This window comes from Pseudoalteromonas sp. 31A1 (assembly GCF_011378815.1).
Classification (GTDB): Bacteria; Pseudomonadota; Gammaproteobacteria; order Enterobacterales; family Alteromonadaceae; genus Pseudoalteromonas; species Pseudoalteromonas arctica.
The window spans coordinates 48,501-106,171 of sequence record NZ_WTKY01000007.1 but is presented as its reverse complement, the minus strand read 5'-3'; the positions used below and the strand labels follow the sequence as shown (position 1 = coordinate 106,171).

Sequence of the window (57,671 nt, the reverse complement as noted above, 5' to 3'; positions counted from 1 at the left end):
TTATCACACCCAAGCGCCTCATCATTTAATAAAACACTTTTAGTAACATGATCTTTTTTCACTTAAATTTTTAATTTTATTGCACAAAAATACAGATTCGTGACTAGACTTTAAAAGGTAAGCACCTTTTTACAGCGGGTTTCGGAGGTTATTATGACGATTTTTGAGCATTACCAAGCACGATACGAAGCGGCACAGGAAGAAGAATATAGTATCGCTGAATTTCTTGAGATTTGTAAAACCGATAAGTCTGCCTACGCCAGCGCACCAGAACGCCTACTCATGGCAATTGGCGAACCAAACATGGTAGATACCGCAACGGATGCACGACTAAGTCGATTATTTTCAAATAGAGTAGTTGCGCGCTACCCTGCCTTTGCAGATTTTTATGGTATGGAAGACGCCATTGAGCAAATAGTCTCTTATTTAAAACACGCCGCCCAAGGGCTTGAAGAATGCAAACAAGTGCTTTATTTACTTGGACCTGTTGGTGGGGGTAAATCATCCATTGCTGAAAAACTAAAATATTTAATGCAACAAGTACCTATTTATTCAATTAAAGGCTCTCCGGTAAACGACCATCCTCTTGCATTATTTGACCCAATAGAGGACGCCGAGGTACTTAAGCAAGAATACGGTATTAAACCGCGCTACTTAAAAACCATTATGTCCCCTTGGGCTGGCAAACGCTTAAAAGAATTCAATGGTGATATTAGCCAGTTTAGAGTGGTTAAGCGCTACCCCTCAATTTTAAACCAAATATGCATTGCCAAAACCGAACCAGGAGATGAAAACAACCAAGATATTTCGGCGCTAGTGGGTAAAGTAGATATTCGCCAACTTGAGCACTTTGCTCAAAACGATCCTGATGCATACGCCTACTCGGGCTCTTTATGTTTAGCTAACCAAGGGCTGATGGAATTTGTAGAAATGTTTAAAGCACCTATTAAAGTGCTGCATCCTTTACTTACTGCAACCCAAGAGGGTAATTACAACGGCACAGAAGGCATTAGTGCTCTGCCCTTTAATGGCATGATCCTCGCTCACTCTAATGAATCTGAGTGGCAAACTTTTAAAAACAATAAAAACAACGAAGCATTTTTAGACCGTGTTTATATTGTAAAAGTACCTTACTGCTTACGTGTGACTGAAGAAATTAAAATTTACGACAAATTACTTGAGCACAGCGAGCTATACAACGCGCCATGCGCACCAGGTACACTTAAAACATTGGCGCAATTTACGACGCTATCACGTTTAAAAGAGCCAGAAAATTCAAGTATCTATTCAAAAATGCGGGTATACGATGGCGAAACTCTAAAAGACACCGACCCTAAAGCAAAATCGTATCAAGAGTACCGTGATTACGCAGGTGTTGATGAAGGCATGACGGGGCTCTCTACTCGCTTTGCGTTTAAAATTTTATCCCGCGTGTTTAACTTTGATACCACTGAGGTTGCCGCAAACCCAGTGCATTTGTTCTATGTGCTTGAACAACAGATAGAGCGCGAACAATTTTCAAGCGAAATAGAAGAGCGTTATTTAAGCTTTTTAAAAGGCTATTTAATTCCGCAATATGTTGAGTTTATAGGCAAAGAACTGCAAACCGCCTATTTAGAATCGTATTCAGAATACGGACAAAACATTTTTGACCGTTATGTTATTTATGCAGACTTTTGGATACAAGACCAAGAATATCGCGACCCTGATACGGGACAACTATTTGACCGTGAGGCACTTAATGCCGAACTTGAAAAAATAGAAAAGCCGGCGGGTATTTCTAACCCTAAAGATTTCCGAAATGAAATAGTAAACTTTGTATTGCGTGCCCGTGCGCACAACAACGGTAAAAACCCACTATGGACAAGCTACGAAAAACTACGCACGGTAATTGAGAAAAAAATGTTCTCTAATACCGAAGATTTACTCCCTGTTATTTCGTTTAATACTAAAACGTCTGCAGAGGATCAGCAAAAGCACGAAGACTTTGTGAACCGTATGGTCGAAAAAGGCTATACACAAAAACAAGTTCGCTTGCTTTCTGAGTGGTATTTACGGGTTAGAAAATCGCAATAACCTTCATAGTCGTAGTATATAGGAGGTCAATATGGCGCATTTTATAGATAGGCGTTTAAACGGAAAAAATAAAAGTACGCTTAATCGCCAGCGCTTTATTAGGCGCTATAAAAAACAAATTAAAGAAGCGGTTTCAGATGCGATTAACAAACGCAGCGTTACCGATTCAAGCTCTGGTGAGAGTATTTCTATTCCACAACGCGATATCAGCGAACCTACATTTCATCAAGGGCAAGGTGGGGATAGAGAACAAATTCACCCAGGCAACGATCAGTTTTCTACAGGTGATAAAATTGAGCGCCCTAAAGGTGGACAAAGCGGCGGTGCCGGTGAAGGTGACGCCAGCGATTCGGGCGAAGGACAAGATGAGTTTGTATTTTCAATATCAAAAGATGAATACCTTGATTTACTGTTTGAAGATTTAGAGCTCCCTAACTTACAAGAAAACCAGCTTGATAAGCTAGTGCAAATGAAAACCCATCGCGCAGGATTTTGTAGCGATGGTATACCTAGCAATATTGACATTGTCCGCTCTCTTCAAGGCTCCCTTGCACGGCGTGTTGCCATGAGTGCAGGTAAAAAACGCCGTTTAAAAGAGCTCGAAGAACAACTTGCTCTGCTGCTTGCTGGTCCACATAACGATAAAGCAGCAATTGCTTTATTACAAAAAGAAATTGCAGCATTAAAAGTGCAAATTAAGTCGGTTCCATTTATTGATAACTACGATTTACGTTTTCGTAATTACGAAAAACGCCCTCACCCCACCAGCAAAGCCGTGATGTTTTGTATTATGGATGTGTCAGGCTCAATGGATCAGCCAACAAAAGACATGGCAAAACGGTTTTATATTTTGCTCTATCAATTTTTAACACGCAGCTATAAAGACATAGAAGTTGTTTATATTCGCCACCACACACAAGCAAAAGAAGTAGACGAGCAAGAGTTTTTTTATTCTCAAGAAACTGGCGGCACTATTGTTTCAAGCGCACTTAAATTAATGAACGAAATAATAAAAGAGCGTTATCACGCAAACGAGTGGAATGTATACGCCGCACAAGCCTCTGATGGCGATAACTGGGCGGACGACACCCCGCAGTGTGGTGAAATTTTGCGTAATAAGCTCTTAAGCGCAGTACGCTATTTTGCTTATATTGAAATAACCACTCGTGCTCATCAAAGCCTATGGCGCGAATATGAATCTATAACACACAGCCATAATAATTTCGCCATACAGCATATTCAAAGCGTTGAAGATATTTACCCAATTTTTAGGGAGCTATTTAAAAAAGGTCGTCAACAGCAAAACTCTGCATAGCCTAAAGCGAGGTAGCATTATGAATGATAAACGAATGAGTGATGGCCCAGATTGGACCTTTGATTTATTAGATGAGTACCAAAGTGAAATTGCCCGTGTTGCAGCTCACTACAGGTTAGACACCTACCCTAATCAAATTGAAGTGATAACCGCAGAGCAAATGATGGATGCTTACTCAAGCGTTGGCATGCCTATTGGTTACAGCCATTGGTCTTACGGTAAAAAGTTCATTCAAACAGAGCAAAATTATAAGCGCGGACAAATGGGTCTTGCTTACGAAATAGTGATAAATTCAGACCCTTGTATTGCGTACTTAATGGAAGAAAATACCTTACCTATGCAAGCGCTTGTAATGGCGCACGCATGTTACGGACATAACTCATTTTTTAAAGGTAATTACTTATTTAAAACCTGGACCGATGCTGGCTCAATTATTGATTACTTGGTATTTGCTAAAAACTACATAAGCCGCTGTGAAGAAAAGCACGGTATTACACAAGTAGAAGCCCTGCTCGACTCATGTCATGCATTAATGAATTACGGAGTGGATCGCTACAAACGTCCACAACAAATATCGTTATTTGAAGAACAAAAACGCCAACAAGAGCGTGAAGACTACCTTCAATCGCAAGTAAATGAATTATGGCGGACTATTCCTGAGCAACAGCAAGAAACCAAAAAGAAAGTACGCCATTTTCCTTCTGAACCCCAAGAAAATATTTTGTATTTTATTGAAAAAAATGCCCCATTACTCGATTCTTGGCAACGTGAAGTTATACGTATTGTTCGTAAAATTTCGCAATACTTTTACCCACAAAAACAAACTCAAGTAATGAACGAAGGCTGGGCAACATTTTGGCATTACACCATCCTTAATCACTTATATGATGAGGGAAAGCTCACCGACTCTTTCATGTTAGAGTTTTTACAAAGCCATACCAACGTAGTTTATCAGCCACCTTATAACAGTAAATATTATTCAGGCATTAACCCATATGCTTTAGGCTTTAATATGATGGTGGATATTCGCAGAATATGTGAACACCCAACTGAAGAAGATAAACGCTGGTTTCCTGAATATGCAGGCAGTAATTGGCTAGATACACTGCATTTTGCAATGGAAAACTTTAAAGATGAGAGTTTTATTAGCCAGTTTTTATCGCCTAAGTTAATTCGTGATTTTAAATTATTTACTATTATTGATCATACTAATAATCCCCATTTAGAAATTGGCGCAATACATAACGACAACGGCTATAAAGCTGTAAGAGAAGCGCTCTCAGCGCAGTACAACTTGAGTAATCATGAGCCTAACATTCAAGTATATGACGTTGATATTAGAGGTGACCGTTCACTAACCCTACGCTACGTACCTCATAACAACATTCCTTTAGCAAACTCGCACGAGGAAGTACTTAAGCATCTTTACAGGTTATGGGGCTTTAAAGTAAAACTAGAGAAAGAGTCAAATTCTGGTGAGGTTTCAATGATTGGTCAATGCCCAATAGATGACTCTCGACACACAACACAATAATGAAGAGCAATAAAATTTTCATACTGATTGGGTTTGCCCAGCAGGTTATAAAAACACGGTATTATTTAACCCTAAATTCTGGATATAAAAAATGACGCTTAAGCGTCATTTTTTATATCTTCGTAGGCTATTACTTTATTTCGCCCTGTATTTTTAGACTGGTACAGTGCTTTATCTGCAGCCTCTATCCAGCGCTCATGATTTTTAAAATCATTACTGCTACCAGCCAGCCCTATACTTACCGTCATTGTTATTTCAAAGTGTTTATACTTAACAGGGTTAGTTTCAATCAATACCCTTAAACGCTCAGCAAATACAAAAGCGCCTTCTTTATCTGTATCAAGTAATGTTACTGCAAACTCTTCACCGCCATAGCGCCCTGCAACATCAGTTTCGCGCAGCGTCGTACGTAGTAAGTTAGATAAATGACGAAGCGATTCATCACCACAGCTATGGCCATATTCATCATTTATTTTTTTAAAGTGGTCAATATCAAACATTAATAATGTACTACAGCCACCACTTCGCTTAACTCTCAAAAACTCTTGGCGTAGCGTACCTTCCCAGTGTCCACGGTTTGCAAGCTGCGTTAAGCTATCTGTTTGACTTACTTGTTCTAATTTTTTGTTTAACTCTTCAAGCTCTTTTTTATTTACCGCGACATCTGTTACATCATACAAAATAATACAAATATGGCTAACTTCGCCCATCGTATTTGTAAGAGGGATAAATGTCGCATTTTGATACATGTAATCAGCTTTACCAGTAATAGGTCTATAATTTTTAAACCTAAAAATGTATGGCTGCTGCTCCCAAATCGTAAAAGAGCGGTTTTTTAAAACAAAAACCGATTCTGATTTACTTCTAAACCATTTTTCGTCTATTGCTGGAAATAAATCAAATAGGTCTTTATCTTTTACTGCGCTTGGTAGAAGCCCTGAATGGTTTTCCATAAAACCATTCCATACACACACCTTATAATCTCTATCAAGTACTACAAGGCCTACATCAACGGTATTAAACATATCCATAAGCCAATGGATCTCATTCATTTCTAAATCTGCAGCCATAACTTAATCTTCTAATAGGTAAGCAACTTTATACTTCAAAGTTTTAAGTGAATCTTCAGTAAATAACAGCATGAGGTCGCAATTTATATCATGGTTTTCAATACCGTAACTAATCTCTATAGCAAGGGTGCGTTGCCAACGTGACTTGTTTGATTTAACCAGCTCAGACACATCTCTGTGTTGGCCAAGTACTATGGGGTGCCCTTGGCTAAATGACATATCGAGCTGTTTTGAAAGACCCGTTAAAATAGCGCCTATCAAAATATTACTAATATCCATAAGCAGCTCAAGTTCAATTTTATCGTTTAACTCGCCGTCATAATTCATCAAAGAAGCTATTTCTTTAAAGCTTGAATCATTTAAAAGTAATAGCGCCTCGCCCGAAATGCCACCGCCAATAAAGCCCTGGCACACACCCGATGTAGCTGCATTATTATCTATAGACTGCAGCGCCATATCGAGTTCATTAACTTCCAAAATATTCACATTAGGAATTGGTAGCTCTACAAACACATTAAGAAGACGTGCAAGTAAATCCCCAGCCTGTCCCATAGCAACGTTAGTGAGTTCTTGGTATATATCCCGAACATCAGGGTCGACTTGCTCTCCAAGCGAATGAGAGAGACGCTCACGCATGGCTTTATCTTTAATCCCATGGTGTTCAATTATGCTGGCTAGTTTTTCGGGGGAACATGGTTTTTGAATAAAATCGATAGCACCAAGTTCAAGCACTCTTTGATGTGCACTTGGCTGTATATCACCAGAGACAACAACAGTGAGTATGTTTAGCCCCTGTTCTTTCATAGCGATTAATACTTCATACCCATCCATTTCAGGCATGTTTAAATCGAGAAAAAGTATTTCTGGTTCAATTAACTTTATTTGCTTTATGCAATCAACGCCGTCGAGTGCAAATTCAACTTTAATGTCCCAATCTTCAGGTAATGAACGAGCTAGCTGACGCCTAGCTAATTTTGAGTCATCACATATTAGTACCGATGTTGACATATTATCTCTCTGTTTCTAAACCAGTAATGAGCATTAAAATCATTTTATGATGGTTTTTATTTTTATTATTGAAGATATATTTTGTAACTTCATGTTAATCAAAGTTTAGCACAGTTACAATTTTTATATTGCAGAACTAATCCCAACTTCATTAGGGCGGTATAATCTCTTGGTTACTATAGCGCAGTATAATACACTGACGCCCATTGCGTTAATTTAAAAGGAAATACCTTATGTTACGTTCACTTACCTTTGCTTTGAGCGCATTTTGCTCTGTGGCTATTGCAGCCGATTACCCAGAAAACACGCTAGACATAGGAAAAGTATCTGCACAAGGCAAACCAGTCACTTTATTAGGCAAAGGGATCTCTGTTGGAGATAGCGCGCCAAATTTCAAAGTAGTTGATGACAACTTCATCCCTGTGACACTTGAGGATTACAAAGGCCAAGCTGTATTGATAAGTGTAGTGCCAAGTCTTGATACAGGTATTTGTAGCCTGCAAACTAAGCATTTTAATGAAAAAGTAGCCTCGCAATTTCCAAGTGTTGTAATGCTAACAATTAGTGCTGATTTACCATTTGCTCAAAAGCGTTTTTGCAAAGCTGAAAATATTGATAAAATCACTACGTTATCAGATTCTGTTTGGCGCGATTTTGGCCAAAAATACGGATTGATTATTAAAGATATGGGCTTATTAACGCGAACGGTATTTATTTTAGATGAAAGCCATAACGTCATTTATAAACAATTAGTTAGTAGCCTTTCAACTGAACCAGAATACAACAGCGTAATTGAGAAACTTAAAACGTTGTAAAGCCGATTAAATAGCACTGATTAAGCAATGCTAAACAGCCTTAAAACAAAAAACCGCCTTAAAACAAAAAACCGCCAATTGGCGGTTTTTTAATGTGCTTTTATAATTAACCTAAAAGCTCACCAAGTTGTGAACTTACAGCTTCAACAGCTTGTGTACCATCTAGTTTGTGGTATTGAGTATTACCAGCAGCAGCTTCTGCTTGGTAGTAATCAACTAATGGCATAGTTTGCTCGTGATAAATACCTAAACGTTTACGTACTGTTTCTTCAGTATCGTCAGCGCGAACAATTAAGTCATCTCCAGTTTCGTTGTCTTTACCTTCCACTTTTGGCGGGTTATAAACAATGTGATAAACACGGCCAGAACCAGGATGAACACGACGTCCGCCCATACGCTCAACAATTACTTCATCCGCAACGTCAAATTCAATAACGTGATCAACCACTACGCCATTTTCTTTCATTGCATCGGCTTGAGGAATTGTGCGTGGGAAACCATCAAGTAAAAAACCTTTCTCACAATCCGCTTTAGTAATACGTTCTTTTACTAAACCAATAATAATATCATCAGAAATTAGTTGACCAGCATCCATTACTTTTTTTGCTTCTAAGCCTAATGGAGTGCCTTCTTTAATTGCTGCACGTAACATATCGCCAGTAGAAATTTGTGGAATACCGTATTTGTCCATTAAAAACTGAGCTTGAGTACCTTTACCGGCACCTGGAGCGCCCAAAAGAATAATGCGCATATTATTGTCCCCTAGTATGGATATTTATTTTAAAGCCTGAATTCTTCCACAAGCGCCGCCGATACTCAAGCAACTTATACTAATTGATGAGTCGTTGATGCATTTACAGCGCATTAAAAAAGGGAACATACGTTCCCTTTTATTTAAAGCATATAATTTATACTTTTATTAACTAAATAAATAGCTAACTGACTACTTGCTTAGTTCAAGCATAAGCTTGTTTAAGCGAGTAACAAATCCAGTTGGATCTTTAAGTGTACCGCGCTCTGCAAGTAATGCTTGGTCTAGTAAAACATGTGACCACTGTGAAAACTTATCTTCGTCTTGCTCGTCATTTAAATGCTTAACAAGTTGGTGTTCTGGGTTTAGCTCAAACACAGGTTTCGCTTCAGGGGCTGCTTGACCAACAGATTCCATTAGCTTTTGCATTTGTGAGCTCATGTCGTTGTCGTCGCTTACAACACATGCTGGAGAGTCTGTTAAGCGGTGCGTAAAGCGTACTTCTTTAACGTCATCACCTAGTGCTGTTTTAATACGCTCAACAAGGCCAGCCATCTCTTTTTCAGACTCTTCTTGTGCTTTTTTAGTCTCTTCGTCGTCCAGCTTACCTAAATCTAAATCACCACGTGTGATTGACTGTAGTTGCTTATCAGCAAATTCAGTTAAGTGGCTCATCATCCACTCGTCAACACGGTCACTTAGTAACAATACTTCAATCCCTTTTTTGCGGAAAATCTCTAAATGAGGAGAATTTTTCGCAGAAGTAAATGTATCAGCTACTACATAGTAAATTTTGTCTTGGCCTTCGTTCATACGTTCAACATATTGCTCAAGCGACACATCTTGCGTTTCTGAATCAGTATGAGTAGAAGAAAAGCGTAATAACTTACATACGGCTTCTTTATTTGCCGCATCTTCAGCTGGGCCTTCTTTCATTACTTGGCCAAACTCATTCCAAAATACTTGGTAATCGTCAGCTTTGTTTTTAGCCATACGCTCAAGCATTTTAATAATGCGCGATGTACACCCTTTACGAATAGCTTGCGTTACTTTGTTGTCTTGTAGAATTTCGCGAGATACGTTTAGAGGTAAATCGTTTGAATCTAGTAAACCTTTTACAAAGCGAAGGTAGCTTGGCATGAACTGCTCAGCATCATCCATTACAAATACACGTTGTACGTAAAGCTTTAAGCCACTTTGACGTTCACGGTTCCATAAATCAAAAGGTGCTTTTTTAGGGATGTATAAAAGGCTCGTGTATTCAGTTTTACCTTCAACCTTATTATGTGCCCAGCTAAGTGGATCTTCCCAGTCGTGGCTTACGTGCTTGTAAAACTCTTTGTATTCTTCATCAGAAAGCTCTGACTTATCACGCGTCCACAATGCAGTTGCGCGGTTAATACTTTCCCACTCACCTGGTACTGCTGGAATTTTTTCGCCGTCTTCGCCTTCAGACTCTGGTACTTCTGCTTTAAACATTTGTACCGGTGTTGAAATATGGTCTGAGTATTTAGTAACAATGCCGCGCAGGCGGTAATCGTCAGCAAATTCTTTTTCTTCATCACGAAGATGTAAAATAATGTCGGTACCACGGCCTTCTTTTTCAATTTCTTGAAGCGTGTATTCGCCTTCACCTTGAGATTCCCACTCGTAAGCAGTTGTTTCACCCGCTTTACGTGTACGAACAGTTACTAAATCGGCAACAATAAATGCTGAGTAAAAACCAACACCAAATTGACCAATTAACTGTGAATCTTTACTTTGATCACCCGTTAAGTTTTTGAAAAACTCAGCAGTACCCGACTTTGCAATAGTACCCAATGAGCTAATTACTTCATCACGTGTCATACCAATACCATTATCAGAAATGGTAATTGTATTTGCTTCTTTATCTGCGCTAATACGAACACGTAAATCGGCATCACCTTGGTAAAGGTCGCCTTGAGATAGCGCTAAAAAGCGTAACTTGTCTGCTGCATCTGATGCGTTTGACACAAGTTCGCGTAAAAATATTTCTTTATTAGAATAAAGAGAATGAATCATTAAGTTTAATAATTGTTTTACTTCTGTTTGAAAGCCTAATGTTTCTTTTTGTGCTGCAGTCATTTATATATCTCCAATTTGCAAAGTGTCTGCGTTATGCACTTAATATGGGGTGAGGTGTTAGAACTTCAAGGGAAAAATCAAAAAAAGGTGAAACGAAAAAATAGAATATCTCGTTTATCTAAAATGGGTGCGGACAATTAATATGAATCTTTTCACCTGTTGTTGGATGTTCAAAATATAAATCGCTGGCATGTAATTGTAAGCGTCCTGCCATGTACTCACTTTGCGCACTTTTATATAAATCACAGCCTAAAATTGGGTGCCCTATAAACTGGCTGTGTATTCGTAATTGATGGGTACGTCCGGTAACGGGCGTAAATTGCACTAAGGTTCTGCACGGTTGTTTAAGCCGCTCAAGCACACTGTATTCACTCACCGCTACTTTGCCCGTCGTTTGGCAAATTTTAACTCGCGGAAAAAGCAGTTTATCTTTTGCTATTGGTGCAGTAATTTCCCCCTCATCAACAGCTAAGCTACCCTCTAACATGGCTACATAACGCTTTTGGATAGTACGCGCCTGAAACTGTTTATTAAGATGCTTTGATGCTTTGGCGTTTAATCCAACAATCATAATGCCCGATGTACCCAAATCTAACCGATGCGGTAACTTAGCCTCAGTAAATGCGGCTGTTAACCCTTTTTGACCATGTACTAAACGGTAATGTACTGAGTCCCAGTTAAGCGGATTCTTACCAGACAAACTTAATAACCCACTGGGTTTATTGATCAGTAAAATATCATCATCTTGATATAATATTTCAATAAACCCGTCGCACTTAGGCGCTACAAAGTCATCAACAATCATTTGTGACTCTACTGGTGTATCCAATATTGAGTTAGCCATTAAATTAATCAATATCTTTTGAATGAAGCGCTTTTAAAGCCAATACTTGCTCACGCAAATCGTCTGCTACTACTTTGTCAGCGGCAATCGGGGTACCTACTGCAACCGACACCAAAGACCATTTTAATCGTGGTAGTTGCCACTTAGCTTTTCGGCTAAACATACTTCCCCACAGGCCCCCTAAATGCACAGGAATAACAGGCACAGGTGAGCGCTCAATAATGCGCTCGATTCCACGGCGAAAAATATCGATAGAGCCGTCACTGGTTAGTTTTCCTTCAGGGAAAATACCAACAAGTTCGCCTTTATTAAGCGCAGCAGCCACTTCGTCAAAGGCTTTTTTAAACGCTTCCGGGTTGGTTTTTTCACTGTTAATGGGAATAGCTTTGGCCATTTCAAATAACCAATGTAGGGCTGGCGAATAATAAATAGGGGCAAATACCATAAATCGGATAGACCTTGGTGATGCTGCTAAAATAAACATCCAATCGACAAAGCTCACGTGATTACACACTATAACGGCAGCGCCTTCATCTGGAATATTACTTTCACCTTTTGTACGCACTCTGTACATACAAATAGCTAAAATATATATAATAAATCGTAAAAAGAACTCTGGTACTTTGGTATAAATATAAACAGATATAAGTAAGTTTAGCCCAGCAAGTAACAGTAGCAACTCTGAAATACTCCACTGAAAAACAGACAGCGTTACAATACTTAAAACAGCACTGCCCACCATAAACAGTGCATTTAATACATTGTTAGCCGCTATAACTCGTGAGCGACTCGACTCTTCAGTACGCTGTTGAATAAGCGCATACAGAGGTACAGTATAAAAACCAGAGCCAATACCAATGCCTGCCATCCATACAAAATGCCACAACATGTCGCCTGTTTTTAATAACTGATCAAGCGTCAACAATTCAAGGTTTTGAGGTAAATAAGAGCTAATAGCGCTCTCTTGGCTCAGTAAGTATAAAAACAAGGTAATTAAAATAGCGCCAAAAGGCACAATTCCTAATTCTATTCGAGAGCGAGAAAGCTTTTCACACAGTAATGAACCAATAGCAATACTTAGTGAAAACACAACAAGCGCGCTAGTTACAACCAGTTCATCGCCGCCCATTGTGTGTTTTACATAATTTGGTAGGGACGTTAAAATAATTGCGCCAATTAACCAAAACCAACTGATCCCGAGGACTGATTTACCAACCGATTCTGTTTGCGAATTAAGTGCTGAAAATACGTTTTTCGTGGATGAAAATATATTATAGGTAAATTTTAAGTTAGGCTCGTTTGCCTCACTAATGGGTATAAAGCGACTGCTCACATAACCCATAACAGCCAGTACTAATACGGCAATACTTATAAGCGTAGGCCCTGCTGATTGAGTAATATAATAGGTGCCAAAAATTGTACCAATTAATATTGCTACAAACGTGCCTGATTCAACCAAGCCATTCGCTTTTGTTAATTCGTTAGGGGCTACGTGCTGCGGTAAAATAGAGTACTTTAATGGACCAAAAAACGTACTTTGTACGCCCATTAAAAATACGGTGGCTAACATCAGCCAAAGATACTGCGTTAAAATAGAGACAGCCCCTACAACCATAATAGGGATTTCACATAGCTTTACGATTCTGATTAGTTTGGATTTTTCTGTTTTTTCAGCTAGCTGCCCCGCCATCCCTGAAAATAAAAAGAAAGGTAGGATAAATAACCCAGCAGCAATATTTGAATAAAGTGCGCCATCAGCAAGCGTTGCAGCCTGGAATATCAATAAAATAAGCACTGATTGCTTATACACGTTATCGTTAATCGCTGAGAAAAACTGCGTAATAAAAAGCGGTAAAAAACGCTTACTACCCAGTAATGTACCTTGGTAGGGTTGATTATCTTTCATTGTATTCCTTACTAATTAGAGACATAGCCCAAAAATATATTATACCAATTTGTTTAATTAAATGATCTATTTTGAGGGCGGAAAAACGTGTTGATAGCTAGGCAAAAAATTCGCTATTTAGTTGTTCTAAATGAGAATTTTTTAACGCAGGTAGCGACACGTTTAGCCCCGCAAAATGATTAAGTATTATTGCGGATTGGTATTAGATTGCTTCTAAGCTTACCTTAAAAACAAAAAAGCCTACATAATTTAATCATGTAGGCTTTTATAATATCTTTTCAAATAGTGACTTAGAGTTAGTCTTGTGTAACTAAACGCCTGCCGCTAAAAGCATGCATAAGCGTTCTACCATCTACTAAATCAAGCTCGCCCCCCACAGGAATACCGTGAGCAATACGCGAAGCACCTACTTTATATTTATGACAAAGCTGAGCAATATAATGAGCAGTAGTGTCGCCTTCAACGGTAGGGTTAGTCGCTAAAATAACCTCATTAATACCGCCTTGAGCAAGTTTTTGCTCTAAAACATCTAAGCCAATTTCTTTAGGGCCGATACCGTCAATTGGCGATAAATGACCCATTAAAACAAAGTATAGCCCTAAGTACTGACCTGTTTGCTCAATTGCAAGCACGTCAGTAGGCGATTCAACAACACATAATATGCCGCTGTCTTGGCGTTTTGTACTTAAACAAATATCGCACTGAGCTTGTTCGCAAAAAGTACGACAAGACCGACAATGCCCTATGGCTGTCATTGCTTTAGTCAATGCATTACCAAGCTGAGTGCCTCCCTTTCGGTCGCGCTCAAGCAAGTGAAAAGCAATACGTTGCGCTGACTTTGGACCAATGCCCGGTTGACAGCGCAGTGCTTCTATAAGCTGATTTAAACTATCTGAAAGTTGCATTATTTACTTAAAACGGCATTTTCATACCTGGTGGTAATTGCATACCGCCAGTTACTTTACCCATGCGCTCTTGTGTTTCTTCAGCAACACGGCGTACAGCATCGTTACATGCTGCTGCAAGTAAGTCTTCAATCATGTCTTTGTCGTCTTCCATAAGGCTTTCATCAAGCTGAACACGACGTACATTGTGGTTACCAAGCATGGTTACTTTAACTAAACCGGCACCGGCTTCGCCAACAACTTCTAATGTTGCGATTTCGTCTTGGGCTTTTTGCATGCGATCTTGCATTTGCTGCGCTTGCTTCATCATGTTGCCCATTCCACCTTTAAACATAACTTTCTCTCTTTCTTTTAATACATTAATTAACATGAACATAAGGGCGATTGTAAGTAATTACAATGCCTGAATACTGTTTTCGTCAATTTCGGCGCTAAATACTTGCTGAAATTGTACTATGTTTTCATCAGATGTGATCACATCGATTGCTTGTTGCTGACGACCTGCATCAATTTTTTGCTGAATAAGATAAGGAGAGTCAATAACTCCCTTAGCAAAATTAATACTTAACGACACGTTATGCTCATAAATACTCGACAATGCGGCATCTAATCTTTGGCGAAGCATCGGCGTATCTAAATGCTTTTGTGATTCATCAACGTCTATATGTAAACTGTTGCCTTGCTTGGTAAATATTGAATGCAATGCAAATTGGCGCATACGACCACCCAGTCCCATACGTTTAATTAAATAAGCCCATTCATCTTGTTGATGTGCAAATCTAATTTCACTAATTGGGCTTTGAAAATCATCAGGGGCAGGAATACTTACTTCCTCTGGCGCTATTTCAGGCGCTTTTTGAGGGTTTATTTGCTCAAGTAATTCTGGCGCAAGATTTTCAGTAATTGTTTGGTGCTTTGCTTTAAAATCAATCTTACTAGCTGGCTTTATGTTGGAGTGATTATGTGCCTGAGTTTGGCCCCCTGTTACTGGGAGCTCATGCTTTTTTTCACTCTCACCTTCGCTATCAGTTTCCCAAGGAGGGATATCGCCAGACGCATTACCTGAAGGGCTATTAAGCTCACTTGCACTTGTATCTGCACTACCTTGATGAACACTTTGGGCTTTAGGCATTCTTGGATGCTGTTCTGGCTTTTTAGCAGGCGCTTGGCTTGGCTGCACTGCTACATTATTTGCAGATGTACTTGTACTCTTGCCTGATAACCTACCCGCACCCGATATGTTTCTGTCGCGTAAAATACGAGCAATGGCAGATTGCGCCTGCGCTTCTTGTTCAGCTATTGGCGTACTTGCATTGTGATTTGTTAAGGGCTCTGGTGAAGACTCTGAGTTTGCAGTAGGTGCAGGTTTAAAACCCTGATCTACAGCGCTACTCATTATATCATCAAACTGCGAAGCTAACGTTTGCTCAGCATCACTATGTTGCATGTAAGCTTCATCTTCACTTTGGCGCTGGGCTTGAGCATCCGAAACAACATTGGTTTGTGGTTGCTCATTAGCTGAAGCCTGTTGTTCAATAGCGTTTTCACTTTGTTGAACCGGTTGCTCTACTGCAACTTGGGTTGGCTCATTATTACTTTGTACGACATCATTATTCAATGTCTGAGCGGCAACATTTGGTAAAGGCTCTATCTCAAGGGATTTAGGCTGCTCTGTATTGCTAACTGGCTTAGTATTATTTACAGGGACACTACTTTGGCTAGCTACAGTGTTTTGCGATGTTTTATTTTTATTTAATATATCTCGCAGTGCATTTGCGCGGCCTTGTTTATTTGGGGCCGGCTCTTCGTTTACTGTGTGTACAGTTTGTTGAGCGTCTGTAGGCTTAAATGCTAATAATCTTAGCATTATCATTTCAAAACCTAAACGAGGCTCTGGTGCCCATTGTAAATCTTTTTTACCATTTAACAGTAACTGATAATAAATTTGAATTTGTTGTGGGCTCGTATGTTGTGCAACATGAGCAATATAATCTACATTTTTTTCATCTAGCCCTGCCGCTTCTGGCACTAACTGGGTTAGTTGGGTCAAATGCGTAAGTGCAATTAAATCATCAAGCAATGCAACATAATTAGGATTACGACTTGCCACCTGTGCAATCTCATCCATTAGCGCAGCGCCATCTTGTGCAAGTAATGCTGCAAGCAAGCTTTGGCTATAATGAGTATCCATTAAACCAAGCATTGTTTGTACTGCTTGATTATTAATATCACCATTTGTTTGTGCAATAGCTTGGTCAGTTAAGCTAAGCGCATCACGCATACTGCCATCAGCGGCTTTTGAAATAATGCTAAGTGCATCAGTGTCAAAGCTAAGCTGCTCTTGAGTAAGTACGTGTTCAAGCTGTGTTTTAATTTCACTTTGCGACAAGACATTTAGGTTGAATTGTAAACAGCGAGATAAAATAGTAACTGGTAGTTTTTGAGGATCGGTCGTCGCCAATAAAAATTTCACATGCTCTGGTGGCTCTTCAAGCGTTTTCAAAAGCGCATTAAAGCTGTGCTTAGAAAGCATGTGAACTTCATCGATTAGGTATACTTTATAACGTCCACGTGTTGGTGCATATTGAACGTTATCGAGTATTTCGCGGGTGTCTTCTACTTTTGTACGAGAAGCCGCATCTATTTCGAGTAAGTCAATGTAGCGCCCTGCTTCTATATCTAAACAGCTGCTACATTGGCCACACGGATTTGCAGATATACCTTCGTCGCAATTTAAGCTTTTAGCAAAAATACGCGCAATAGTGGTTTTACCTACACCGCGGGTTCCAGTGAATAAATAAGCGTGATGCAGTCTATTTTGTGTAAGCGCATTTACAAGCGCTTGCTTAACATGAGACTGCCCAACCAATTCATGAAAGGTTTGAGGACGCCATTTTCTCGCTAGAACCTGATAACTCATCGATTACTCGCCTTCGAATTCAACCAATTTTAGAATTTTAATACCCATTTTTTTGATGCGCTGCTCGCCACCAAGTTCTGGTAGTGATACAACAAATGCAGCATCTGTGGCTTCGCCACCTAGTTTATGAACTAATTTAGCTGTGGCTTCAATTGTGCCGCCAGTTGCTAATAAGTCATCAACTAATAATACTTTATCGCCAGGTACAATTGCATCAACATGCAGCTCTAGCGTGTCTTCACCGTACTCAAGTAAGTAATCTTGACGAATAACTTCGCGTGGTAACTTACCTGGTTTACGAACTGGAATAAACGGAATGCCTAATGCGTAAGACAGCGGCGCACCAAAAATAAAGCCACGTGATTCTGTGCCAATTATTTTAGTAAAACCCTGATCTTTATATTCTGCGATAAACGCGTCAATAGTTGCTTTAAAGGCTTCTGGATTTGCCATTAAAGTGGTTACATCGCGAAACATGATGCCCGGCTTTGGATAATCAGCAATTGTAGTTATGCTGTTTTTGATAATTGCTGGTGTTACTTGAGTCATAATTTTAACTGCTCAATTGTTTATATTACAAAGCAGGTGATTATAACCTTAACTAACCTTTAATTGCGAGTTTGGCGTTACTATAAAAGAAGTATTAACTATGGGGGGTAATTAAAATAAAGTGGTTCAAGGCTGAAGTAAGCAACAGCCTTAATAAACGCTATGCATTTTAAGTTAAGCTAGTGATCCAGCCTAATATTGCATTTAAACAACCAATCCCTGCAAATACAGCTAAGAAAGCAAGAAAATAAGTAGCGTTGAACGGATCTTTAAAGTCTTTATCATCTGACATTGGTACAACCTTTTATTAAGCACGACAAATAAGGCTGCCATAATAGACGATGTAAAATCATCAATAAAGACCTTAATCTTGATTTTTTGTCACAATTACACCGCGTTCAACCATTGCATTGAGGGTAACCAATGCGCCTTGAGCAATTTGATCTGCATTAAACTGTGGTGCATGAGCGAATACCTGTTGGCAAACGTCGTCAAATGTCGCTCCATCACTTGCCTCAATAATTGATAGTAACAAAGCAGTCATCGCATTCGTAGCCAGAAATTGAACGTCATCATCTTCATCTCTATATACAACAAAATAATTAGGCTGAGGTGATGGCTCTTTTGGTTTAAAGTGATTGCTAATATTTTGAACCGGAAATTGATAACTTAAATTTCTTGCCGTTTTCGATAAATACAAAGCAGAACTAGTAAGCGCTGTTGTTTGTAATTTTTGCTCTTGCTCATCTTCGTGTGCAATCGATACATCTAGCTCTACCCATTCATAATGTGCAAGTTCTAGCATAAACACGGGATCGTATCTTTTCATTTTATAATCACTTGATAAGTAATTAATAAACTCCCCTGCTATATCTAAAAAGTACGGCGAATGACAATCATATTCGCTAAAAAATTGGCGTACAAGGACCAGCCATTGCTTGTCTGTATATAAGGTTTTTAATACCGGAAAACCTGATGATATAAAACCTTCAATGTTATTAAAAAATAGGTCGCGATAAATGGCCATACGTCGGTCTTCGATACCGCTGGGCTTTTTATTTTTTTTAGGCTCGCGAATATGCGCCATAAATTCGTTTTGTATTTCAATAAAGCTCATAACCAGGCACTCTTTTAATATTTATAAAGGCTTATATTAAGCTCGTTGTTTTGAAACCATTGAAGTAATGTGTTTAGCTTGTAGCTCATGAATTATATCTAACTCTTTGGTTAAAATATTCATTGTAGGGATATTAAAATCGCGCTCAAGCAAGGTTGGAAATACGCCATGCACTTTATATGCTTTATCCAGTAGCTCCCACACAGGATCAATGACATCAGCACCATGTGTGTCCACTATTAAGTCATCAGCCTCATTATAATGGCCTGCAACGTGCCCATAGGCAATACGATTAGAGGGTAACCCAGTTAAAAACGCTTGTGCGTTATAGCCATGATTAATCGAATTCACATAAATGTTATTCACATCCAGTAAAAGCTTGCAGTCTGCTTGCTCTAAAATGGTATTTGTAAATTCCAGCTCTGATAATTGCTGTCCAGGAGCGCCATAATAGGAAACATTTTCTATCGCAATTTGCTGCTCAAGTATGTCTTGTACTTGTTTAATGCGAGGGACAACATGTGCTATAGCATCTTGTGTAAACGGAATAGGCATTAAGTCATACATATGGCCTGTACCAGAGCAGTAACTTAAGTGCTCACTAAAGATTTTTATATTGTGCTCTTCAAAAAAAACTTTTAAAGACTTAACAAATTCAACATCCAGTGGTTCGGGTGAACCGATAGACAGTGATAATCCATGACACACAAAATTGTTTGCATCTGTTAATGTTCTAAATTGCTTTTTAAAGCGCCCACCTAGTTTTAACCAGTTCTCTGGTGCAACTTCCAAAAAATCTACTTGATTAGGTACGTGTTCAAGCAGTTCATCAAGCATTTCTCGTCGTAGGCCAAGGCCCACCATCCCGAAATCTGTACTCTGGATTTGTGTCATAACTACCTCTAACTTATCAAAAAAGGGCCTTAAGGCCCTTTTAGCATAACTTATTTAGAATAAGATATTAACGACCGCCACATTTACCTTCGCCGCACTTACCTTCTTTTTTAGTTTTTTTAGAATCGCCGCCGCATTTACCTTCACCACATTTGCCTTCTGTTTTAGCTTTTGCATCTTTTGCATCGCCGCCACATTTACCTTCACCACACTTGCCTTCTGTTTTAGCTTTTGCATCTTTTGCGTCGCCGCCACATTTACCTTCGCCACACTTGCCTTCTGTTTTAGCTTTTGCATCTTTTGCATCGCCGCCACATTTACCTTCGCCGCACTTACCTTCTGTTTTAGCTTTTGCATCTTTTGCATCGCCGCCACATTTACCTTCCCCGCACTTACCTTCTGTTTTAGCTTTTGCATCTTTAGCATCTTTAGCATCGCCGCCACATTTACCTTCACCACACTTACCTTCTTTAGCGTCTAGTTGGTAACCTGTCACTAATTGTTGAAACTCAAATGGGTTGGCTTGTACATCTGCAGATACAAAGCTTGCAGAGCCAACAACTACTGCACCTAAAGTTAACGCGATTGTATTTTTTTTAACTGTATTCATTTTGTGACTCTCTTTAATCAAGTATTGTAAATCTCAGCAATAAAAATGTATTTTAAATTGCTTGTATGCTTAAGTAGACCCGTACAAGAATAAAAACTTTCATTTATTTTCATATTATTTACTTTTGCAATTTCTACATTAAATATGGTTGGTAATTACAGATTTATCAATGTGTGATTTGCAGGTAAACTATGCGTCCAGTTTTTTATCAGAATTAATCACCTTATGAAACTTGTTTTAGCGCCTATGGAAGGTGTCGTTGATTTTAAAATGCGCCAATTACTCACAGACATTGGTGGGTTCGATTTGTGCGTTACCGAATTTGTAAGAGTGGTTGAGACATGCTTACCTGACAAGGTTTTTCATCGATTTTGTCCTGAGCTACATAATAATGGTTTTACGCGAGCAGGCACTCCAGTACGTGTTCAATTGCTCGGCCAAGAAGCAAATCCGTTAGCCGAAAATGCAATAAGAGCAATTGCCTTAGGATCTCATGGGGTCGACCTTAACTTTGGTTGCCCAGCAAAAACTGTAAATCGTAGTCGCGGCGGAGCTGTATTGCTTAAAGATCCTGACCACATGTACACTATTATTAAAGCAGTCCGAGACGCCGTAGATGATGAACATGAAGTAAGTGCAAAAATTCGCTTAGGCTTTGATGATGACAGTAACAGCCAAGAAATTGTAGATGCTGTCGTAAGCGCAGGCGCAAATAGTGTGGCAATACACGCCAGAACCAAACGTGATGGTTACAACCCGCCAGCTTATTGGGAAAAAATTCCACCAATAATAAAAGACAAAAATATTGCCGTTGTTGCCAATGGTGAAATTTGGCAAGTTGAGGACGCAATGCTTTGTCAAAAACGAAGTGGATGCACTGATTTAATGCTTGGTCGCGGCGCCCTTTCACATCCTGATCTAGCAAAAAAAATTAAAGCTCATGTAAATAACGAACACTATGATGGCCTACAATGGGAGCATATTATTTATCATTTAATTCACTCTGCGATCCATCAAGACCCTGCAAAAGATGAAAAGTACTTTGCTTCGCGTACCAAGCAATGGCTTGGCTATCTAAAGCGTCAGTATCCGCAAGCTATCGATTTATTTGATGAAATTAGGCGTTTAAAAAGTAAAGAAGATGTGGCCAGTGTATTAAATAAATACGCCAAAGCACCGCAACTTGATTCAAATCATAACAGCTAACTTAAAGCCCCTTGATAATATCAGTATAACGTAAAGCCAATTTAATAAGGTTGTACTGATAATGCATCATCAAAAAAGACTAAGCGATGAAATAGCACAAGTTAAATTAAATATATTAACTATGCTTTCTAAATCAGCCTATCCTGCACATCAGCATTTAATACAAATCTTAGATAATACAGCAAACAATGAATGGTTAGACTGTGCAGCAGAGAAGCTAGGTCCTGAGTATGCGTTTTTGATCAGTCGCATGACTAAATTAGAAGCGGCCGTGAGCCAAATAGAAATTGGGCAATATGGCTACTGCTGTGACTGTGAAGAAAAAATACCAGCCAAATCACTTGAACTAGATCCCGCAACCCAACGGTGTACAAAGTGCGCACAATAAGCGCACTTTCAAATCATTATATAATTTGTTGTATAAAGCTAAATGATTGCCCTGGGTAGAGTATTATATCTTCAACTAAATATTGAGCCTCTTCTTGGGTGATTTCTAAGCGTTTCATAAGATTCACCTTTGCCTGTGGCAAAGTCCACGCATGGTAATGAATGCCAATATCTGATTCCATCATTGCAAGCATCAATGTTTTATCTTTATCAGACATGTTCATATTGCTCGCCATTGCAGGTAAGTCTTGATAATCAGCCTGCCAATCAAGCCCTTCAATTAATTTTTCATTCGATAGATACTGCACTAAAAACGATTTTTTATGAGAAATAGACAATTTACTGTCGAATGCAACACGATCTAATACTTTTATATTTTCATTTAAAATAGTAACCCACTCTAGCGGTGAATGTACTTCGCCACTAAAGTAATTTAGTTTGCTCTGATACCACTGTGACCCATTTGGCAGGCCTCTCAGACCAACACTACCTCTAGGCTTGTAACTAGCTAAATAATCGCTAAAAGCTCTTATATGACTCTTAAGCGCTGGTTGAACGTCATTACTACCTATCGCACTCAATACATAGCTTTGTAGTAGTGTGAGCTCAATTTTATTCAGCTTTAAATTGCTTTGTTTAGCACTGTCTAGCGTATCTTGGGTTAACTTAAGCCAAGTAATAATATTATCCGGCGTACTTTTTGAACCCTCAAAAGCAAGCATGTTTTTTAATACGTCTACTTGAGCCGGCCAATTAAAATAGCGCTCAGGAAAGCGCTCTGCAATAACCAAGTAGTTTACTTGTGCAATTTGATTGAGATTAAGCTCCATACCCATTAGGTTCTGATAAATAGTATGACGTTTAACTAAATACGCATCAGAAAAGACCAATTGCTCTTTAGTAATCCTATCGATTTTTTTAGCGTCTGGTTGTACAAGTGCCATGTTTAAAGTTTTTAAAGCAACTTGTGCGTCTTCAAATGACTCATAAGGTTGAGGCTGCTTTGAACATGCAGCTAAAAATAAGCACAGTAGTAATGAAAAAGAGAGCTTTTTATACATAGTAGTTCCAATAAAAAAAGCCCCAGAGGGGCTTTTTATAAGTTGCTTTAGCTAATTAAAATTAAATTTTAACACCGTTGCGAGCGGCTTTATCTTTAATATATGTAGACCAACCTTTTGCAAACTTACGTGTGCGAGGGTCATCCATAGCTTTAGTAATTGCAGCATATGCTTGCTTATACTTACCTTGATAGTAATACGCTTCAGCTAAATCTGAATAAATAGTACCTTTTTTATCAGAGCCAAGCTCTAATGCTTTGTTCAAACGAACAACAGCAGCACTGAATTTTTCAGATTGTAAAAGTAATGAACCAGCTTTACGGTAAAGTTCAGCGTCGTCATCAAATTTAGCAGCTTCTTCGTAGTACTTAGCAGCTTTTTCTAGATCTTTAGAGCGATGATAATTACTAGCAATCGCGCTAACATTCTGCTTTGTACGTTTTACTTTTTCACTCTTAACGGCCTTTTCTAGCGTTACAGCTGCTCTAAAAGGGATCTCGTTTAGAGAGTAAAAGTTAGATAAGACTTTATACTCAACTTCATTTTCAAAGTAACCGTTCTTGTAAGCAACTTCCATCGTTGCTAAACCTTTTTGATAGTCTTCGGTTTGTAGGTAATATTTACCTAAGCTAACCCAAGCTTTTTTATCATCAGGCCATACACGAACAATCTCTTCGCCAATCTTAACCATGTTTGCATAGTCTTTAAGTTCAAAGTATGCACCCAGTTTTAATTGGTAAGGACCTTTATTAGGTTCTTTTTGAAGTTTAATTGCCTTATCTGCTGGTTCAAAAACATCACGAAATTGCTCTAACTGATAGTTAGCTTGAGCGATACGTGTATAAACCGTAGGATCTTCTTGGCCAGTGAAGTCCATCCAAGCTACATAAGCTTTTTTGGCTTCTTGATACTTTTCAGTACCGGCGTATAAATCGCCTAACAGTTTTAGAGTCTGTTCTTGATCAGCAAAGTTTAAAACATCAGGGGCAACTGCTTGCTTAGAGTACTTAATCGCTTCGTCATACTTTTCTTTTTGAGCGTACATGCTACCTAAGTAACGATTTACGGTCGCTTTATCAAAGTCATTCGAAGGTTCAATCTCTCTAAGCAAAACAATTGCTTCATCAACTTTTTCTTCGTTGTACAAGTCAAATGCTTTAATTACCTTTTTACCAGTACGCTCGCCCATGATTTTAGTTTTTGCTTTTTTACGCTCTTCAATCTTTGCGTAATCTGGCGCTGCTAAAACAGATGCACTTAAAGTAGCACCCGACACAGACATAAGAATCGCAAGAGCAGTTACTTTAGAAAAATTTCTCATTACTCGCCTCCTTAGTTGCCTTGGTTAAGTTTAAAGTCTAATTGAACTTGTAAACCTGGTTGTTTCTGTGGTTTTCCGTCAATGATCTTAGGACGGTACTTCCACTTACGCAGTGCGCGTTTAGCTTCACGGTCAAAGATACGTTTTGGATCTGCGTCAATTACTTCAACGTCAATCACTCCACCTAACTCATCAATTGTGAATGAAAGTTGTACCCAACCTTCTTTGCCATCACGTGCTGCTTGCGTTGGATATTTTGGTTCTATACGAACGATAGGTGTCGCATCACCATCTCGTCCAAATGCACCAGGACCACTTAGTCCACCAGCTGAACTACCAACATCAATGCTACCCATGTTAAATGACATAGCACCAGGGTTTGGATTATTATTTTCCGGCTGTGGCGGCTGCGGTTTAGGCGGCTGCTTTGGCGGTGGTGGAGGAGGAGGCGGTACACGCTTCCTCTCCTGCACCTTAGATTCAGGCGGATTCGTCATTATTTCGACTATGATCTGCTCTTTTTGTTCCGTATTACGGTCAGCCCCACCAGAGATGAGGAAGGCCATGAAGTAGAACAAGCCGAAAGTAACTGCCCCACCTGCAATCAGTGAAAACAGAAAACGAATCATTACTGATCTCCAGCTATTGAAATTCTAAGGTTGTCACCCGTCGCTTTAATCTGGTCCATAACTTTAACCACTGTGCCGTGTTTAGCTTCTTTATCAGCTTGTATAATCACAACTTCAGTAGGTTGTTCTGCTAATAAACTTTCAATTTTTGCTGAAATACGTTCAACATCAATTTGTTGTTTATCAACCCAGATTTCGCCGTTACTACGAATAGCAATAAAAATGTTAGCATTTTTTTGCTTAGTAGCTTGGGCAGCTTTTGGTTTATTGACCTCGATACCAGCCTCTTTAACGAACGATGTAGTTACGATAAAGAAAATAAGCATGATAAATACGATGTCAAGCATTGGCGTCATATCAACCGCTGCTTCTTCTTCTTCACGAAAACGTTGTTTACGTGCCATATTTAATTCTCTCTCTAGTGATGAGGCATACTATCAATAAGTTTGGCTTTCACCATTTTAGCTTTTGTCTCAAGACGTGAGCTAAAAAATACTCCAGATAGTGCCGCAACCATTCCAGCCATTGTTGGGATTGTTGCCATTGAAATACCTGATGCCATTAAGCGTGCATTACCCGTACCCTGGTTGGCCATGGTTTCAAAAACCGAGATCATACCAGTAACAGTACCAAGTAAGCCTATTAAAGGACAAACAGCTACTAATGTCTTAATCAACAACATACGCTGATCTAATTTTTCAGACGCTTCAGAAATCCATGCTTCACGGATTCTGTGTGCGTACCAAGACGTAGTGTCTTGGCGGGCATCCCACTTTGCTACAATTTCTTTCGCTGTGCGAGGAAACTCTGCAAGTAGAAACCAATAGCGCTCAATCATTAAAACCCACATCAGAAAGAGTGCTATCGCGACCACGTATAAAACCTGGCCGCCTGTGCCAACAAAATCCCTGATAGATTCCCATATCTCCATCAGGACTAGCATTAGGCTTTCTCCTTCTCCGCGTGAGTAGCAACGATACCCGCGCTTTGCTCATCAAGGATGTGTAATACCGACTTACTACGACCAGCTACAAGAGCATGAAGTAGAATTAGTGGTAATGCAGCAATTAGACCTAGCGCTGTAGTTACAAGTGCTAGAGAGATGTTACCTGCCATGATCTTCGGATCACCCGTACCGAACAATGTGATTGTTTGGAACGTTAAGATCATACCGATTACTGTACCTAGTAGACCTAGTAACGGTGCGATTGCAGCAAGAATCTTAATTATGTTGATACCAGCTTCGATGCGTGGCGTTTCACGTAGAATCGCTTCATCAAGTTTAAGCTCAAGGTTTTCAACATCTTGGTTCTTGTTGTCATGGTACACTTTAAGAATACGACCCAGTGGGTTATTTGTATTCGGTGTAGCAACATTTTTAAGCTGGCTCTTAATCTTACTAGTAGTAAGTGTAAGGTCAACAAAGCGAATTAGAGTAATTAGCATACCTAAAGCTAGTAAAGCTGTAATGATATAACCAACTACGCCACCTTGATGGAAGTATTCCATAAGTGTCGCTTTTTGAGTGTTGATACGTAAGATAGCACCACGAGTCGGATCGATATAAACACCAGCGTAGTTATCTGGTGATGTATTTTCAAGATCAGTGATACCGTCTAAAATATAGCTATCAGGCTGTTTACCTAGAGGCTGAATAGACTTAGTTTCTGGTGAATAAATTAAGTAACCATCGTCTGTAACTAAGTTAAAGTTACCGATACGCGTTACTTTCTTCATTGACGGGTTACCGTCAAGACCAGCAACTTCAGTTTCAAAAGTTGAAACTTTAGCTGATTCAGTCATTTCTGTTTGAAGTGAAATCCAAAGTTCTTCAAGTTCGCGAACTGTAGGAAGTTCTTTAGCAGCAGCTAATGAACGTAAGATTTCAGCACGGCCAGGTTTCTCAGCACTAACTAGTGATGCTTCGATAGAACCGATAGCGTCTTGAGCTGCACGACGTACAACACCAAACATCTCACCCAAAGTACCTTGAGCACTTTGAAGAGCGGCTTCTTTTTCAGCTAACGTGTTTTCATTTTGTGCATATTGCTTAGTTAAGCTTTCACCACGAGACTTCTCAGAAGCAAGTTGGCTTTTAGCTTTATTAAGTAAAGATTGCTTGTCAGCACGATCTGATAAGAACTCTTGTTCACGTTTCTTATCGATTTTACCTTCAGAGATACGCTCTTGCTTTACTTGCTCAAGTATTTTATCTAGAGCTCCAGTATTTGCATGTGCATTTAACGCGGTACCTGCAGAAACAGTTAGTACTGCGGCAACAGCAAAACCTTTAAATAGTTTCTTCATTATTGATTACTCCGCGCCAAAGATAGGTAGTTTAACAAGTTCTAATGTCGCTTGCTTACGCGCCATACGAATAACTTCTTTAACAGGTTTTAGGTATTCTTCACCTAATTCTTTCCACTGTTTAGTGTTGTTATCCCACACCCAAGCATGTTTCAAGTCAAAAGACTGAGCAACGTAAGTAATACGACCTAACTGACCGATATCAACGTTAATACTTTTGCCATCAACTTCTAGTGTACCTTGTGAAGCAGATACAAGTGAGCTGTATGCTGTTTCAATAGTGTAAGCTTCAAGTACTTGACGGAATTTTTCAGACGTCGTTACAGACGCAGAAACCATGATTTCACGTAGTCTTTCAACACGTCCTAAACGCGTCTCTAGATTAAATGGAACGTCCGCTTTGATGAATTGCTCAAGCGTATCGATCATGCGATACATCAAAGGCACAACGTTTTGTTTCGTGTTATCAATCGTAGCGATTTGACGATCAAACGATTCAATAGACGCGTTTTGGCTATCAACCAAGCGCGACACGTGATCGTTATACACTTTCATAAGTTCAGTCTCATCAACAACGCTACGGTACTCAGCGATTAGCTCCTGAGTTTGACCATATACATTGTCAATTTTAGTTTGAGACTTAACCGCAGCCTTTTGAATTTGTTGACCTGCTTTTTGCACGTCATTCAAAGGATCTGCAATCACATTGCTGCTTGCAAATGCAAATGCGCCAACCAACGCAGTTGCTACAAGACTCTTTCTGATTTTAACAGACATAGTTCCCAACCAATTAAGTAATGTTACTTTTATAATTTAATTATCCTCCGAAGAGAACAACCCTGATATCTTTTAATAGATATCAACCTTCCAATAATGCTAAATGCAATTAGCGCTGTCAACTTGATGTTTACTAATCTCTGCAAATAAATAGCTAAGTTAATGCTTAAACAAAAGTACTAGCACACAACTGTTAACATTATTGCAACTAAGCTTTTGCTTAATATTTCGATTAAAGCCTTTTGAGGGGTGTATTTATTCGCATTGTACTGACATAAAACAACATTATTGCAACATTTAGCCAAAGCTGAATTCGCACTGAAAAAAAACAAAAAAAAATATAGATAGATATAACAAAAGTTATTTTTTAAACGATTTCAGCACATTTTATCTCCCCAATAACACTTCATCTGAAAAAACAAACCATTTGTCGCACAAAAAAACAACACTGGATAATCTCTAATACCGCCCACCTTGCTTTATGCACGCAATACCTAAAGCCATTTATAAAACGTGTTTCCCATAAATAGTAATAATAAGTTTCTTTTAGCAAGGCCTGAAATAGCCAAATAGCTTTCGATAATTAGACGAGTTACATTTACCGCTTTAGAGTGCTCATTAATACTATTTAACAGTTAAATTTATTTAGTAACAAAGTTAATCACAAAAAGTTGCTCAACTTTAATAATAATGGACTATAAATGATGCCTAACGCTTCCATAATAAGCTATCAGAGGCCTATAGAGGTTCCCTTGCCCATTTATAGTTAAAGTACAAAACTTCAACCTGATTGCACTAGCAAGACTTACACTAAAATTTACACAGATTGTTATTTGGCATCATTTTTATGTATATAAGTATCGGATCAGTTGGATAAATTGTAAGGGATGTTTTAAATGCGATAGAAAGTGGTTCGATTGTATAAGTTATTCAGATAATTGAATTTTGGGTTTGTATTAAAATAGAAGATTTAAGAATATATGAAATTTGTGTTCAAGGATTTAAAAAGAAGAATTTTGTTAATTATGTACATAGAGAGGAATTATGGTGAAACAGAGACCTGCTTCACCAAGATGAACTAGAGTTCACATAATAAATTATGCTGCTTCTACGTTCTCAGCTTCAGGGCCTTTTTGACCTTGTTTGATGCTGAATGTCACTGCTTGACCTTCGCTAAGAGTGCGAAAACCAGAACCAGTGATTGCGCTGAAATGTACAAACACGTCAGGACCATTTTCTTGTTCAATGAAACCAAAGCCTTTAGCTTCGTTGAAAAACTTTACTTTACCAGTAACCGACATACTAAATTTTCCTGTAAGTCAATAATTAAAATTCAGCCATATTATTATGGCAATATCCTCCCTGAGTCAATGCTCAAAAATATGGAGGTACAGTACAGGAACAAGTAATAACCTAACCGGTAACCTTAAACGCAGCACAATATCCGTAAATTCAATACATAAAAACTCAAAGCAAGGTAAGATTAACACATTATATTTTTTTTCGCTCTATTAATTGGGAATTATTTATTAAAAATATAAATTTGTTTAAAATTGCCTTTAACTGACTAATTTCCAAGCAAAAACTATAAAGTATTATTGTAATATATATTGCTATAAACGCGTATAAAAGCCCTCTACAACAGCAATACTGTCAAACAACGCTTCAATAACATCAAAAATACAAACAAAAAAGCCGCTTTAAAAATTAAGCGGCTTTTGGTTTAAATATAGAATATTAACTATTTAACAGACCAATCAATAGTATCTTCTGCTTTTATAGGCACAACTTCAGAGTCGCCTAGGGTATAACTTGCAGGTACGTCCCATGGTTTTCTATGTAATGTTATTGTATCGGCATTACGCGGCAACTCATAAAAGTCAGGACCAAAGTGGCTTGCAAATCCTTCAAGCATGTCCAAAGCTCCTGCGTCTTCGAATGCTTCAGCGTATAACTCAATAGCGGCATGAGCCGTATATGCACCAGCACAACCACAAGCAGCTTCTTTTTTATCTTTATAATGTGGTGCAGAATCAGTTCCTAAGAAAAACTTTTTATTTCCACTTATAGCTGCGGCCATTAATGCTTGCTGGTGAATGTTACGTTTGAGGATTGGCAAACAGTAATAATGTGGGCGAATTCCACCCGCTAACATATGATTACGATTATAAAGTAAATGATGAGCTGTAATTGTTGCTGCTACATTGCTAGGTGCATTAACTACAAACTCTACTGCATCTTTAGTTGTAATATGCTCTAGTACAATTTTAAGTTCAGGAAAGTCACTTACCACATCCCCTAAAATCGTCTCTAAAAATACTTTTTCACGGTCAAAAATATCGATTGATGAATCAGTAACTTCTCCGTGTACTAACAGCAACATACCTACTTCTTGCATTGCTTTTAAAACCGGGTAAATATTTTTGACTGATGTAACACCCGAATCAGAATTGGTTGTAGCGCCAGCAGGATACAGCTTTGCAGCTACTATTTTACCCGTTGCTTTTGCTTTCTTTATTTCATCTGGTGTCGTTTTATCAGTAAGGTAAAGTACCATTAAAGGCTCAAAGGCACCTTGTGGGCCTGCTGCCATAATACGTTCTCGATAAGAAAGAGCGGTATCAGTACATGTTGCCGGCGGAACAAGGTTTGGCATAATAATAGCGCGACCCATGTATCTGCTAATGTCTCGTACAGTATCCTTTAGCTGGTCGCCATCACGTAAATGTACATGCCAGTCATCTGGGCGAGTGATAGTAAGGGTTGTTACAGAGTTTGTATTATTGCTTGTCATTACTTTGTTCCAAGGCTGAATTTATCCGATCATAGGCATATGATGTTTTCGAGTAAAGATTTTATTAAAAATAATGCATATGTTGATGACATTACCGAGTTGTGTGATTAAAGCTTAATACTCCAATTCAATTGGGATTAGCCATTGTTATTACTTACAATTAATTAAAGTCATTCGTCATAATAATTTACAGCCAATTAAAACCACTCATCGCTTTATTTTGTACAAAATCCAAGATTAGGTTAACTTAGCTACGTATTTAAAAATAAAAAGAATAATATAAATTGCCTATGTCTTACAAAAATAATGCCTCAAGAGCACTTGAGATAAAAACTGATCAACTGAGTATTATTAATCAATTTTCATCAAGCTTATTGCAACTAGACACACTAGACGAGCTATTTGAGTATGTTACAACGCACGTTGTTAACCGTTTAGGATTTGTTGATTGCGTTATTTACCTTGCCGATAACAATGCTTATACATTAAATCAAGTTGCATCGATGGGTATTGCTCACGCCCGTGATAAATATCAAGCCGAACGTAAAGTAATACGTTTTAGTGAAGGAATTACTGGGGCTGTAGCCACAACTGGTAAAGCCGTAGTAATCGATGATGTAACAAAAGATAGCCGTTATATCGCAGATGAGCGCCCTGCCCAATCAGAACTATGCGTCCCTCTTATATATAAAGAACAAGTTTTAGGTGTTATTGATTGTGAGCACCCTATTAAAGGCTACTTTACAAACGCACACCTTGAAATTCTTACAACAGTTGCCCACTTACTCAGTGCTAAAATTAACCAAGTAAATACGGTAAATAACTTACAAAAAACAGTTGAGCAACTTAACAACGCACAAAAATTAGAAAATAGCTTATTACAAATAGCTAACCTAACCTACAAAGCTAACGACTTAGATACCTTCTTTGAAGCCTTGCATTCAATTATTAATAACTTACTTCGTGCTGATAACTTTTTTATCGCTTTATATGACAAAAAAGTAGATATACTTGACCTTGTTTATATAGTCGAAGAAGGCATAAACACTAAAACACATCAAAAAATATCTAAAGAACAGCTAAAAGACACTGCTTCATATTACCTACTGCAAACAGAGCAAACCTTATTACTCAATAAAGATGCCTTTCAAAGTCATATTGATAACGGTGATTTTAAAATGGTAGGTCGACAATCAGAGTCTTGGTTGGGTGTTCCATTTAAAACAAGTGATCGTATAAGCGGTGTTATTGTTGTACAAAGCTACGATAAAACACTGCAATACAACGAACACGACAGCGCTCTTCTAACTTACGTAAGTCGCCAAATAAGTATGGCAATTGATAGGCAACTAGCCCGACAAGAGCTCGAGCATAAAGCATTACATGACGAGCTTACCGGCCTTGCTAACCGCTCATTACTCATTGAGAGAATAAAGCATGCTATTTTACGTTTAACGCGTGCTAAAAAAAGTACTAGCCATGCCCTGCTGTATCTAGATTTTGATCGTTTTAAAAGTATAAATGATTCGCTAGGGCATGAAGTCGGAGACCATTTTCTTATAAAAATATGCGACTTAATTAAAAGTACAGTACGAAGCACGGATACATTTGCTCGTTTAGGCGGTGATGAGTTTGCTATTTTCATGGAAAATATCACACATAAAAACCAAGTTAATGAAGCTTTAAACAGAATTAAAAGCGCATTATCAAAACCTCTTAATGTAGATAGCCACTTACTTCAAGCTTCTACTAGTATTGGTATTGCCTATACCGACAACATAAACGATAAAGCTTATATATTACTGCAACAAGCTGATGCTGCTATGTATGAAGCAAAATCCACCGGGCGTGGACAAGTTAAGTTTTTTAATAACACGATGCGTAAAAAACTTAAAACCCATGCGGATATCGAAAACGACTTGCAACACGGTATAGAACACAACGAATTTGAACTCTATTTTCAGCCAATTTTTACAATTACCACAAGTGAGGTTATTGGTTTTGAAGCACTTGTGCGCTGGCATCATCCTAAAAAAGGATTTGTACCACCTAATGACTTTATACCGATAGCTGAAACTACAGGGCAAATTATAAATCTTGATTTACATTTACTTGATTTAGCCGCTCAGCAGATTTCTAATTGGCACCAGCAAGGTCATCGCTTTTTGAAAGTAACGGTTAATGTATCGTCACGACACTTTGCAAGCCTCGATTTTGTAGCGCAAATACATTCTGTTTATAATAAATACCAATTACCTCTGGGTTCTTTATGTTTAGAAATTACCGAATCAGGCTTAATAGAAAATCTAGAACTAGCCACTCAAATAATAGAAGGTCTTTCACCTTTAAAAGTAAAATTGTGCCTTGACGATTTTGGAACTGGTTATTCAGCACTGGGCTACTTGCACCAACTGCCTATTCATATTTTAAAAATAGATAAAAGTTTTATTGACCACCTACAAGATTCCACCAACCCACTTGTTGAAGCCATTTTATCACTTGCGCAATCATTAAAACTTGAAGTTGTTGCTGAAGGGATAGAAACACTTGAACAATTAGCCATTTTACAATCGACTGCGTGCGACTATGGCCAAGGTTTTTTAAAGTCAAAACCGGTCACAGCCAAAGAAGCCATATTACTTATTAATAAGCCCTTATAAAAGAGCCAGCGAGTTGGTCGCTGGCTTAGGTATTACGTATATACTCATCCATTGACCTAAACTAAAGCTAAAAAGCAAAATGACTTTAGTTTTTAAACCACAACCTAAAGTAACCATTCCCCACACAGTTATTTATATAGTCAAAATTCACACTGAGGTGAAGCACACCGCAATCGATATACTTAAAATACAACATGAAGCAAACTCATCTAAAACTCATCAAACCAGTTTTTGAATGACTTTTATCGTTACTAATTCTAATATTTTCGCGATTCATAGCAACAAACTGCAATAAACGACAATAAATCGCAAACTTTTAGCCATCTAGACGTTGAAACGTTTTTTGTATAGGCGTAGTATGTGGCTAATCTGAGCTGAACTCACTTTTCCCATGAGAATTTTTAAAGATGATTGGTATTAAACATTTAAAAACCATAGCAACCCTAAAAGAAACAGGATCTTTGGTTAATACAGCACGAGAATTATTTTTGACACAGTCCGCTTTATCTCATCAAATCAAAGATTTAGAGAATAAATTAGATTGCCAATTATTTGAGCGTAAAACTCAACCAGTCCGCTTTACCCCTCAGGGAATGCTATTACTTGAGTTGGCTCACGAAATATTACCAAAAATGGAAGCGACAAAATGCCGTTTGAAAGAAAGCTTAAATCAGCCTATTTCTCAACTGCGTTTAAGTGTGGAATGCCATGCATGTTTTCATTGGTTATTGCCTACTATTAAAGAATTTAATAACTTTTGGCCTGATATAAAAATTGATTACGAGCGCGGCTTTAGTTACGACGCTATTCCTGACTTACTAAGCGATGAGCTAGATTTAGTTTTAACATCTGACATACGTGAACCCGACACATTAGAATACGCGCACTTATTTGATTTTAAATTGAAGCTTATTGTGGCACCGGATCATGAACTTGCTAAAAAAGCGTATGTAACAGCGCTTGATTTAAAAAACGAAACTATTATTTCATACCCTATCCCGCGTGAACGCCAAGATATATTTAAGCATTTCATTCAAAATGCACGTTTTGACGGTACGTTAAAAACGGTTGACCAAGGATTACTTATTTTTCAACTAGTAAGTGCCGGCATGGGCGTTGCCGCTTTACCTGATTGGCTAGTTACACCTTATGAAAGCCAAGGCCTAATTAAATCAATTCCTTTGGGCGCTCTTGGCCTTACTCGTCCTATGTATTTAGCGATGAAAAAAGACATGAAAGACAACCCTGTTTATCGTCACTTTTTAAATACGTGTAAGTTAAATAACGGTCGATAATCATCATTATAATGAGTAATATCGCTGTAATTACCTCTACAGCGTTTAACTCTTATGTTTGTTATTAAAAAATTGATTGGTGGCTTGCTAATGCCACTGCCCCTATTTGGTTTATTTACGTGCCTGATGCTACTACTTGCATTTAAAGGTCGTAAATCAGCTCTCTTCTTATCAACTTTAAGCTTAGTTGTATTGCTTACATTGAGCACACCCTTTATCGCCAATTTAATTATCCACAATAATGAACCTGTATCGCTTGCATTTAATACCTTAAAGCATCCAAAAATAGACAAGATAGTCGTACTCGGTTGCGATATAAATCCAAATTCGGCTTTAAGTTCAAATAATCAATTAGGTAATTGTGCGCTAACGCGCTTAGTAGAAGGTATAAAACTAGCAAAGCACTACCCTAATGCAGAGCTTATAGTTTCAGGTGGAGGTTACCAAAATACCACTAATAGCGGGCTTATGTATCAAACGGCAATTAGTTTAGGAATTACTAAAAGTCGTATACTCCAAAATCCAAAAGCGATGGATACCGCAGCAGAAGCTAAATTATTAGCACCTAAATTAGTTGATTTTAAAGTCGCGCTAGTAACATCTGTGCTGCACATGCCTCGCGCCAAAGACTTATTTAATGCTCAAGGTATTGAAGTAATAACCGCAGCCACTGATTACCATAACTTTGCTGTATTACCGTGGCATAAACAATTTATACCTAATGCTCAGGCTTTAATGGTAGTAACGCAGTATGCTCATGAAGTAATTGGAAATGCATGGATCACAGTGCGCCGCTGGGCAAACCCAGAAGCGCTTTAGTTTTTCACTAAGAAACAGATACTACTAAACAGGGTTATCTATATCTATAAACGTGACGTCAAAGCCATGTTCTTGAACAAGCAACTCACCCAAAGCTTTTACGCCATAGCGCTCTGTTGCATGGTGCCCAGCTGCAAAAAAATCAATATTTTGCTCACGAGAGCTATGAATAGTTTGCTCCGATGCCTCACCTGTTAGGTAGGCATCAATGCCTTGCTCTGCAGCTAAGTCAATATAGCCTTGCCCACCACCAGTACACAGTGCAATGGTTTCAATTTTAGCTGAACGTACTAAACTTGTGAGTGGGGTTCGATTTAGCACTTTTGCAATTTTATCTGCAAAATCTTCACCACTTAATGGTGTTTTTAAACGCCCTTTCATTGCTACGCTATTTGAAGTTGGCTCTAGCCCTGTTTCAATTTCAATATCCAATAACTTTGCTAGTTGCGCGTTATTGCCAACTGCTGGATGAATATCGAGTGGTAAGTGATAGCCAAATAAATTAATATCGTGTGCTAATAACGCACCTATACGACGCTTTTTCATTCCCGTTATTGGTTGGGACTCCCCTTTCCAAAAAAATCCATGGTGAACTAAAATAGCATCTGCTTGTTGCTCAATGGCAGCATCTATTAATGCTTGACTTGCGGTTACACCCGTCACAATTTTTTTAATTTCGTTTTTACCTTCAACTTGTAAGCCATTTGGGCAAAAATCTTTAATTAATTGAGGTTTTAAAATGTCATTTAGGAGTTGGTTAAATTCTCTACGTTGCATATAACTTACCTTACTTAGCACTGAATTTTGTGCAAATTTTGGCGTTTATAGCTCTAAAATGGAAGGAAAATCGCAAAAAATTGAAAAACTGTTTTAAAATAGGTATAAATACCTCTTCTTTATCTGTGTTCACAACGTATAGGGTCTCTGATGAGCAAACTAGACAAAACAGAAGTGTTATCTGCCTTTGAAGCAGCGTACGAAACTGCCAATGGTAAAAAACCTGAAATCACAACTAAACCTGGTTGGTACAGCATTGATGGCGGTAAAAATTTACGCCTAGCTGACGTAGCAGAGCTTACTAAAAAGTTAAACTCTGGTAAAACAACTAAAACGAAAAAACCAAAAGCAGCTGCGCCTGTTAAAGCACAGAAAAAAGCGCCATTCACTGTTGTTACCGAAAACGAAGAAGGTTACACAGCGGAAGAACTTTGGATTGTAATTTTAGCTCGTAAAGATCATGACTGTCGCTTACCGCGCGGTGTTGTTTAATCAACATTTATGATTTTTAAAAGAAACCGCGTTAAGCGGTTTTTTTATGTGCGTTATTTACCGAAGAAGACAGTAACCACTTTGCAGCAAAGCCACAAATAACAATGAACATCGTCCCGACTAATACTGGCATAATTAAAAAGTCCCAACTTTGTCCAGATACAATAATCAGAATAGGGTTAGCACCCGCCGCAGGATGCACTGTTTTAGTGAGCATCATGAGTGTAATTGCAACACCAACGGCTAATGCAATAGATACACTACCGTCACCAACATAAGTTACAAAAACGATCCCCACAAATGCTGTTAAAAGATGACCAAAAATCACATTTTTTGGTTGTGCTAATGGGCTATTTGGTATACCAAATACAAGTACTGCCGTTGCGCCAAAAGGTGCCATTAACCACAGTCCATAGCCTCCTATATTATTTAGCCAAGATAAAAAACCCAATACTAGCGCTGAAAAAAAGCCAGCAACACAGGCTAATTTAATATCTTCAATATTCATGCTACATCCTTAAATAAGAGTAGACAAACTTGTCTACCTGGCAATGATAGACAAGTCTGTCTACTTATGTCAAGATACCTTTCAGCTAATATTTAAGGGGTTTTATGAATAAACGAGAGCAAATTATTACAACAGCACTTAATCTCTTTTATAGCAAAGGCTTACATGCTGTGGGTATTAATGAAATTCTAGCCGTTTCAGGTATCGCTAAAAAAACGCTTTATAATCACTTCGCAAGCAAAGATGAGCTAATACTTGCTTGCTTAGCCACGCGTGATAAAAACTTTAATAATTGGCTAGAACAAGTCTGTGAAAAACAAAGTGCCCTTGACGTTGCTAATGGATTATTTAAAGGGTTAACGAGCTGGTTTAATAGTGCAGTGCCGGAATTGGGCGATTTTAATGGGTGCTTTTTTATAAACGCAGCAGCAGAATATCCACTCGCAGCGCATACTATTGCAATACAGTGTAAAGCACACAAACAAGCTGTACTTAAAATTATATTAAATGCTTTACTTGCCACTCCTCAGCTAAAAAATAATAAAGCTAAAGCCGAAAATATCGCACAAACATTATTTATCCTAAAAGAAGGGCTTATATGCCAAGCACGTGTTATGCATACTCAAACACTTGTTATGCCAAGCACTGCGTTGCTAAAACACATAATACAAAGCTAAAAAAGCGGCTATGTAGCCGCTTTCAAAAGATCAAAATAAATTATAACTTTTCGAAGTAAAGTGGTTCGCGCTCTTTTTTACCTACTTCATTCATTGTTTCGGCATTGAATAAGCGACCATTGATCATGGTGTAATCTACTTTATCCGAATCTCGAATATTTTTAAGCGGATCGCCATCTATAACCATTAAATCAGCAAGCTTGCCAACTTCAAGTGATCCTACGTTTTTATCAAGCCCTAAATACTTAGCCGGATCGAGTGTTGATGCACGTATAGCTTCAAGTGATGTCATTCCGCCTTGTGCAAACATCCACATCTCCCAGTGTGCACCTAAGCCTTCACGCTGACCGTGAGCACCTAAGTTAACTAATACACCTAGGTCTTGCAGCTCAGCAGCAACGCGTGCGTTATTAAAGTGATTATAGTGATGATCGGGCGCTTTAATGCGGCGCATAGAGCGTGGTAATAATTGATTTTTTGGCACAAATTTACTTAAACGCGGGTGATTCCACACATCAGTTTTATCGTACCAGTAATTTTCACCCCAAATGCCACCATAAGCCACTACAAGCGTAGGTGTGTAACCTACATCACTTTGCGACCATAACTGCTTTATATCGTCGTATATGTGCTCTACAGGGATTGAATGCTCAATACCTGTGTGTCCATCTACAATCATACTTAAGTTATGTTGTAATAATGAGCCGCCTTCTGGTACTACCATCATTTCAAGCATCCGGCCTGCTTCAATAACTTGTTGGCGCTGCTCTCGGCGTGGCTGGTTATACGACTTAACACTAAATGCACCTACTTTTTTAAGGCGCTCTAAATGAAATTTAGCATCGTCTAACGAGTCAATATGCGACGTATAACCTGGCATATTTGCGCCATATAAAATAGTACCCGTTGAGAAAATACGCGGGCCAACAATCATGCCTGCCTTTTGCATTTCGCTTGCGGTAAATATTTCGGAGGTATCGTTTGATGGATCGTGAATTGTAGTTACACCCAGCGCTAAACCTGCAAAGTTTTTCCAGTTTTGCTCAGGTATAATTTCATCACTTGCTTGCGAGCCATGTGCATGAGCATCAACAATACCAGGCATAATAGTTTTACCTGTTACATCAATAACCTCAGCACCTTTAGGAATACTTATATCGCTGGCTGTACCAATTGCTTTAATATGCTTGCCATCAGTGATAATTACACCATTTTCAATTACCTTTTCGCCGTCCATAGTTATAATTTTTGCACCAGTGAGCGCAATCATACCTTTAGGCTCTGCCATTTTTTTACTGAAACCGATATTATCGCCACTTTTCACTTTAAAGTCGGTATCTTCGGCTTTGTTAATAGTAAACATTCCTTCAAGGCTTGCATGATAAAGCTCAGGCCCTAATGTCCAATAAAGTTTGTTGCTCTTTGCACTCCAACTAATGTTTTCACCAGCACGAACCGATAACTGCTCTATTGGAAATTGACTGTCTTTAGGCCCAATATTAATTGTTTTACCACTTTGAACAAACGGCGTTATAAATACTTTAAATCGCTCAGCAAAAGCGAGGTATTGCCCATCTGGTGATACTCTAAATTCTGTCGCATGTTCTGACTCGTACAGTTTACGAACTTTTTTACTTTCAAGCTCTACTACGCTAAGCGTTGGTTTTGGCCAAGGACTCATAATGAAAACACGATCGTTTGCATCTCCAAATTGTGGTTGATAACCACTTTTTGAAATAAGCTCACTTTTACCACCTTTAGCGCTTACGCTATAAACCCCCGGATTAAGTGACCACTTAGGGTTTAAAATACTGCCGCCAGTGGCTTTACGATAAACAACCGTTTTACCATCTGGACTAAACGTTGGCTCTACATACTTGCCTGGCTGCGTAGTAATGGTATCGCCACGGCCACTGCGTGCAGACACAACCTTTACGGACCCTTGCTTGTTATCATCCCATGTGGTGTACACAATTTTTTTACCATCGCGAGAATACTGTGGAAATAATTCGTAATGATCTGTTTGCTTTGTTAAACGCTTAATTTTACCCGACTCTAAATCACGTTTATAAATATGCCCAAGCGCTTCAAAAATTGCCGCTTCGCCATCTGGGCTTACTTGCACATTACGCAGCATTTTTACATCAAACTCATCAGTATCTAAGTTTTGTGTAAAGCGCACCGCTTTTTGAATTTTTTTAGTGGTTTGCACTTTAAAAGGAATGGTTTTTACAGATTTGTCTGCAACATCTAGCTTGTGAATTGTACCACCAGCCCAAAATACCAGTTCTTCATTATCGGGTGTCCATGCAATAGTTGGGTATACACCATGAATAGCCCATGTTTCTTGCATATCTCGCTCAAGCTTATCGTAAAGCTTAGTGTGCTCACCGCTGGTTAAGTCATATAAATACAAGCTAGTTTGAAAGTCATCACGCTTTATATACGCCAGTTTTTTACCATCTGGTGATGGTGTAGGCCTAATAGCACCGCCCATCGTATCGATTACAGTTTCAATTTCACCCGTTTCGCGGTCGTAACGTTTAATTTTATAAATGCCCGCTACAGAATCCTTTGAGTAATGAAAGGTTTTACCGGGTGTTGCATCATGCGAAAAGTATACATAACGACCATCAGGTGAAAACATTGGCTCACCTAAATCTTTTTGATCATTTTCACGTTTTGTAAGCTGAACACCCTTGCCACCGGCTTTGTGGTACAACCACACTTCACCGGCACCTAGTGAACGGCTAGCCGTAAAGTGTTTACGCGCAACTAAGTAGTCGCCATTAGGGCTCCATGCAGGGCTATTTAGTAATCTAAAAGTTTCGTCGGTAACTGCGTGTTGGTTTTCGCCATTTAAGTCCATTATCCAAATGTTATCGCCACCACCTTGATCGGAGGTAAACGCAATACTTTTGCCATTAGGACTAAAGCGTGGTTGCATTTGCCATGCAATATCAGAGGTGAGCTTGGTGGCTGTACCACCACTCATTGGCATAGTGTAAATATCACCAAGTAAGTCAAACACCACGGTTTTACCATCAGGGCTTACATCAATATTCATCCATGTGCCCTGCTCAACGCTAATTGCAGCGTCAACAAATTGCCCCTTAGGTGAATCTACTTGCCATTTTTTTTCGTCTTTTTCAGCGGCATTTACCTGCCCTATCGCTAATGACACCGACAGCGCCAATACTGTATGAAGCATTTTTTTCATGCGTTTCTCTCTTGTTATTGTTGCAGTAAAAACTATTTCACATGATTGCAACAAAAACAAACGCAACTTGCCAGCGTTATATGATAAAGCGCGGTTTATGTAGGTTTAATGCCAAACAATAGGGTCAAATTGATAGTAATTAACTAGCATACTGTAAATTTCAGGATCGTATCGGCGAAGCTCTGCGGGTTTTTCGAGGAAGGTTTCGGTGAGTACAGCAAAAAACTCAGCTTCGTTAGTCGCACCATAGCTGTGAATAACATGCGGCATGCTATAGGCAACATGGCTTTTTAACTGGGTGAAGGCGCGGCTAAATACCCTGCCCCACTCTTTGTAATCTGCTGAGCTTTTTAAAATGGGCGTACCCGTTGTTTTACCTGTTTCTTGATCGAGTTGATGCGCAAACTCATGAAATACCAAGTTATGTCCATCGCTTGGTAAACGATTACCCTCAAGTACATCATGCCAGCTTAAAACGAGTGTGCCGCCAGGCCATGACTCGCCTAGTCTTACCGTATTATGGTAACTCACAAGTCCTGCACTATCGCGAGTTGATTGCGGAGCATAATAAGCACTTGGATATAATAAAATTTCTTTTACATTTCTATATAACGGCCACGGTTTATTAAGTACTAATACACACGCATCGGCGGCAACAATTAACTTCATTGCAGACGTTAGCCTTAAGCCATCACAACCGACAAAGCGTTTTTCGTTTAAAAACCACGTAATATGTCGCTCTAATTTTTCTCTGTCGGCGTCGGTCATTTTTTTATAGATGGGCATGCAACGCAGTAAAATATCTTTTTGCTGCGAATTTAAAGCAAAGTCTTTATATTTACTGCGCCATAATCGGTTTTGAATTGATGGCCAACGCCAGAAAATCACCACAAAAAGAATTAAAACAACAATTAACAGTCCATTTATCATGGGGATTTCCTGAGCTAAGGTATGGTATATAAATATGTCCAGCACACGTGTTTTTCAAGCATACAAGGTTATGTATTTGAATATAAAGTAATTCACATCGCATTGCTTATAGATTACTTATAGATTACTTATAAATTGTTTACTGCTTTGCACTGCCGTTACTGATGTGTTTAAAGTTAACCTTTGCAAAAGGTATCAAATGTACCCTGCAATGTGCTTATAAATTTCGCTACGTGCAAACCATCCATTAATGAATGGTGTACATCGATAGCTAAAGGCATTGTGCCTGTGTGTTTATCAAACTGACCAAATACAAATTTAGGAATGCCTAAACTCTGCCCTTCACTAAATGCATGCGAAAACGCACTAAAATTCAGCCACGGCAAAACAGATATATGAATTAAATCAGCCTGCCCTTCTGTTTGAGCAAATGCATCAGAAAATAACGGCTGTAATTTCGCTTTTTTGCTTACGCCACTTGCATGATTTGCAAACTCTTTAAACTCGCCTGTGCTGTTAAAATAACTAAAAACAAACGTATCGTTTTCAGACAACTCAACCACACTTGCGCGAACACTATTAAGTAACCATGGTTGATTATCTATTATACGTAGCATTATTGAATCGTACTCATGGCACGCTTTTAAGGTGCAATATACATACGCTTGAAAAAAAGAAAATTGATTGGTTTTGCAATAGTCGTAAAGTGCTTGAGCATCTAAACGCACACACACATTAAAGTAAGGCTGAGAAAAGTGTTTAAATAATTCAAAGTGTTGCTTTCTAGGCCAATTATCTAAATCGATAGGCTGCATGAGAGAAGTTGAGGGAGTCATAATTTGCCGCACAAAATTAAAAATAAAGTGTACCGCTGTTCAGTAATAATTGCATTAACTTACAGATAAACAAAAGGTGTGCAATTGCACACCTTTATATAAATTCAAACTTAGATTACAGACCGTTTTTAATGATCTCTTGCGCTAATTCGTCGGCAATTAAATGCGTTGATTTTTGCTCTTTTTCGCTACGGGCAAAAATTTCAGTTAACGTATTAAAAATACCTTCAACATGTTTATTAGACGCTGCTGCACTGTAACCTTCTGGCGCTGTTTCGTAATAAACATTAATAATACCACCGGCGTTAATTACGTAATCTGGTGCATATAAAATACCTTTTTCACGAATAACTTCACCGTGACGAGACTCTGCCAGCTGATTATTAGCACAGCCTGCAATAATAGTCGCCTTTAAACGCGGTATCGTTAAGTCGTTAACCGTTGCACCTAATGCACATGGTGCATAAACATCAACGCTTAAGTCGTAAATTTCATCAATACCAACTGCAGTGGCGCCAAAATCATTAACTACACGGTCAATTGCTGCTTGGTTAATATCAGTTACAAACAGTTCAGCACCCGCATCATGTAAATGTTTACATAAACCATAAGCAACAGCACCTAAACCTTGAACGGCCACTTTCACACCTGCAAAATCTTGATGACCACGTTGATGCTGTAGCGCTGCTTTAATTCCTAAAAACGTACCGTATGCTGTAAATGGCGATGGGTTACCACTTTTACCTTCAAGGCCCAGTACGTAATTAGTTTCTTTATTCATAATAGCGACATCAGCACATGTGATATTTACATCTTCTGCTGAGTAATAGCTGCCATTTAATCGCTCTAATTGACGACCAAATGCACGGAATAATTGCTCAGATTTAATTTCTTTTGCATTACCAATAATAACAGATTTACCGCCACCAAATGGTAGGCGCGCTACTGCATTTTTATACGTCATGCCTTTTGATAAACGTAGCACGTCGTAAACGGCATCTTCGTCGTTCGCATAATCCCACATTCTACATCCGCCAACAGCAGGACCTAGATTGGTATTATGTACAGCAATAATTGCTTTTAAACCCGACTCTTCATCAGAACAAAAAACTACTTGTTCATGGTTATCAAATTCAACTCGATTAAACACAGCCACTTAAAATACTCCGAAATAGTTAACCCGTGAGAGGGTATGCGCGCTGGAAATTGACGAGACTTTATCACTTCATATTAGAGTTCGCTACACTCACAGATGATAAAACCGATGAAAACATGACTCTTAGATTAAATAATCAAATTAAAACCTTTATACAGATAAAAAACCCATAAAATCATCATTAGGCAGTTTTAAAAACTGCAAATATAAAAACCACACTAACTTACGTTTACGTGAACGTAATGGCATTGCTATATGTAAAGTTTAATATACAAGTACTAACTGCCCGCTAAGCGCTATATTCTATAGGTTTACAGTAAAAAATGATGATTTAGAACAACTGGTCAGATGTGCAAACCTGATCATAGCTATATCTAAAAAACAAAAAAGCGAGCACCAGGCTCGCTTTTAACAACACAACTTAGGTTATTTTAGCTTGCTATCAAGCTCTTCTATTTTAGCTTTCCAGATTGCAGGGCCTTGTGTATGCGCATTGGCGCCCTCACTGTCTACTGCAACGGTCACTGGCATATCTTCTACTTCAAATTCATAAATAGCTTCCATACCTAAATCTTCAAAAGCAACTACGCGTGCTTTTTTAATCGCTTTAGATACTAAGTAAGCTGCGCCGCCTACAGCCATCAAATAAACAGATTTATGCTCTTTAATAGACTCAACAGTCGCAGGTCCACGTTCAGCTTTACCAATCATGCCTACAATGCCTGTTTTTTCTAGCATCATATCGGTAAATTTATCCATGCGAGTAGCTGTTGTAGGGCCTGCAGGACCAACTGCTTCATCGCGTACCGCGTCTACTGGTCCAACGTAATAAATAAATTTATTATCAAAGTCTACGCCTTTTGGTAAACCTTCACCTGAATTGATCATATCTTGCAGACGTTTATGCGCTGCATCACGACCTGTTAAAATAGTGCCTGAAAGTAAAACGGTTTCGCCCATTTTCCATTCTTGAACATCTTTTTTAGTCAGTGTATTTAAGTCAACACGGCGAGTGCCTTCGCCCACTTCAAATGTTACTTGTGGCCAATCTTCTAGTTTAGGCGCTTTTAAATTCGCAGGGCCAGAACCGTCAAGCGTAAAATGTACATGGCGAGTTGCCGCGCAATTTGGGATCATTACTACAGGTTTTGAAGCAGCATGCGTTGGAGCCGTTTTAATTTTAACATCAACAACCGTTGTTAAACCGCCTAAGCCTTGTGCGCCAATGCCTAACTTATTAGCACGGTCAAAAATTTCTAAACGTAGTTTTTCTTCAGTCGTTTCTGCGCCGCGCTCCATTAGTTCATGGATATCAACCGGGTCCATTAACGACTCTTTAGCCATCACTGCCGCTTTTTCAGCCGTACCACCAATACCTATACCTAGCATGCCTGGCGGACACCAACCAGCACCCATTGTTGGTAATGTTTTTTCTACCCATTCAGCAACGTCATCAGACGGGTTTAGCATAACCATTTTACTTTTGTTTTCAGAGCCGCCGCCTTTAGCTGCAACCATTACTTCTACTTTTCCACCCGCTACTAAATCAATATGCACAACCGAAGGCGTGTTATCTTTAGTATTTTTACGCGTGCCAGCAGGGTCTGCAACAATAGATGCACGTAAAGGGTTATCTGGATTCAAATATGCACGACGAGTACCTTCATCAACCATTTGTTGAACGGTTAAATCTGTTTTATCCCACTTAACATCCATACCTACTTTAACAAAACAGGTAATAATACCGGTATCTTGGCAAAGTGGACGCTTGCCTTCAGCCGACATGCGTGAGTTAATTAAAATTTGTGCAATGGCGTCTTTAGCCGCTTTACTTTGTTCTTTGTTGTAAGCTTTTTCGAGAGCTTGAACAAAATCAAGTGGGTGATAGAACGAAATATATTGCAATGCATCTTCAATGCTATCAATAAAGTCTTGCTGACAAATTGTACTCATAGTGGTTCCTTAAGTTACCGTTACGCGTTGTCGCGTAATCTAAATCAAACCGGTGACGGTGGTTTGCACTGTTTTTTACAGCTTAGTGCTGCCAAAAAATTTGACTTATGATACCCTCCCAGCCCGTTTCGAGCCAGTTCTTAAAGGGGCAGTAAATGCTAAACAATAAAAAAAATTGTATTAAATTAGGCATAACACAAAACTGCATTGACGTTTTTGCGCATTTTTCACATTTGCCTTATGCAATTCTATTAGATTCTGCAAATAGTAATCATATAAACAGCCGTTTTGATATTATTGCCATTGAGCCGCAAAGTACCCTTGAAGTAAAAAATAATAAAAGCTTTTTAAATAATATAGAAAGTAGTGATAACTGCTTTGAAATTATGAATAATGAGCTTTCGCATCTTGATAAAACAAAAGCCGATTACGATTTACCCTTTAACGGCGGCTGGCTTGGCTACTTTGGCTACGACCTAGGCCGTACAATTGAAAACATCCCCACTCGTGCTATTGAAGACATTAATCTTCCCCAAATGGCTATTGGCCTTTACTTAGATGCCCTTATTTACGACAAGCAGCAACAAAGCTGGTTTTATGTATCGCAGCCAAACACCGATCGATTAGCGCTTTATGAGCAATACTTAAATACACACCCTAACTCCCAAGTTAATACGCAGTCCTTTGCCCTAAACAGCGACTGGCAATCAAATATGAGCGAAACGGAATACGCTGCAAAGTTTGCCCAAATTGAGGAGTATTTAAAAAGTGGCGATTGTTACCAAATTAATTTAGCGCAGCGCTTTAACGCTCAGTTTGAAGGCTCCCCTTGGGCAGCTTATATTAAACTGCGTGAGGCAAATAAAGCGCCGTTTTCAAGCTTTATAAATCACCCTCAAGGGGCTATTTTATCAATTTCTCCTGAGCGCTTTATATCTGTAAACAATAACGTTGTAGAAACCAAGCCAATTAAAGGCACACTGCCGCGAAAAGCAGATGCACTAGAGGATCAACGCCAAGCGAAAATACTCGCAGCATCAGCTAAAGATCGCGCTGAAAATGTAATGATTGTTGATTTACTACGTAACGACTTAGGCAAAGTAGCAAAACCAGGCAGCGTTCACGTCCCTTCCCTTTTTGCTATTGAAAGCTTTCCGGCAGTGCATCATTTAGTAAGCACGGTAACCTCAGAACTTGATGAAGGTAAAACAGCGGTCGATCAGCTAAAAGCGGCTTTTCCGGGTGGCTCAATCACCGGTGCGCCCAAAATTAGAGCGATGGAAATAATTGAAGAACTAGAACCACATCGCCGCAGCATTTATTGTGGTTCGATTGGTTATTTAAGTGCATGTGGAAATATGGATACGAGTATTACTATTCGCACCTTGGTGTGCCACAAAGCGCAAATTTACTGCTGGGCAGGTGGCGGAATAGTCGCTGATTCTAAAGTCGAATTGGAATATCAAGAAACTTACGATAAAGTAAATAAAATCCTCCCTTTATTAAAACAGTAGGTCGTTTTGAATAGTGAACACATTATGGCGCGGTTTCTGTTAAGCCCTACAGCTGCGCCAAATCAGTTAAAAGACACACGTAAAAAACGCGCTAGCGCGGTTATGCTGCCAATTATTGATATAGATAACCATGCACATATTTTACTGTGTAAACGCCCTACTTATTTACACCATCACCCTGGGGAGATTTGTTTGCCCGGAGGCAAGTTTGAAGTAAGCGACATTACCCTTCGCACCACAGCACTTCGCGAACTAAAAGAAGAGCTAAATATTGCCCAAAGCAACGTTAATGTATTAGGTCACTTACCTGAGTATTCAACCTTAACGGGCTTTAGTATTAGTCCGTATGTAGGGTTACTTAGTAAAGATACCACCTGGGAAAATGACTATAATGAAGTACAAGCAAGCTTTTTACTGTCAATCACAGAGCTAAATAACGAAGCTAACTGGCAACCCTTACCTTTTCAACGATTTGGGAAAACGGTTATTTTGCAAGGTTTTAAAACGCCACATGGTTTACTTTGGGGTGCGACGGCAAGCATTATAAAAAACTTTACAAAACAACTCGCCTTACCAGTTTAAATCTTCGTTATTAGTAGTTACACAATCACAATTCCACGTTATCATGCTCGACCGTTCAAAGAGCAGCTTCGTGCTGATAAAACAAAGTAGAGACACACATTATGATCAGTGCATTTGATATGTTTAGCATTGGTATTGGCCCTTCGTCATCACACACCGTTGGCCCAATGCGCGCATCACGCTTATTTGTTAATGACCTACAAGAACAACAATTATTAGCAAATGTTACCGATATTAAAGTAGAGCTTTACGGCTCACTAGGTCAAACAGGTGTTGGCCATGGCTCAGGTAAAGCTGTAATACTTGGTTTAGCCGGTTACGATCCTGAAACAATAGATGCCGATTTAGTCGATGATATTTTAGCAACCATTGAAAAAGACCAAGTTATTTATTTAAACAAAACACACAAAGCCAAGTTTCCAAAGCAAGGTGCAATTGTTTTTCATCGTCGTAAAACGCTGCCTAAGCATTCTAATGCAATGGAAATTATCGCCTCAAACAACGGTGAAAAAGTTTACAGCAAAGTATATTACTCTATTGGCGGTGGCTTTATTGTCACCGACGAAGAGTTTGAAAACGAAAAACAGGCAGCCCTCGATATTAGAGAAGAAAACCCGGCCCCCTTCCCATTTGGCAGCGCAAAAGAGCTACTAGAGATGTGTAAAGAGTCTGGGTTTAGTGTTTCTACCTTGATGATGAAAAACGAAAAAACACTGCGCACTGAAGACGAAGTAAAAGACACATTGTTCCATATTTGGAAAGTAATGATGGCTTGTATTGACCGTGGTATGCGCACCGAAGGTATTTTACCTGGCGGCTTAAAAGTAAAGCGCCGTGCGCCCAGCTTATACTTAAAACTAAATATAGAGGTCAGTAACGACCCGCTTCGTGCAATGGACTGGGTTGATTTATTTGCCCTTGCCGTAAACGAAGAAAATGCGGCAGGTGGCCGTGTAGTTACTGCACCAACTAATGGTGCTGCGGGTATTTTACCGGCTGTGCTTATGTACTATCACACATTTGTGAAAGAAGTAGACCGCGATATAGCCACGCGTTATTTATTAACCGCTGCTGCTATTGGTATTTTATATAAAAAGAATGCCTCTATATCGGGTGCCGAAGTAGGTTGCCAAGGTGAAGTCGGCGTTGCGTGCTCTATGGCTGCAGGCGCATTAACAGAAATTGTTGGTGGCAATGTTGTGCAAGTAGAAAACGCAGCAGAAATTGGTATGGAACATAATTTAGGCCTAACGTGCGACCCCGTTGGTGGCTTAGTACAAGTGCCGTGTATTGAACGTAATGCAATGGGCGCTATTAAAGCAATTAACGCTTCACGTTTAGCTATACGTGGCAGTGGCGAGCAAAAGGTATCGCTTGATAAAGTGATTAAAACCATGCTTGAAACTGGTAACGATATGAAAACTAAATATAAAGAAACCGCTCGCGGTGGATTGGCTGTTAATATTATCGAATGTTAATCAGCTCGCTATAAAAAGAAAAAGCCGCCTATTTTTAAAATAGGCGGCTTTTTTATTATTCGTTTAATGTAGTGACATTATTTAACGGGTAACTCTATATCTGCAAATAACTTATCTACGTCATCTTGGTTACGTAATAAGCTTGCTCGCTCCACGCGCTCTTTAGTTAAATGCGGTGCAAAACGTTCGATAAAATCATACATATAAGTACGTAAAAAACTGCCCTTTCTAAAACCAATTTTGGTCGTGCTAGCTTCAAATAAGTGGCTTGCATCAATACACACTAAATCGGTATCGCTTACTTGATCTATAGCCATTGAAGCAACAACACCAACTCCTAAACCCAGTCGTACGTATGTTTTTATAACATCAGCATCGGTTGCGGTAAATACAATGTGTGGTTCAAGCCCGTGTGCGCTAAACGCTTTATCCAACTCTGAGCGGCCCGTAAAACCAAATACATATGTAATGAGTGGATATTGAGCAATATCAGCAACGGTTAAACTATTTGCCTTTTTAGCCAACGGATGGTCTTTAGCGACAACAATACTGCGATTCCAATGGTAGCAAGGCAGCATAACTAAATCTGAATACAAATGCAGTGCTTCTGTTGCAATAGCAAAATCGGCATCACCGCGTGCTGCAGCATCCGATATTTGCTGTGGAGTACCTTGGTGCATATGAAGCGATACCGCAGGGTATTTTTTCATAAACCCTTGAATTACGTTAGGCAAAGCATAACGCGCTTGGGTATGTGTTGTAGCAATATTTAACTTACCTTGATCAGGTAGCGTATGCTCATTAGCAACGGCTTTAATACCTTCTACTTTAGAGAGTATTTCACGAGAAATATTAATAATATCTTCGCCGGCACCGGTTACATGCGTTAAATGCTTACCACTGCGACCAAAAATTTGCACACCCAACTCATCTTCTAACATGCGTACTTGTTTAGAAATTCCTGGCTGCGAGGTAAATAAACTCTCAGCAGTCGCTGAAACATTTAATTTATGATTTTGTACTTCTACGATGTATCTGAGTTGTTGTAATTTCATGGCTGCAAATTTTAACGTTATTATTCATATTATTTATAAAGGCAATACCGCTTAAAACCAAGTGTTATTTACGTAAAATAGCACTTTAGGTCTTTAGGTGTGCAATTATCTGATTAGAGCTCAAGGCTAGCATAATAAATATGCTTCAGGTAGCGATGATTATTCAGCTTTAGTTTATAAGCCCTTAGGCTTACTGCAGTTTATAAAGAGCTCAACCTATCAATTTTTTGGTATATTTTTTAAGTTAATCGGCGCAAAGCTACCCTGTTAACGTATATTTAATGTAAGATTAAATAATTAGGTTATATATCCGAGAATTACACCATGATCGTTTCTATTATAATAGTGCTTATAGTTGCATTGATTGTGATTGCACTTTGGGTAAGTGCTGTACAACAACACAAAGAAAAACAAGAGGCAGAACGCCGTAAAGAGCTTACAAAACAGAAAGCTATAATAGAAGAAACGGAAGAGGCACTAATGAATAGTGCTAACATCCCCCTTTCTGAAAATCTAATTCGTACATTACAGCGCCGTATTTACGAAGCCTTAAATACAATGGTTACTAACTCGCAAACATCTAAAGCACTTAAAAGCCGCTTAAGTGAAGCAAAAACGCACTTATCTAATCCAGTTCAAGATAATAGCAGTGAAGCTTTAACGCTACCGAGTAATGACAAACAACTTGTAGGCCTAATTCAAGGCATTAAAAAATTACGCTCAATTTTACGCTCTGAACACAGCAAAGGTCGTATTGATAGCCAAGTTTTTGTTTTAGAAGATAAACGTCTCGAAAAACTACAACTGCGTATTAATATTGAAAGCCAAATAAAACGGGGCCTATCTGCCCGTTCAGCAAGTATGGTTGGCTCTGCAAGACAGTACTTTGAAAAAGCGCAGGCAACACTCAGTGCAGTCACCTACTCTGATGAATACGTAACAACAAAACGGCTAGAAGTTGAGGGTTACTTAGAGGCAATTAGTGTTGAACTGAGAGCTTCTAATGCAAGCGCACTTAAAAAGAAAACAGAAGAAGAGCAAGACGACTTAGATATACTGTTTGCTCCTAAAAAGAAATGGTAGTGCTTTTATAAAAGCATTAAAAAAGCCTGCACAAATTAAAATTTGTGCAGGCTTTTTTGTATTTTTGTTAGCTATTAAGACAAAAATGCAAACTTGAAAACAAACAAGGCTGTTAATATCCAAACACTAATACTGACTTGATCTTGCTTACCGCACAAGACTTTAACCGCCGTATAAGATATAAAACCAAGTGCAATACCGTGCGCAATCGAAAACGTTAATGGTGTCATTAGTAATACCACAGTAACAGGAATTGCATCGGTCATATCATCCCAGTTTACAAACTTTAAATTTTGCAGCATCAGAACAGCTACATATAAAATAGCGCCTGCCGTAGCATAAGCCGGTACCATTTGTGCAAGCGGTGCAAAAAACATCATTAGTAAAAAGCAAATGCCTACAACTACAGCTGTTAAGCCAGTACGTCCGCCAACAGATACACCAGCAACCGATTCTATATACGATGTAGTCGTAGACGTACCTAGCATCGCACCTGCAATTGTTGCTGAGCTGTCAGCACTTAATGCGCGCCCTAAACGAGGCATGTTACCTTTTTCATCAGCTAAACCTGCTTTTTGAGTTACCGCAACTAATGTACCCGAAGTATCAAAAAGATCGACAAACAAGAAAGCAAAAATAACACTCATCATTGATATATCAAAAGCGGCTGCAAAATCTAGCTGCATAAAAGTAGGCATTATTGATGGTGGCATAGCCATAACACCGTGATATTCAACAAGCCCCAAACTTAAAGCAATGCCAGTCACTAATAAAATACTAATAAGCACGCCACTTTTAAAATCGCGGTATAAAAGCGCTGCAATTACAAAAAAGCTTAATATAGCCAGTAACGGTCCTGGAGAAGTAATGTCGCCCAACTGCACTAATGTTGCCGGGCTTGAGACAATAATGCCTGCATTTTTAAGGGCAATTAATGCTAAAAAAGCACCTATACCCGTTGCGATTGCTCGCTTGAGCACCAGAGGTATGGCATTAATAATCCACTCTCTGACTTTAAATAAGCTTAAAAACAAAAATATACAACCCGACATAAATACAGCCCCTAACGCGGCTTGCCAGGTATAACCCATTCCTAATACGACACCATACGTAAAAAAGGCATTTAGTCCCATACCAGGCGCTAATGCTAATGGATAATTAGCCCATAAACCCATTATAAAACAGCCTATCGCAGCTGCTATACATGTCGCTACAAATGCAGCCCCTTGATCCATCCCAGCCTCTGCAAGCATAGCCGGGTTTACAAATACAATGTATACCATAGTTATAAAGGTAGTTAGGCCAGCAACGCATTCGCGTTTAACTGTTGAATTATTTTCGCTCAGTTTAAATAAGGCTTCGAACATAATAAACTTGTGATAGTAAAAAGTGGCGAGATTTTAACATAAAAATTATCTTTTACAGGACATTTTACCTTGCTATATACTAAACTGTTAAAGTAGTTAAAATAATAAATGAACCAATATGCTTAAAACAACACCTTGTGAGCAAGACTTAGAGCAACAGCTAGATAATATTTTAGGTTTTGTTACTCAACCCGAAAACACCTCTGTGCCCGTTGATAATAAAAAAGATGAGCAAAGTACGTTAAATAAAGCCCTATATTATTTAAAAAATAATCAAGCTCCATTGGCTGCAAAATGGATGCGACTTGCTGCAATGGCGGGAAACCATAGAGCACAGTTTTATTTAGGTTTATTTTTTGTGAAAGGTGAAGGCGTGCCACAAAGTGTATTTCATGCTGTAGCTTGGTTAAGCTTAGCAAGTAGCCAAGGGTACGCCCCTGCCACTGCAGCGGTTACAGATATACGCAAACATATCGAAACTAAGCGATTTAAAGATGCTCAATGTTATGCGGCAAGTTTGTACGAACAAATCCACCAACTCCAGTTTTCTCATATGATCCCTCGCACGAGTGAAAACACATAAGCTAGCTATGGCAGAAGTACTGTATGCAGTGTTAAAAAATACTGTATATGGTTATAAAGATAATCCTATACAGTATAAAACCCCAAAATGAAGACACTACGCAAAAAATTATTTTTAGAATACCTTCTCAAAAACAACCCTATAACAACCTGATTAATAAAGAATTATAAATTAAGAAATAAAAACAATGATCAAAAGCTGAATAACTGTACAAATAAATAGCATAAAAGGCTTGCACGAAAGCACTGTATAAACTACTGTATATGAATACTGTATAAAAACCCAGTGAGTGAAATTATGTTACAGCCTATTACCGTAAGAACAGTTAAAAGTTACCAACAAGATGAGCAAAGCGATTGCGTGAATTTGATTCAAATTGAAGATGAAATTTCAGCGACCTTTGAGCTTTTAAAAGTATTACACCAATACAATAGCTCTAATGCATGGACGTTACTAATTGCTCCAGATCACGTACCTAGCAAAGCTTTACTTGACTCATGCTCTATTGATACAAGTAAATTACTTGTTATTAGACAAAAGCACCTAGTAAATTTAGAGTATGTATTAAATTCTGCATTACATAACGGAAACTTTGCAGCGGTAATTACCTGGACCGATATAGTTAATAACCAACTACTTACGAATTTATCGTTCGATTTAAGTAAAACGAATACAAAACTATACTGTTTTACTAAAAAGTCTCAAACAACAGAGATATCACTCGCCCAATAAGCTTGTTAAACTAATGTTTTAGACTTTGTATTATTATTATGACTTCACTCAATACCACATTATGTTTTTGCAGCAGTGGGCACAATTATGCTGATTGCTGCGAGCCGCTTCACTTATCTGTTAAGCAAGCTGATTCTCCTGAACAACTTATGCGCTCACGATTCAGTGCTTATGTTATTAAAAATGCAGAATATGTTTATCAAACCTACGCAAAAGAAAAACAAGCTGAAAATCCGGTTAAAGAAATCAATGATTTTGCTAACAGCTGTCGATTTATAAATCTTGATGTAATTGGGTCAAGCCATGATGGCGATACCGGTACTGTAGAATTTAAAGCCCAATATTTTTATCAAAACTTATTTTGTGAGCTCCACGAAAAATCGCAGTTTATTAAAGAAAACACTCAATGGCGTTATTTAGATGGCACTATATATCCTGTTGAAGATATTAAAGTGGGCAGAAATGATGACTGCCCATGTGGCAGCAATAAAAAGTACAAAAAATGTCATAGCGTGTAATAAATAATCTTATTTAATATTTATCACCTACAAGGTGTTTTTAAGTGGCAAAGTGATTTATTAGCTAGCTAAACTTAAAAACACACTTGGTTACGACCTTGTATTTTGGACTCATACATTTTTTCATCTGCGATCTGCAAGGTGTTTTTGTTATTTACGTACGGTTGTAGGGTTGCACCGCCAATACTAATAGTCACAAAGTCATATTCTGAATATCTGTGTAATATTCCTAAATCGACCACATTTTGTTTAATTTTATCAGCAACACAAATCGCACCTTCAGTGCTTGTATGCGGTAAAACAACTACAAACTCTTCGCCGCCGTAACGCGCAACAAAATCGGTTGGCCTTTGCAAACTATTAGTAATAGTTTGTGCAACAAGGTTTAAAACCGTATCGCCTTGCACATGACCATAAAGATCGTTGTATTGCTTAAAGTAGTCTATATCGATGAGTAATAGTGCATAGTCGACTTTTTCTCGTAAGGCGCTTCGTTCCATTTTAGAAAAATGCGCATCAAAATAACGACGATTGAATACCTTTGTTAAATCATCTAGAAATACTTTTTGATTGAGTAAGTCATGTTGAAGTTTCATCGTAATATGGGCGCGCACTCTTCTATATAAAGTTTCCGAGTTAGTTGGTTTCTTTATAAAATCTACAGCTCCGGCTTCCCAGCACTCTTCTTCTTGATTTTCAGATGAGGTTACAAAAATAACGGGGATATCTTGTGTTTCAGATATATTTTTTAATTTTAGACATGTTTCAATACCACTCATTCCTTCCATATTAATATCGAGTAGTATTATATCTGGCGGATTATGTTTACAAATTTCAATCGCATCCTCACCACAGCTCGTTGTTGTTACACTAAAATGCTCTGATAATATTTTTTTTAATACAATTAAGCTTAATAGCTGATCGTCAACGACAAGTACCTTAGAGCTCTTTAAGCTTAATTTCAATTGGTGGTCAGAGTAATTTATCGGCATGGTACAACTGTTTTGTTTTTTTATTAAACACACCCTATATCACTACATTTTGCTATGCAAATGTTAATAAAGTAAAATTCTACTTATTGGTTACTAATAAAAATGATTTATGGTGAATCTTTAATGCATAAAAACAAAAAATGAGCCACTTGGGCTCATTTTAAAACTTCGAACACTTAATTAAATTAAGTGTTATTCGTCATCATCTAAATCTAACTGTTGACGTTGAGCAGGTCGAGCTAAAATCTCTACATAGAAAGAGGTCAAACCTTGCTTTTCAATTTCGCCAATTTGGTTACTTAATTCAGCAACGTGCACAACTTGCGCATCTTCAGCTGTGTTACCAAACTTACAGTCAAATGCCCAATAGTCAGCATCTTCAGGTAGCGTTTTATTACGCTCTCTTTTCAAATATTTTTTCACTTCGTGCTTTGCAGCATCAACCATACGAGGGTATTTGATTTTCTCGTGATTTAGCGTGAATGTTTTCTTCATTACGTTCCTAATTACCTTGGTTTAATGATAATGGCATTTCATGTCATACCATTTGACGCCATTATAGCAATTGCATTTAATTTTTGGATGCTTTTTTTTCATTAAATCAATTATTAGCAAATATATAAAGCAGACCCGTTATAAAGCATATATTAACTGGTGATTATTACAATCATATATCACACCGCAATGAGCTGAAGTGGTTGATGTAATGCATCATTATTAAGGCTGTCGTAAAAAGCAGCTGCATCTATAGGGGGATTAGCTAGTTGGGTTTGTTCGCTTTTAATTCTTCTTCTGACGGCAAGCTCACAGTTATCTATTATATTAAGTGGAATATGCTTATCATCATTTCTAATCGCAAGTGGTTCAGGGCTTAAGCATTGTCTTAACTTAATACTTGTCATACCACAGTGCTCTCCTTCTTGAGATATTAATGATGCATTAAATTGTCCAACCAACATATTATATTCATCAGGGGCTAAAAGTTGCTTTGGACCTGCGCCAAATTGCTTTCTTAACGCCTCTTCTTCTATAACTAAATTATCTATTTCAGTTTTTGGTAAGTGAAATTGACTAAAGTCGAGTGCGTCATGTGACAGCATCGCTAATAATAGTGCAAATTCGCCACGGCGATTTTCATGCACACTATTATTGAGTCTACTGTTTAACTGACTCTCTGTGATTAACAAATCATCTATTTGCATAGTCTTTAGCCGATTGTGGTAACTGATAGATATTTATCGGCTTTATTTCAATTTTCTTTAGCTTTTTTCTTTACTTAAATACGCAATTTGCTATTATCAGCGCCGTTGCATTGGAGGGGTTCCCGAGCGGCCAAAGGGATCAGACTGTAAATCTGACGGCTCAGCCTTCGCTGGTTCGAATCCAGCTCCCTCCACCACTTTTCTTACCGCTAAGTTAAGTGGGGCCAAATGCAATAAAATTAGTGTGGAGGGGTTCCCGAGCGGCCAAAGGGATCAGACTGTAAATCTGACGGCTCAGCCTTCGCTGGTTCGAATCCAGCTCCCTCCACCACTTCTCTAC

53 protein-coding genes and 2 tRNA genes are annotated in these 57,671 nt (G+C 38.6%); 20 read left to right on the top strand and 35 right to left on the bottom strand.

Annotation, left to right across the window (positions count from 1 at the left end):
- Window positions 1-153: 153 nt before the first annotated feature.
- Genes GQR52_RS09300 through GQR52_RS09290 form a run of 3 tightly spaced genes read left to right on the top strand, consistent with a single transcriptional unit; the run spans window position 154 to window position 4,925 of the window.
- Window positions 154-2,076: a PrkA family serine protein kinase gene (locus tag GQR52_RS09300; RefSeq protein ID WP_165728232.1), complete on the top strand. Its 1,923-nt coding sequence runs from the start codon at window positions 154-156 to the stop codon at window positions 2,074-2,076.
- A gap of 31 nt (window positions 2,077-2,107) precedes the next feature.
- Window positions 2,108-3,391, top strand: coding sequence for a YeaH/YhbH family protein (locus tag GQR52_RS09295; protein ID WP_024605317.1), 1,284 nt, complete (start codon window positions 2,108-2,110; stop codon window positions 3,389-3,391).
- A 19-nt stretch (window positions 3,392-3,410) separates the two neighbouring features.
- The gene (locus GQR52_RS09290) at window positions 3,411-4,925 is read left to right on the top strand and encodes a SpoVR family protein (protein ID WP_165728231.1); all 1,515 of its coding nucleotides are present in this window, start codon (window positions 3,411-3,413) and stop codon (window positions 4,923-4,925) included.
- Between the two features lie 98 nt (window positions 4,926-5,023).
- Here the strand turns inward: GQR52_RS09290 and GQR52_RS09285 are convergent, their stop codons facing one another.
- A complete protein-coding gene (locus GQR52_RS09285; protein WP_024592692.1) occupies window positions 5,024-5,995 on the bottom strand; it encodes a diguanylate cyclase in 972 nt (323 codons plus the stop codon).
- 3 nt (window positions 5,996-5,998) lie between these two features.
- Window positions 5,999-7,003, bottom strand: coding sequence for a response regulator (locus GQR52_RS09280; RefSeq protein WP_007584074.1), 1,005 nt, complete (start codon window positions 7,001-7,003; stop codon window positions 5,999-6,001).
- A 233-nt stretch (window positions 7,004-7,236) separates the two neighbouring features.
- Here GQR52_RS09280 and tpx point away from each other — a divergent pair, with 233 nt between their 5' ends.
- Window positions 7,237-7,818 carry a thiol peroxidase gene (gene tpx, locus GQR52_RS09275; RefSeq protein WP_024598337.1) on the top strand — a complete coding sequence of 194 codons (582 nt, stop codon included), beginning with the start codon at window positions 7,237-7,239 and terminating at the stop codon, window positions 7,816-7,818.
- 106 nt (window positions 7,819-7,924) lie between these two features.
- On the opposite strand, the gene adk is transcribed toward tpx, so the two are convergent.
- The 12 genes from adk to GQR52_RS09220 all read right to left on the bottom strand — a co-directional run bounded on the left by adk (window position 7,925) and on the right by GQR52_RS09220 (window position 20,420).
- Complete coding sequence (gene adk / locus GQR52_RS09270) at window positions 7,925-8,569, bottom strand: adenylate kinase (protein WP_007584076.1); 645 nt, start codon at window positions 8,567-8,569, stop codon at window positions 7,925-7,927.
- Window positions 8,570-8,761: 192 nt separating this feature from the next.
- Entirely contained in the window at window positions 8,762-10,675 is a 1,914-nt protein-coding gene (htpG, locus tag GQR52_RS09265; RefSeq protein WP_007584077.1) for a molecular chaperone HtpG, read from the bottom strand.
- Between the two features lie 118 nt (window positions 10,676-10,793).
- Window positions 10,794-11,519: an RluA family pseudouridine synthase gene (locus GQR52_RS09260; RefSeq protein WP_165728230.1), complete on the bottom strand. Its 726-nt coding sequence runs from the start codon at window positions 11,517-11,519 to the stop codon at window positions 10,794-10,796.
- Between the two features lie 4 nt (window positions 11,520-11,523).
- Window positions 11,524-13,425: an MFS transporter gene (locus GQR52_RS09255; RefSeq protein ID WP_165728229.1), complete on the bottom strand. Its 1,902-nt coding sequence runs from the start codon at window positions 13,423-13,425 to the stop codon at window positions 11,524-11,526.
- A gap of 296 nt (window positions 13,426-13,721) precedes the next feature.
- Entirely contained in the window at window positions 13,722-14,330 is a 609-nt protein-coding gene (recR, locus tag GQR52_RS09250; RefSeq protein ID WP_165728228.1) for a recombination mediator RecR, read from the bottom strand.
- Window positions 14,331-14,337: 7 nt separating this feature from the next.
- Complete coding sequence (locus GQR52_RS09245) at window positions 14,338-14,664, bottom strand: YbaB/EbfC family nucleoid-associated protein (RefSeq protein ID WP_002962306.1); 327 nt, start codon at window positions 14,662-14,664, stop codon at window positions 14,338-14,340.
- 60 nt (window positions 14,665-14,724) lie between these two features.
- Window positions 14,725-17,250 carry a DNA polymerase III subunit gamma/tau gene (gene dnaX, locus GQR52_RS09240; RefSeq protein WP_165728227.1) on the bottom strand — a complete coding sequence of 842 codons (2,526 nt, stop codon included), beginning with the start codon at window positions 17,248-17,250 and terminating at the stop codon, window positions 14,725-14,727.
- Window positions 17,251-17,253: 3 nt separating this feature from the next.
- Window positions 17,254-17,799: an adenine phosphoribosyltransferase gene (gene apt, locus GQR52_RS09235; protein ID WP_007584093.1), complete on the bottom strand. Its 546-nt coding sequence runs from the start codon at window positions 17,797-17,799 to the stop codon at window positions 17,254-17,256.
- Window positions 17,800-17,968: 169 nt separating this feature from the next.
- A complete protein-coding gene (locus GQR52_RS20635; protein WP_002962301.1) occupies window positions 17,969-18,091 on the bottom strand; it encodes a hypothetical protein in 123 nt (40 codons plus the stop codon).
- Window positions 18,092-18,163: 72 nt separating this feature from the next.
- Window positions 18,164-18,916: a putative DNA-binding domain-containing protein gene (locus GQR52_RS09230; protein WP_165728226.1), complete on the bottom strand. Its 753-nt coding sequence runs from the start codon at window positions 18,914-18,916 to the stop codon at window positions 18,164-18,166.
- Between the two features lie 36 nt (window positions 18,917-18,952).
- The gene (locus tag GQR52_RS09225; RefSeq protein WP_165728225.1) at window positions 18,953-19,810 is read right to left on the bottom strand and encodes a DUF692 domain-containing protein; all 858 of its coding nucleotides are present in this window, start codon (window positions 19,808-19,810) and stop codon (window positions 18,953-18,955) included.
- A 67-nt stretch (window positions 19,811-19,877) separates the two neighbouring features.
- Window positions 19,878-20,420, bottom strand: coding sequence for a hypothetical protein (locus GQR52_RS09220; RefSeq protein WP_165728224.1), 543 nt, complete (start codon window positions 20,418-20,420; stop codon window positions 19,878-19,880).
- 225 nt (window positions 20,421-20,645) lie between these two features.
- Here GQR52_RS09220 and GQR52_RS09215 point away from each other — a divergent pair, with 225 nt between their 5' ends.
- Together GQR52_RS09215 and GQR52_RS09210 are read left to right on the top strand one after the other, a co-directional pair.
- A complete protein-coding gene (locus GQR52_RS09215; protein ID WP_165728223.1) occupies window positions 20,646-21,626 on the top strand; it encodes a tRNA-dihydrouridine synthase in 981 nt (326 codons plus the stop codon).
- Between the two features lie 61 nt (window positions 21,627-21,687).
- The gene (locus tag GQR52_RS09210; RefSeq protein ID WP_165728222.1) at window positions 21,688-22,014 is read left to right on the top strand and encodes a TraR/DksA C4-type zinc finger protein; all 327 of its coding nucleotides are present in this window, start codon (window positions 21,688-21,690) and stop codon (window positions 22,012-22,014) included.
- Window positions 22,015-22,030: 16 nt separating this feature from the next.
- Here the strand turns inward: GQR52_RS09210 and GQR52_RS09205 are convergent, their stop codons facing one another.
- The 9 genes from GQR52_RS09205 to pyrC form a co-directional block, all read right to left on the bottom strand.
- Window positions 22,031-23,074, bottom strand: coding sequence for a hypothetical protein (locus GQR52_RS09205; protein ID WP_024607675.1), 1,044 nt, complete (start codon window positions 23,072-23,074; stop codon window positions 22,031-22,033).
- A gap of 61 nt (window positions 23,075-23,135) precedes the next feature.
- Window positions 23,136-24,395, bottom strand: a complete 1,260-nt coding sequence (locus tag GQR52_RS09200; RefSeq protein WP_165728221.1) for a tetratricopeptide repeat protein — start codon at window positions 24,393-24,395, stop codon at window positions 23,136-23,138.
- A gap of 11 nt (window positions 24,396-24,406) precedes the next feature.
- Entirely contained in the window at window positions 24,407-25,024 is a 618-nt protein-coding gene (locus GQR52_RS09195) for an energy transducer TonB (RefSeq protein ID WP_165728220.1), read from the bottom strand.
- Window positions 25,024-25,428 carry a biopolymer transporter ExbD gene (locus GQR52_RS09190; RefSeq protein ID WP_007583867.1) on the bottom strand — a complete coding sequence of 135 codons (405 nt, stop codon included), beginning with the start codon at window positions 25,426-25,428 and terminating at the stop codon, window positions 25,024-25,026. The genes GQR52_RS09195 and GQR52_RS09190 overlap by 1 nt, the downstream gene beginning before the upstream one ends.
- A 14-nt stretch (window positions 25,429-25,442) precedes the next feature.
- Complete coding sequence (locus GQR52_RS09185) at window positions 25,443-25,967, bottom strand: MotA/TolQ/ExbB proton channel family protein (RefSeq protein ID WP_002961709.1); 525 nt, start codon at window positions 25,965-25,967, stop codon at window positions 25,443-25,445.
- The gene (locus GQR52_RS09180) at window positions 25,967-27,331 is read right to left on the bottom strand and encodes a MotA/TolQ/ExbB proton channel family protein (protein WP_007583865.1); all 1,365 of its coding nucleotides are present in this window, start codon (window positions 27,329-27,331) and stop codon (window positions 25,967-25,969) included. The genes GQR52_RS09185 and GQR52_RS09180 overlap by 1 nt, the downstream gene beginning before the upstream one ends.
- A 6-nt stretch (window positions 27,332-27,337) precedes the next feature.
- Window positions 27,338-28,108, bottom strand: coding sequence for a DUF3450 domain-containing protein (locus GQR52_RS09175; protein WP_024590812.1), 771 nt, complete (start codon window positions 28,106-28,108; stop codon window positions 27,338-27,340).
- A 1,097-nt stretch (window positions 28,109-29,205) separates the two neighbouring features.
- Entirely contained in the window at window positions 29,206-29,409 is a 204-nt protein-coding gene (locus GQR52_RS09170; RefSeq protein ID WP_002961702.1) for a cold-shock protein, read from the bottom strand.
- Window positions 29,410-29,849: 440 nt separating this feature from the next.
- Complete coding sequence (gene pyrC, locus GQR52_RS09165; RefSeq protein WP_165728219.1) at window positions 29,850-30,902, bottom strand: dihydroorotase; 1,053 nt, start codon at window positions 30,900-30,902, stop codon at window positions 29,850-29,852.
- A 290-nt stretch (window positions 30,903-31,192) separates the two neighbouring features.
- Here pyrC and GQR52_RS09160 point away from each other — a divergent pair, with 290 nt between their 5' ends.
- The 3 genes from GQR52_RS09160 (at window position 31,193) to GQR52_RS09150 (ending at window position 35,676) form a co-directional block, all read left to right on the top strand.
- Complete coding sequence (locus GQR52_RS09160; RefSeq protein WP_165728218.1) at window positions 31,193-33,562, top strand: GGDEF domain-containing protein; 2,370 nt, start codon at window positions 31,193-31,195, stop codon at window positions 33,560-33,562.
- Between the two features lie 407 nt (window positions 33,563-33,969).
- Complete coding sequence (locus GQR52_RS09155) at window positions 33,970-34,857, top strand: LysR family transcriptional regulator (protein WP_002961689.1); 888 nt, start codon at window positions 33,970-33,972, stop codon at window positions 34,855-34,857.
- Between the two features lie 54 nt (window positions 34,858-34,911).
- Window positions 34,912-35,676, top strand: coding sequence for a YdcF family protein (locus tag GQR52_RS09150; RefSeq protein ID WP_165728217.1), 765 nt, complete (start codon window positions 34,912-34,914; stop codon window positions 35,674-35,676).
- A 24-nt stretch (window positions 35,677-35,700) separates the two neighbouring features.
- Here the strand turns inward: GQR52_RS09150 and GQR52_RS09145 are convergent, their stop codons facing one another.
- Window positions 35,701-36,453: a Nif3-like dinuclear metal center hexameric protein gene (locus tag GQR52_RS09145; RefSeq protein WP_165728216.1), complete on the bottom strand. Its 753-nt coding sequence runs from the start codon at window positions 36,451-36,453 to the stop codon at window positions 35,701-35,703.
- A gap of 150 nt (window positions 36,454-36,603) precedes the next feature.
- Here GQR52_RS09145 and GQR52_RS09140 point away from each other — a divergent pair, with 150 nt between their 5' ends.
- A complete protein-coding gene (locus GQR52_RS09140; RefSeq protein ID WP_002961684.1) occupies window positions 36,604-36,945 on the top strand; it encodes a hypothetical protein in 342 nt (113 codons plus the stop codon).
- A 31-nt stretch (window positions 36,946-36,976) separates the two neighbouring features.
- Here GQR52_RS09140 and GQR52_RS09135 read toward each other — a convergent pair whose 3' ends face one another.
- Window positions 36,977-37,453 (bottom strand): HPP family protein, encoded by a 477-nt coding sequence (locus tag GQR52_RS09135; RefSeq protein ID WP_165728215.1) that lies wholly within the window; start codon window positions 37,451-37,453, stop codon window positions 36,977-36,979.
- Between the two features lie 104 nt (window positions 37,454-37,557).
- Between GQR52_RS09135 and GQR52_RS09130 the strand changes: the two genes are divergently transcribed.
- Window positions 37,558-38,130 (top strand): TetR/AcrR family transcriptional regulator, encoded by a 573-nt coding sequence (locus tag GQR52_RS09130; protein ID WP_165728214.1) that lies wholly within the window; start codon window positions 37,558-37,560, stop codon window positions 38,128-38,130.
- Between the two features lie 40 nt (window positions 38,131-38,170).
- Here the strand turns inward: GQR52_RS09130 and GQR52_RS09125 are convergent, their stop codons facing one another.
- The 5 genes from GQR52_RS09125 to GQR52_RS09105 all read right to left on the bottom strand — a co-directional run bounded on the left by GQR52_RS09125 (window position 38,171) and on the right by GQR52_RS09105 (window position 46,225).
- Entirely contained in the window at window positions 38,171-41,350 is a 3,180-nt protein-coding gene (locus GQR52_RS09125) for an amidohydrolase family protein (RefSeq protein ID WP_165728213.1), read from the bottom strand.
- 105 nt (window positions 41,351-41,455) lie between these two features.
- Window positions 41,456-42,280, bottom strand: coding sequence for a M90 family metallopeptidase (locus tag GQR52_RS09120; protein ID WP_002961680.1), 825 nt, complete (start codon window positions 42,278-42,280; stop codon window positions 41,456-41,458).
- Window positions 42,281-42,456: 176 nt separating this feature from the next.
- Window positions 42,457-43,095, bottom strand: a complete 639-nt coding sequence (locus tag GQR52_RS09115) for a CatA-like O-acetyltransferase (protein WP_165728271.1) — start codon at window positions 43,093-43,095, stop codon at window positions 42,457-42,459.
- 136 nt (window positions 43,096-43,231) lie between these two features.
- The gene (locus GQR52_RS09110) at window positions 43,232-44,272 is read right to left on the bottom strand and encodes a Glu/Leu/Phe/Val dehydrogenase (RefSeq protein ID WP_165728212.1); all 1,041 of its coding nucleotides are present in this window, start codon (window positions 44,270-44,272) and stop codon (window positions 43,232-43,234) included.
- A gap of 426 nt (window positions 44,273-44,698) precedes the next feature.
- Window positions 44,699-46,225 (bottom strand): fumarate hydratase, encoded by a 1,527-nt coding sequence (locus GQR52_RS09105; RefSeq protein ID WP_007583843.1) that lies wholly within the window; start codon window positions 46,223-46,225, stop codon window positions 44,699-44,701.
- Between the two features lie 155 nt (window positions 46,226-46,380).
- On the opposite strand from GQR52_RS09105, the gene pabB reads away from it, so the two are divergent.
- From pabB to GQR52_RS09090, 3 genes are all read left to right on the top strand, one after another.
- Complete coding sequence (gene pabB / locus GQR52_RS09100) at window positions 46,381-47,739, top strand: aminodeoxychorismate synthase component I (RefSeq protein WP_165728211.1); 1,359 nt, start codon at window positions 46,381-46,383, stop codon at window positions 47,737-47,739.
- Between the two features lie 6 nt (window positions 47,740-47,745).
- Complete coding sequence (locus GQR52_RS09095) at window positions 47,746-48,321, top strand: CoA pyrophosphatase (RefSeq protein WP_165728210.1); 576 nt, start codon at window positions 47,746-47,748, stop codon at window positions 48,319-48,321.
- Between the two features lie 101 nt (window positions 48,322-48,422).
- Window positions 48,423-49,799: an L-serine ammonia-lyase gene (locus GQR52_RS09090; RefSeq protein WP_010555091.1), complete on the top strand. Its 1,377-nt coding sequence runs from the start codon at window positions 48,423-48,425 to the stop codon at window positions 49,797-49,799.
- A gap of 77 nt (window positions 49,800-49,876) precedes the next feature.
- Here the strand turns inward: GQR52_RS09090 and cysB are convergent, their stop codons facing one another.
- Window positions 49,877-50,854, bottom strand: a complete 978-nt coding sequence (cysB, locus tag GQR52_RS09085; RefSeq protein WP_002961670.1) for an HTH-type transcriptional regulator CysB — start codon at window positions 50,852-50,854, stop codon at window positions 49,877-49,879.
- A 324-nt stretch (window positions 50,855-51,178) separates the two neighbouring features.
- Between cysB and GQR52_RS09080 the strand changes: the two genes are divergently transcribed.
- Window positions 51,179-51,937, top strand: a complete 759-nt coding sequence (locus tag GQR52_RS09080) for a hypothetical protein (RefSeq protein WP_007583833.1) — start codon at window positions 51,179-51,181, stop codon at window positions 51,935-51,937.
- 74 nt (window positions 51,938-52,011) lie between these two features.
- On the opposite strand, the gene GQR52_RS09075 is transcribed toward GQR52_RS09080, so the two are convergent.
- A complete protein-coding gene (locus GQR52_RS09075) occupies window positions 52,012-53,304 on the bottom strand; it encodes an NCS2 family permease (RefSeq protein WP_010555089.1) in 1,293 nt (430 codons plus the stop codon).
- A 118-nt stretch (window positions 53,305-53,422) separates the two neighbouring features.
- Between GQR52_RS09075 and GQR52_RS09070 the strand changes: the two genes are divergently transcribed.
- From GQR52_RS09070 to GQR52_RS09060, 3 genes are all read left to right on the top strand, one after another.
- Complete coding sequence (locus GQR52_RS09070; protein WP_007583707.1) at window positions 53,423-53,887, top strand: SEL1-like repeat protein; 465 nt, start codon at window positions 53,423-53,425, stop codon at window positions 53,885-53,887.
- A gap of 297 nt (window positions 53,888-54,184) precedes the next feature.
- Entirely contained in the window at window positions 54,185-54,619 is a 435-nt protein-coding gene (locus GQR52_RS09065) for a SulA-like leucine-rich domain-containing protein (RefSeq protein ID WP_007583705.1), read from the top strand.
- A 38-nt stretch (window positions 54,620-54,657) separates the two neighbouring features.
- The gene (locus GQR52_RS09060; protein WP_010555087.1) at window positions 54,658-55,137 is read left to right on the top strand and encodes a YchJ family protein; all 480 of its coding nucleotides are present in this window, start codon (window positions 54,658-54,660) and stop codon (window positions 55,135-55,137) included.
- A gap of 74 nt (window positions 55,138-55,211) precedes the next feature.
- Here the strand turns inward: GQR52_RS09060 and GQR52_RS09055 are convergent, their stop codons facing one another.
- From GQR52_RS09055 to GQR52_RS09045, 3 genes are all read right to left on the bottom strand, one after another.
- Window positions 55,212-56,129, bottom strand: coding sequence for a diguanylate cyclase (locus GQR52_RS09055; protein ID WP_165728209.1), 918 nt, complete (start codon window positions 56,127-56,129; stop codon window positions 55,212-55,214).
- Between the two features lie 192 nt (window positions 56,130-56,321).
- On the bottom strand, window positions 56,322-56,624 hold the full coding sequence (locus GQR52_RS09050) for a DUF6172 family protein (protein ID WP_002961433.1): 303 nt from the start codon (window positions 56,622-56,624) through the stop codon (window positions 56,322-56,324).
- Between the two features lie 179 nt (window positions 56,625-56,803).
- On the bottom strand, window positions 56,804-57,331 hold the full coding sequence (locus GQR52_RS09045; protein ID WP_165728208.1) for a VC2046/SO_2500 family protein: 528 nt from the start codon (window positions 57,329-57,331) through the stop codon (window positions 56,804-56,806).
- Window positions 57,332-57,443: 112 nt separating this feature from the next.
- On the opposite strand from GQR52_RS09045, the gene GQR52_RS09040 reads away from it, so the two are divergent.
- Window positions 57,444-57,528, top strand: a tRNA-Tyr gene (locus GQR52_RS09040).
- 49 nt (window positions 57,529-57,577) lie between these two features.
- Window positions 57,578-57,662 (top strand) — tRNA-Tyr (locus tag GQR52_RS09035).
- Window positions 57,663-57,671 lie beyond the last annotated feature (9 nt).

Excerpts from the sequence above, each read along its gene's own strand:
- GQR52_RS09300 (WP_165728232.1), top strand. The coding sequence starts at position 154 with ATGACGATTTTTGAGCATTACCAAGCACGATACGAAGCGGCACAGGAA.
- GQR52_RS09295 (WP_024605317.1), top strand. The coding sequence starts at position 2,108 with ATGGCGCATTTTATAGATAGGCGTTTAAACGGAAAAAATAAAAGTACG.
- GQR52_RS09290 (WP_165728231.1), top strand. The coding sequence starts at position 3,411 with ATGAATGATAAACGAATGAGTGATGGCCCAGATTGGACCTTTGATTTA.
- GQR52_RS09285 (WP_024592692.1), bottom strand. The coding sequence starts at position 5,995 with ATGGCTGCAGATTTAGAAATGAATGAGATCCATTGGCTTATGGATATG.
- GQR52_RS09280 (WP_007584074.1), bottom strand. The coding sequence starts at position 7,003 with ATGTCAACATCGGTACTAATATGTGATGACTCAAAATTAGCTAGGCGT.
- tpx (WP_024598337.1), top strand. The coding sequence starts at position 7,237 with ATGTTACGTTCACTTACCTTTGCTTTGAGCGCATTTTGCTCTGTGGCT.
- adk (WP_007584076.1), bottom strand. The coding sequence starts at position 8,569 with ATGCGCATTATTCTTTTGGGCGCTCCAGGTGCCGGTAAAGGTACTCAA.
- htpG (WP_007584077.1), bottom strand. The coding sequence starts at position 10,675 with ATGACTGCAGCACAAAAAGAAACATTAGGCTTTCAAACAGAAGTAAAA.
- GQR52_RS09260 (WP_165728230.1), bottom strand. The coding sequence starts at position 11,519 with ATGGCTAACTCAATATTGGATACACCAGTAGAGTCACAAATGATTGTT.
- GQR52_RS09255 (WP_165728229.1), bottom strand. The coding sequence starts at position 13,425 with ATGAAAGATAATCAACCCTACCAAGGTACATTACTGGGTAGTAAGCGT.
- recR (WP_165728228.1), bottom strand. The coding sequence starts at position 14,330 with ATGCAACTTTCAGATAGTTTAAATCAGCTTATAGAAGCACTGCGCTGT.
- GQR52_RS09245 (WP_002962306.1), bottom strand. The coding sequence starts at position 14,664 with ATGTTTAAAGGTGGAATGGGCAACATGATGAAGCAAGCGCAGCAAATG.
- dnaX (WP_165728227.1), bottom strand. The coding sequence starts at position 17,250 with ATGAGTTATCAGGTTCTAGCGAGAAAATGGCGTCCTCAAACCTTTCAT.
- apt (WP_007584093.1), bottom strand. The coding sequence starts at position 17,799 with ATGACTCAAGTAACACCAGCAATTATCAAAAACAGCATAACTACAATT.
- GQR52_RS20635 (WP_002962301.1), bottom strand. The coding sequence starts at position 18,091 with ATGTCAGATGATAAAGACTTTAAAGATCCGTTCAACGCTACTTATTTT.
- GQR52_RS09230 (WP_165728226.1), bottom strand. The coding sequence starts at position 18,916 with ATGAGCTTTATTGAAATACAAAACGAATTTATGGCGCATATTCGCGAG.
- GQR52_RS09225 (WP_165728225.1), bottom strand. The coding sequence starts at position 19,810 with ATGACACAAATCCAGAGTACAGATTTCGGGATGGTGGGCCTTGGCCTA.
- GQR52_RS09220 (WP_165728224.1), bottom strand. The coding sequence starts at position 20,420 with ATGAATACAGTTAAAAAAAATACAATCGCGTTAACTTTAGGTGCAGTA.
- GQR52_RS09215 (WP_165728223.1), top strand. The coding sequence starts at position 20,646 with ATGAAACTTGTTTTAGCGCCTATGGAAGGTGTCGTTGATTTTAAAATG.
- GQR52_RS09210 (WP_165728222.1), top strand. The coding sequence starts at position 21,688 with ATGCATCATCAAAAAAGACTAAGCGATGAAATAGCACAAGTTAAATTA.
- GQR52_RS09205 (WP_024607675.1), bottom strand. The coding sequence starts at position 23,074 with ATGTATAAAAAGCTCTCTTTTTCATTACTACTGTGCTTATTTTTAGCT.
- GQR52_RS09200 (WP_165728221.1), bottom strand. The coding sequence starts at position 24,395 with ATGAGAAATTTTTCTAAAGTAACTGCTCTTGCGATTCTTATGTCTGTG.
- GQR52_RS09195 (WP_165728220.1), bottom strand. The coding sequence starts at position 25,024 with ATGATTCGTTTTCTGTTTTCACTGATTGCAGGTGGGGCAGTTACTTTC.
- GQR52_RS09190 (WP_007583867.1), bottom strand. The coding sequence starts at position 25,428 with ATGGCACGTAAACAACGTTTTCGTGAAGAAGAAGAAGCAGCGGTTGAT.
- GQR52_RS09185 (WP_002961709.1), bottom strand. The coding sequence starts at position 25,967 with ATGCTAGTCCTGATGGAGATATGGGAATCTATCAGGGATTTTGTTGGC.
- GQR52_RS09180 (WP_007583865.1), bottom strand. The coding sequence starts at position 27,331 with ATGAAGAAACTATTTAAAGGTTTTGCTGTTGCCGCAGTACTAACTGTT.
- GQR52_RS09175 (WP_024590812.1), bottom strand. The coding sequence starts at position 28,108 with ATGTCTGTTAAAATCAGAAAGAGTCTTGTAGCAACTGCGTTGGTTGGC.
- GQR52_RS09170 (WP_002961702.1), bottom strand. The coding sequence starts at position 29,409 with ATGTCGGTTACTGGTAAAGTAAAGTTTTTCAACGAAGCTAAAGGCTTT.
- pyrC (WP_165728219.1), bottom strand. The coding sequence starts at position 30,902 with ATGACAAGCAATAATACAAACTCTGTAACAACCCTTACTATCACTCGC.
- GQR52_RS09160 (WP_165728218.1), top strand. The coding sequence starts at position 31,193 with ATGTCTTACAAAAATAATGCCTCAAGAGCACTTGAGATAAAAACTGAT.
- GQR52_RS09155 (WP_002961689.1), top strand. The coding sequence starts at position 33,970 with ATGATTGGTATTAAACATTTAAAAACCATAGCAACCCTAAAAGAAACA.
- GQR52_RS09150 (WP_165728217.1), top strand. The coding sequence starts at position 34,912 with ATGTTTGTTATTAAAAAATTGATTGGTGGCTTGCTAATGCCACTGCCC.
- GQR52_RS09145 (WP_165728216.1), bottom strand. The coding sequence starts at position 36,453 with ATGCAACGTAGAGAATTTAACCAACTCCTAAATGACATTTTAAAACCT.
- GQR52_RS09140 (WP_002961684.1), top strand. The coding sequence starts at position 36,604 with ATGAGCAAACTAGACAAAACAGAAGTGTTATCTGCCTTTGAAGCAGCG.
- GQR52_RS09135 (WP_165728215.1), bottom strand. The coding sequence starts at position 37,453 with ATGAATATTGAAGATATTAAATTAGCCTGTGTTGCTGGCTTTTTTTCA.
- GQR52_RS09130 (WP_165728214.1), top strand. The coding sequence starts at position 37,558 with ATGAATAAACGAGAGCAAATTATTACAACAGCACTTAATCTCTTTTAT.
- GQR52_RS09125 (WP_165728213.1), bottom strand. The coding sequence starts at position 41,350 with ATGAAAAAAATGCTTCATACAGTATTGGCGCTGTCGGTGTCATTAGCG.
- GQR52_RS09120 (WP_002961680.1), bottom strand. The coding sequence starts at position 42,280 with ATGATAAATGGACTGTTAATTGTTGTTTTAATTCTTTTTGTGGTGATT.
- GQR52_RS09115 (WP_165728271.1), bottom strand. The coding sequence starts at position 43,095 with ATGCAGCCTATCGATTTAGATAATTGGCCTAGAAAGCAACACTTTGAA.
- GQR52_RS09105 (WP_007583843.1), bottom strand. The coding sequence starts at position 46,225 with ATGAGTACAATTTGTCAGCAAGACTTTATTGATAGCATTGAAGATGCA.
- pabB (WP_165728211.1), top strand. The coding sequence starts at position 46,381 with ATGCTAAACAATAAAAAAAATTGTATTAAATTAGGCATAACACAAAAC.
- GQR52_RS09090 (WP_010555091.1), top strand. The coding sequence starts at position 48,423 with ATGATCAGTGCATTTGATATGTTTAGCATTGGTATTGGCCCTTCGTCA.
- cysB (WP_002961670.1), bottom strand. The coding sequence starts at position 50,854 with ATGAAATTACAACAACTCAGATACATCGTAGAAGTACAAAATCATAAA.
- GQR52_RS09080 (WP_007583833.1), top strand. The coding sequence starts at position 51,179 with ATGATCGTTTCTATTATAATAGTGCTTATAGTTGCATTGATTGTGATT.
- GQR52_RS09075 (WP_010555089.1), bottom strand. The coding sequence starts at position 53,304 with ATGTTCGAAGCCTTATTTAAACTGAGCGAAAATAATTCAACAGTTAAA.
- GQR52_RS09070 (WP_007583707.1), top strand. The coding sequence starts at position 53,423 with ATGCTTAAAACAACACCTTGTGAGCAAGACTTAGAGCAACAGCTAGAT.
- GQR52_RS09065 (WP_007583705.1), top strand. The coding sequence starts at position 54,185 with ATGTTACAGCCTATTACCGTAAGAACAGTTAAAAGTTACCAACAAGAT.
- GQR52_RS09060 (WP_010555087.1), top strand. The coding sequence starts at position 54,658 with ATGACTTCACTCAATACCACATTATGTTTTTGCAGCAGTGGGCACAAT.
- GQR52_RS09055 (WP_165728209.1), bottom strand. The coding sequence starts at position 56,129 with ATGCCGATAAATTACTCTGACCACCAATTGAAATTAAGCTTAAAGAGC.
- GQR52_RS09050 (WP_002961433.1), bottom strand. The coding sequence starts at position 56,624 with ATGAAGAAAACATTCACGCTAAATCACGAGAAAATCAAATACCCTCGT.
- GQR52_RS09045 (WP_165728208.1), bottom strand. The coding sequence starts at position 57,331 with ATGCAAATAGATGATTTGTTAATCACAGAGAGTCAGTTAAACAGTAGA.